General features: G+C 43.8%; 51 protein-coding genes and 1 riboswitch (1 of these 52 running past the window's edge). Of the genes, 17 read left to right on the forward strand and 34 right to left on the reverse strand.

The window, feature by feature from the left end:
• Positions 1–1,005: 1,005 nt before the first annotated feature.
• The 8 genes from ACQCV8_RS18620 to ACQCV8_RS18655 form a co-directional block, all read right to left on the reverse strand.
• The gene (locus ACQCV8_RS18620) at positions 1,006–2,754 is read right to left on the reverse strand and encodes a phospho-sugar mutase (RefSeq protein WP_426846961.1); all 1,749 of its coding nucleotides are present in this window, start codon (positions 2,752–2,754) and stop codon (positions 1,006–1,008) included.
• A gap of 325 nt (positions 2,755–3,079) precedes the next feature.
• Positions 3,080–4,738: a glycerol-3-phosphate dehydrogenase/oxidase gene (locus ACQCV8_RS18625; RefSeq protein WP_426846962.1), complete on the reverse strand. Its 1,659-nt coding sequence runs from the start codon at positions 4,736–4,738 to the stop codon at positions 3,080–3,082.
• Positions 4,739–4,893: 155 nt separating this feature from the next.
• Positions 4,894–6,390, reverse strand: coding sequence for a glycerol kinase GlpK (gene glpK, locus ACQCV8_RS18630; protein WP_426846963.1), 1,497 nt, complete (start codon positions 6,388–6,390; stop codon positions 4,894–4,896).
• Positions 6,391–6,414: 24 nt separating this feature from the next.
• On the reverse strand, positions 6,415–7,230 hold the full coding sequence (locus ACQCV8_RS18635) for an MIP/aquaporin family protein (RefSeq protein WP_426846964.1): 816 nt from the start codon (positions 7,228–7,230) through the stop codon (positions 6,415–6,417).
• Positions 7,231–7,544: 314 nt separating this feature from the next.
• Positions 7,545–8,111 (reverse strand): glycerol-3-phosphate responsive antiterminator, encoded by a 567-nt coding sequence (locus ACQCV8_RS18640; protein WP_426846965.1) that lies wholly within the window; start codon positions 8,109–8,111, stop codon positions 7,545–7,547.
• Between the two features lie 361 nt (positions 8,112–8,472).
• Entirely contained in the window at positions 8,473–10,017 is a 1,545-nt protein-coding gene (locus tag ACQCV8_RS18645; protein WP_426846966.1) for a GNAT family N-acetyltransferase, read from the reverse strand.
• A 25-nt stretch (positions 10,018–10,042) separates the two neighbouring features.
• A complete protein-coding gene (locus ACQCV8_RS18650; RefSeq protein WP_426846967.1) occupies positions 10,043–10,735 on the reverse strand; it encodes an HAD family hydrolase in 693 nt (230 codons plus the stop codon).
• Between the two features lie 89 nt (positions 10,736–10,824).
• Positions 10,825–11,253: a CBS domain-containing protein gene (locus tag ACQCV8_RS18655; RefSeq protein ID WP_426846968.1), complete on the reverse strand. Its 429-nt coding sequence runs from the start codon at positions 11,251–11,253 to the stop codon at positions 10,825–10,827.
• A 140-nt stretch (positions 11,254–11,393) separates the two neighbouring features.
• Between ACQCV8_RS18655 and ACQCV8_RS18660 the strand changes: the two genes are divergently transcribed.
• Positions 11,394–11,987: a TetR/AcrR family transcriptional regulator gene (locus ACQCV8_RS18660; RefSeq protein WP_426846969.1), complete on the forward strand. Its 594-nt coding sequence runs from the start codon at positions 11,394–11,396 to the stop codon at positions 11,985–11,987.
• Positions 11,988–12,027: 40 nt separating this feature from the next.
• Here ACQCV8_RS18660 and ACQCV8_RS18665 read toward each other — a convergent pair whose 3' ends face one another.
• Together ACQCV8_RS18665 and ACQCV8_RS18670 are read right to left on the reverse strand one after the other, a co-directional pair.
• On the reverse strand, positions 12,028–13,707 hold the full coding sequence (locus ACQCV8_RS18665) for a glycoside hydrolase family 13 protein (protein WP_426846970.1): 1,680 nt from the start codon (positions 13,705–13,707) through the stop codon (positions 12,028–12,030).
• A gap of 12 nt (positions 13,708–13,719) precedes the next feature.
• The gene (locus ACQCV8_RS18670; RefSeq protein ID WP_426846971.1) at positions 13,720–14,721 is read right to left on the reverse strand and encodes a LacI family DNA-binding transcriptional regulator; all 1,002 of its coding nucleotides are present in this window, start codon (positions 14,719–14,721) and stop codon (positions 13,720–13,722) included.
• A gap of 160 nt (positions 14,722–14,881) precedes the next feature.
• Here ACQCV8_RS18670 and ACQCV8_RS18675 point away from each other — a divergent pair, with 160 nt between their 5' ends.
• Entirely contained in the window at positions 14,882–15,313 is a 432-nt protein-coding gene (locus ACQCV8_RS18675) for a disulfide oxidoreductase (RefSeq protein WP_426846972.1), read from the forward strand.
• Between the two features lies 1 nt (position 15,314).
• Entirely contained in the window at positions 15,315–15,785 is a 471-nt protein-coding gene (locus tag ACQCV8_RS18680; protein WP_426846973.1) for a thioredoxin family protein, read from the forward strand.
• A gap of 199 nt (positions 15,786–15,984) precedes the next feature.
• Here the strand turns inward: ACQCV8_RS18680 and ACQCV8_RS18685 are convergent, their stop codons facing one another.
• Positions 15,985–16,374 carry a DUF5365 family protein gene (locus ACQCV8_RS18685; protein WP_426846974.1) on the reverse strand — a complete coding sequence of 130 codons (390 nt, stop codon included), beginning with the start codon at positions 16,372–16,374 and terminating at the stop codon, positions 15,985–15,987.
• Between the two features lie 149 nt (positions 16,375–16,523).
• On the opposite strand from ACQCV8_RS18685, the gene ACQCV8_RS18690 reads away from it, so the two are divergent.
• Positions 16,524–17,414, forward strand: a complete 891-nt coding sequence (locus tag ACQCV8_RS18690; protein ID WP_426846975.1) for an RluA family pseudouridine synthase — start codon at positions 16,524–16,526, stop codon at positions 17,412–17,414.
• Between the two features lie 46 nt (positions 17,415–17,460).
• Here ACQCV8_RS18690 and ACQCV8_RS18695 read toward each other — a convergent pair whose 3' ends face one another.
• The gene (locus ACQCV8_RS18695; RefSeq protein WP_426846976.1) at positions 17,461–18,291 is read right to left on the reverse strand and encodes an aldo/keto reductase; all 831 of its coding nucleotides are present in this window, start codon (positions 18,289–18,291) and stop codon (positions 17,461–17,463) included.
• Between the two features lie 455 nt (positions 18,292–18,746).
• Here ACQCV8_RS18695 and ACQCV8_RS18700 point away from each other — a divergent pair, with 455 nt between their 5' ends.
• Entirely contained in the window at positions 18,747–21,290 is a 2,544-nt protein-coding gene (locus ACQCV8_RS18700; RefSeq protein ID WP_426846977.1) for a TIM-barrel domain-containing protein, read from the forward strand.
• A gap of 69 nt (positions 21,291–21,359) precedes the next feature.
• A complete protein-coding gene (locus ACQCV8_RS18705; protein ID WP_426846978.1) occupies positions 21,360–23,120 on the forward strand; it encodes a glycoside hydrolase family 66 protein in 1,761 nt (586 codons plus the stop codon).
• A 178-nt stretch (positions 23,121–23,298) separates the two neighbouring features.
• Here ACQCV8_RS18705 and ACQCV8_RS18710 read toward each other — a convergent pair whose 3' ends face one another.
• Positions 23,299–23,877 carry an NAD(P)H-dependent oxidoreductase gene (locus ACQCV8_RS18710; RefSeq protein ID WP_426846979.1) on the reverse strand — a complete coding sequence of 193 codons (579 nt, stop codon included), beginning with the start codon at positions 23,875–23,877 and terminating at the stop codon, positions 23,299–23,301.
• Positions 23,878–23,960: 83 nt separating this feature from the next.
• The gene (locus tag ACQCV8_RS18715; RefSeq protein ID WP_426846980.1) at positions 23,961–25,454 is read right to left on the reverse strand and encodes a methyl-accepting chemotaxis protein; all 1,494 of its coding nucleotides are present in this window, start codon (positions 25,452–25,454) and stop codon (positions 23,961–23,963) included.
• Between the two features lie 150 nt (positions 25,455–25,604).
• On the opposite strand from ACQCV8_RS18715, the gene ACQCV8_RS18720 reads away from it, so the two are divergent.
• A complete protein-coding gene (locus tag ACQCV8_RS18720; protein ID WP_426846981.1) occupies positions 25,605–26,834 on the forward strand; it encodes a M14 family metallopeptidase in 1,230 nt (409 codons plus the stop codon).
• 54 nt (positions 26,835–26,888) lie between these two features.
• Here the strand turns inward: ACQCV8_RS18720 and ACQCV8_RS18725 are convergent, their stop codons facing one another.
• Complete coding sequence (locus ACQCV8_RS18725; RefSeq protein WP_426847014.1) at positions 26,889–27,500, reverse strand: flavin reductase family protein; 612 nt, start codon at positions 27,498–27,500, stop codon at positions 26,889–26,891.
• Positions 27,501–27,970: 470 nt separating this feature from the next.
• On the opposite strand from ACQCV8_RS18725, the gene ACQCV8_RS18730 reads away from it, so the two are divergent.
• The 3 genes from ACQCV8_RS18730 (at position 27,971) to ACQCV8_RS18740 (ending at position 30,496) form a co-directional block, all read left to right on the forward strand.
• Positions 27,971–28,870 carry a LysR family transcriptional regulator gene (locus tag ACQCV8_RS18730; RefSeq protein WP_426846982.1) on the forward strand — a complete coding sequence of 300 codons (900 nt, stop codon included), beginning with the start codon at positions 27,971–27,973 and terminating at the stop codon, positions 28,868–28,870.
• Between the two features lie 566 nt (positions 28,871–29,436).
• A complete protein-coding gene (locus tag ACQCV8_RS18735) occupies positions 29,437–29,811 on the forward strand; it encodes a CidA/LrgA family protein (protein ID WP_426846983.1) in 375 nt (124 codons plus the stop codon).
• Complete coding sequence (locus ACQCV8_RS18740; protein ID WP_426846984.1) at positions 29,801–30,496, forward strand: LrgB family protein; 696 nt, start codon at positions 29,801–29,803, stop codon at positions 30,494–30,496. Before ACQCV8_RS18735 ends, ACQCV8_RS18740 begins: the two co-directional genes overlap by 11 nt.
• Before the next feature lie 43 nt (positions 30,497–30,539).
• Here ACQCV8_RS18740 and abc-f read toward each other — a convergent pair whose 3' ends face one another.
• From abc-f to ACQCV8_RS18760, 4 genes are all read right to left on the reverse strand, one after another.
• The gene (gene abc-f, locus ACQCV8_RS18745) at positions 30,540–32,363 is read right to left on the reverse strand and encodes a ribosomal protection-like ABC-F family protein (protein ID WP_426846985.1); all 1,824 of its coding nucleotides are present in this window, start codon (positions 32,361–32,363) and stop codon (positions 30,540–30,542) included.
• A 216-nt stretch (positions 32,364–32,579) separates the two neighbouring features.
• Positions 32,580–32,696, reverse strand: a complete 117-nt coding sequence (locus ACQCV8_RS18750; RefSeq protein ID WP_426846986.1) for an RAxF-45 family protein — start codon at positions 32,694–32,696, stop codon at positions 32,580–32,582.
• Between the two features lie 157 nt (positions 32,697–32,853).
• Complete coding sequence (locus ACQCV8_RS18755) at positions 32,854–33,960, reverse strand: ATP-binding protein (protein ID WP_426846987.1); 1,107 nt, start codon at positions 33,958–33,960, stop codon at positions 32,854–32,856.
• A complete protein-coding gene (locus ACQCV8_RS18760) occupies positions 33,938–34,606 on the reverse strand; it encodes a cobalamin B12-binding domain-containing protein (protein WP_426846988.1) in 669 nt (222 codons plus the stop codon). The genes ACQCV8_RS18755 and ACQCV8_RS18760 overlap by 23 nt, the downstream gene beginning before the upstream one ends.
• 534 nt (positions 34,607–35,140) lie before the next feature.
• Here ACQCV8_RS18760 and ACQCV8_RS18765 point away from each other — a divergent pair.
• The 4 genes from ACQCV8_RS18765 to ACQCV8_RS18780 are packed head-to-tail and all read left to right on the forward strand — an operon-like array spanning position 35,141 to position 39,073.
• A complete protein-coding gene (locus ACQCV8_RS18765) occupies positions 35,141–36,532 on the forward strand; it encodes a spore germination protein (protein WP_426846989.1) in 1,392 nt (463 codons plus the stop codon).
• Positions 36,529–37,704 carry a Ger(x)C family spore germination protein gene (locus ACQCV8_RS18770; protein ID WP_426846990.1) on the forward strand — a complete coding sequence of 392 codons (1,176 nt, stop codon included), beginning with the start codon at positions 36,529–36,531 and terminating at the stop codon, positions 37,702–37,704. The genes ACQCV8_RS18765 and ACQCV8_RS18770 overlap by 4 nt, the downstream gene beginning before the upstream one ends.
• Before the next feature lie 12 nt (positions 37,705–37,716).
• Complete coding sequence (locus ACQCV8_RS18775) at positions 37,717–38,832, forward strand: GerAB/ArcD/ProY family transporter (RefSeq protein WP_426846991.1); 1,116 nt, start codon at positions 37,717–37,719, stop codon at positions 38,830–38,832.
• Entirely contained in the window at positions 38,804–39,073 is a 270-nt protein-coding gene (locus tag ACQCV8_RS18780; RefSeq protein WP_426846992.1) for a hypothetical protein, read from the forward strand. Before ACQCV8_RS18775 ends, ACQCV8_RS18780 begins: the two co-directional genes overlap by 29 nt.
• 78 nt (positions 39,074–39,151) lie before the next feature.
• Here ACQCV8_RS18780 and ACQCV8_RS18785 read toward each other — a convergent pair whose 3' ends face one another.
• From ACQCV8_RS18785 to ACQCV8_RS18810, 6 genes are all read right to left on the reverse strand, one after another.
• Positions 39,152–40,264 carry an acyltransferase gene (locus ACQCV8_RS18785; RefSeq protein WP_426846993.1) on the reverse strand — a complete coding sequence of 371 codons (1,113 nt, stop codon included), beginning with the start codon at positions 40,262–40,264 and terminating at the stop codon, positions 39,152–39,154.
• Positions 40,265–40,712: 448 nt separating this feature from the next.
• A complete protein-coding gene (locus ACQCV8_RS18790; RefSeq protein WP_426846994.1) occupies positions 40,713–42,056 on the reverse strand; it encodes a Na+/H+ antiporter NhaC family protein in 1,344 nt (447 codons plus the stop codon).
• Between the two features lie 87 nt (positions 42,057–42,143).
• A riboswitch (SAM riboswitch) is annotated at positions 42,144–42,248 on the reverse strand.
• Between the two features lie 196 nt (positions 42,249–42,444).
• On the reverse strand, positions 42,445–43,113 hold the full coding sequence (locus ACQCV8_RS18795) for a GNAT family N-acetyltransferase (protein ID WP_426846995.1): 669 nt from the start codon (positions 43,111–43,113) through the stop codon (positions 42,445–42,447).
• Between the two features lie 60 nt (positions 43,114–43,173).
• A complete protein-coding gene (locus ACQCV8_RS18800; protein ID WP_426846996.1) occupies positions 43,174–43,503 on the reverse strand; it encodes a DUF3889 domain-containing protein in 330 nt (109 codons plus the stop codon).
• A 128-nt stretch (positions 43,504–43,631) separates the two neighbouring features.
• Entirely contained in the window at positions 43,632–44,096 is a 465-nt protein-coding gene (locus ACQCV8_RS18805; protein ID WP_426846997.1) for a divergent PAP2 family protein, read from the reverse strand.
• A 784-nt stretch (positions 44,097–44,880) separates the two neighbouring features.
• Entirely contained in the window at positions 44,881–45,507 is a 627-nt protein-coding gene (locus ACQCV8_RS18810) for an FMN-dependent NADH-azoreductase (RefSeq protein WP_426846998.1), read from the reverse strand.
• Between the two features lie 204 nt (positions 45,508–45,711).
• On the opposite strand from ACQCV8_RS18810, the gene ACQCV8_RS18815 reads away from it, so the two are divergent.
• Positions 45,712–46,134 (forward strand): pyridoxamine 5'-phosphate oxidase family protein, encoded by a 423-nt coding sequence (locus ACQCV8_RS18815; protein ID WP_426846999.1) that lies wholly within the window; start codon positions 45,712–45,714, stop codon positions 46,132–46,134.
• Between the two features lie 64 nt (positions 46,135–46,198).
• Positions 46,199–46,831 carry a ThuA domain-containing protein gene (locus tag ACQCV8_RS18820; RefSeq protein WP_426847000.1) on the forward strand — a complete coding sequence of 211 codons (633 nt, stop codon included), beginning with the start codon at positions 46,199–46,201 and terminating at the stop codon, positions 46,829–46,831.
• 477 nt (positions 46,832–47,308) lie between these two features.
• Here the strand turns inward: ACQCV8_RS18820 and ACQCV8_RS18825 are convergent, their stop codons facing one another.
• The 3 genes from ACQCV8_RS18825 to ACQCV8_RS18835 are packed head-to-tail and all read right to left on the reverse strand — an operon-like array spanning position 47,309 to position 49,557.
• Entirely contained in the window at positions 47,309–48,058 is a 750-nt protein-coding gene (locus tag ACQCV8_RS18825) for an amino acid ABC transporter ATP-binding protein (RefSeq protein WP_426847001.1), read from the reverse strand.
• Positions 48,059–48,070: 12 nt separating this feature from the next.
• Positions 48,071–48,736 (reverse strand): amino acid ABC transporter permease, encoded by a 666-nt coding sequence (locus tag ACQCV8_RS18830; protein WP_426847002.1) that lies wholly within the window; start codon positions 48,734–48,736, stop codon positions 48,071–48,073.
• Between the two features lie 32 nt (positions 48,737–48,768).
• A complete protein-coding gene (locus ACQCV8_RS18835) occupies positions 48,769–49,557 on the reverse strand; it encodes a transporter substrate-binding domain-containing protein (RefSeq protein WP_426847003.1) in 789 nt (262 codons plus the stop codon).
• Positions 49,558–49,766: 209 nt separating this feature from the next.
• Between ACQCV8_RS18835 and ACQCV8_RS18840 the strand changes: the two genes are divergently transcribed.
• Entirely contained in the window at positions 49,767–51,239 is a 1,473-nt protein-coding gene (locus ACQCV8_RS18840) for a methyl-accepting chemotaxis protein (protein ID WP_426847004.1), read from the forward strand.
• Between the two features lie 462 nt (positions 51,240–51,701).
• Here ACQCV8_RS18840 and ACQCV8_RS18845 read toward each other — a convergent pair whose 3' ends face one another.
• The 6 genes from ACQCV8_RS18845 to ACQCV8_RS18870 all read right to left on the reverse strand — a co-directional run.
• Positions 51,702–52,709, reverse strand: a complete 1,008-nt coding sequence (locus tag ACQCV8_RS18845; protein ID WP_426847005.1) for a LacI family DNA-binding transcriptional regulator — start codon at positions 52,707–52,709, stop codon at positions 51,702–51,704.
• An 83-nt stretch (positions 52,710–52,792) separates the two neighbouring features.
• The gene (locus ACQCV8_RS18850) at positions 52,793–53,431 is read right to left on the reverse strand and encodes a bifunctional 4-hydroxy-2-oxoglutarate aldolase/2-dehydro-3-deoxy-phosphogluconate aldolase (RefSeq protein ID WP_426847006.1); all 639 of its coding nucleotides are present in this window, start codon (positions 53,429–53,431) and stop codon (positions 52,793–52,795) included.
• 73 nt (positions 53,432–53,504) lie between these two features.
• Complete coding sequence (locus ACQCV8_RS18855) at positions 53,505–54,470, reverse strand: sugar kinase (protein WP_426847007.1); 966 nt, start codon at positions 54,468–54,470, stop codon at positions 53,505–53,507.
• Positions 54,471–54,722: 252 nt separating this feature from the next.
• Positions 54,723–55,892, reverse strand: coding sequence for a sporulation protein YhbH (gene yhbH, locus ACQCV8_RS18860; RefSeq protein ID WP_426847008.1), 1,170 nt, complete (start codon positions 55,890–55,892; stop codon positions 54,723–54,725).
• Between the two features lie 291 nt (positions 55,893–56,183).
• Complete coding sequence (locus ACQCV8_RS18865) at positions 56,184–56,351, reverse strand: hypothetical protein (protein WP_426847009.1); 168 nt, start codon at positions 56,349–56,351, stop codon at positions 56,184–56,186.
• Positions 56,352–56,968: 617 nt separating this feature from the next.
• A protein-coding gene (locus tag ACQCV8_RS18870; RefSeq protein WP_426847010.1) for a PrkA family serine protein kinase crosses the window boundary here: on the reverse strand, positions 56,969–57,671 show its 3' portion. 1,193 nt of this gene lie beyond the right edge of the window; the window shows 703 of its 1,896 coding nt (coding positions 1,194–1,896); the start codon falls outside the window, past its right edge; it ends in the stop codon at positions 56,969–56,971.

The following is a 57,671-nucleotide window of genomic DNA, read 5'->3' on the forward strand; positions in this document are numbered from 1 at the left end:
GTACTTTTTATATAAAGACTTTTCAGCATAATTCGAGCATGTTCGTGCCGTTCTAAGTGCAGAAATCCCACCTAGTTTTGTCCCGCATATTCATATTAGCTCCGTACTTGCAGTTTTTTTGTCCGTATTCTGATTTTATTGTCCGTACTCTGATTTTATTGTCCGTACTTTTCATATAAAGACTTTTCGGCATAATTCGAGCATGTTCGCGCCGTTCTAAGTGCAGAAATCCCACCCAGTTTTGTCCCGCATATTCATATTAGCTCAGTACTTGCAGTTTTTTTGTCCGTATTCTGATTTTATTGTCCGTACTCTGATTTTATTGTCCGTACTTTTTATATAAAGACTTTTCAGCATAATTCGAGCATGTTCGTGCCGTTCTAAGTGCAGAAATCCCACCTAGTTTTGTCCCGCATATTCATATTAGCTCCGTACTTGCAGTTTTTTTGTCCGTACTCTGATTTTATTGTCCGTACTCTGATTTTATTGTCCGTACTTTTCATATAAAGACTTTTCGGCATAATTCGAGCATGTTCGTGCCGTTCTAAGTGCAGAAATCCCACCTAGTTTTGTCCCGCATATTTATATTAGCTCCGTACTTGCAGTTTTTTTGTCCGTATTCTGATTTTATTGTCCGTACTCTGATCTTATTGTCCGTACTTTTCATATAAAGAATTTTCGGCATAATTCGAGCATGTTCGCGCCGTTCTAAGTGCAGAAATCCCACCCAGTTTTGTCCCGCATATTTATATAAGCTCCGTACTTGCAGTTTTTTGTCCGTATTCTGATTTTATTGTCCGTACTCTGATTTTATTGTCCGTATTCGGGTTTTATTGTCCGTATTCTGATTTTATTGTCCGTACTTTTCATATAAAGACTTTTCGGCATAATTCGAGCATGTTCGCGCCGTTCTAAGTGCAGAAATAGAATCCGGTGCACGGCAGTCAGGTTAAAAAGATTACGAAAAAACGCCTGGATATAGATCCGGGCGTTTTTGGATGTCTATTATTTTCCTGCTTTGTCTGTGATAATTTCTTCTACCGTTTCCATCACTGACTTTTCGATGTGCGCAAGGCGCTGCTCCGCGTCATCAAGGGATGTGCCTTTGACAGCAAAATAGAATTTGATTTTTGGCTCGGTACCCGACGGACGCAGGCAGAACCAAGTACCATCCTCCAGGAAGTACTTCAAAACATTAGATTTCGGAAGATTGATTTCTTCTTTTTCACCGGTAACGTTCAACTGTCTTTCGCTTGTTTTGTAATCTTCTACAATCGTTACCTGTTTGCCGGCCATTTCAGCAGGAGGGTTTGAACGGAAGGAAGCAAGAATATCCTGAATTTGTTCCGCCCCTTCCTTCCCTTTAAGGGTTAGGGATTTCAGCCCTTCCTTAAAGTAGCCGTACTGGGCAAAAATCTCAAGCAGTCCCTGATAGAGTGTCATGCCTTTCTTTTTATAGAAAGCACAAACTTCCACAGCAAGCAATGCGGCCTGTATGGCATCTTTGTCGCGTGCAAAATCGCCAATCAGATACCCGTAGCTTTCTTCATAGCCAAACTGGAAGGAATATTCACCCGACTCTTCATATTCGCGGATCTTTTCCCCGATAAATTTAAAACCAGTTAGTGTGTCGACGGTTTCCAGATCAAAGGAAGTTGCGATTTCGCGGCCGATTTCCGATGTTACAATCGTTTTCAGAACAATACCGTTATCTGGAAGAGTGCCTTTTGCTTTTTTCTCTGACAGCAAGTAATGAAGAAGGATGGCGCCGGTCTGGTTTCCTGTAAGAACAACGTATTCGTCTGCTTCATTCTTCACAGCGATTCCGAGACGGTCCGCATCCGGGTCGGTTGCAATCAGGATATCCGCTCCTGCTGCTTCTCCATCACGGATAGCCAGTTCAAACGCAGCATGCTCTTCAGGGTTAGGAGATTTAACGGTAGAAAAGTCAGGGTCCGGAAGCTCCTGCTCCTTAACGATGGTTACATTTTCATAGCCAAGTGCTTCCAATCCGCGCCGCACCGGCTTATTTGCGGTTCCATGAAGCGGCGTGAAAACAACCTTTACATCAACCTCTTTGGATAGCTCAGGATTAACAGAAATGGACGTCAGCTTTTGAGTATATTTTTCATCGATTTCTTCACCAATGATTTTAATTAAACCCGCTTCCTTCAGGCTTGCTTCATCCTTTACCTCAATGGAAAGCTCGTCTTCAACTTCGTTTACTTTGCCGATTACCTTGTCTGCCGCTTCCGGAGGAAGCTGGCCTCCATCCTCACCGTACACTTTGTATCCGTTATATTCAGGCGGGTTATGGCTTGCTGTTAAAACAATCCCTGAAAATGCATGAAGCTCACGGACAGCGAAGCTTAGTTCAGGTGTAGGACGAAGTTCATCAAACACATAGGTCTGAATACCATGCGTTGCAAGCGTTTTGGCAGCTTCCATAGCAAATTCCGGAGATTTGTGGCGGGAATCATAAGCAATTGCCACACCTCTTTTCTTCGCTTCGGCGCCAAACGATTCTATGTATTTTGCTAAGCCTTCGGAAGCTTTTCGAACTGTGTAGATGTTCATACGGTTTGTACCCGGGCCAATTTCTCCGCGCATACCGCCTGTACCAAATTCCAAATCCTTGTAGAAGAGATCCTCCAGCTGTTGTTCATCATCCTTGAAACTGACAAGCAGATCCAGTAACTCAGGGTCAAGATTTGTTTGGTTTTTCCAGCGTTCATAGCTTTGATTCCAGTTCATCATTTACCTCCTGAAGTGCGAAGTTTTATCTTCTTATACGGTTTCTCCATGCCCCCTGTTCTCTCCTGCAAAACTTCAGGAAAAAGAACAGAATGCGCTTTTCTATTTTACCATAAAACACCGGTTTGAGGCTGGGTTTATAAGGGTTCGAGTAAACTCTCCAAAAAGCATGTCGAACAAAATCTAACGGTGTCGAATCGGTTGTGACTGCCTGTTTTTACCACTATGTTTGGATTCCGCGTATTGAAAGATTTTGATTTCTCCTTAACCCTTACCCGATTTCCAAAAAAAATCGCCCCGTCTCTCCGGAGCGATTCCATTCCATTTATTCCGCCAGCGGCACTGCCGCAAAATCAATCTGTTCGTCCAGCTGCTCTGTATATCTTTTCTTTTGATCATCCGTCCAGCCTAAACGGCGTCCCATATAATCAATAATAGGCTCCTTGTACTTCCGTACCCATTGAATATTAAAATAAACAGCCCCTGTACGGCGAACGAAGAAATCGGCCGGTGTGGCAGCCAGCTCATCGGTAATAGAATATTCCGCTGCTGCAAGGACATATGCAGGAATGCTTAGGCGTGCTGCTTCATCCTTTACTGTATTCAGAATTTCAAGCACTTGATCGACGTTTGATCCATACCGCTGGGCAAGACGCTCCGCTTCCTGTTCGGTCAGCCCGCGGGCCATTCCTTCTTCGGTTTTCACTTTCTTGAACTGCAGGAAGCTTGATGCTCCTCCTACGTGCCCGCCGGAAACCGGCATATTCTTCGTTTTGCAATGGCCAAAGTCCTGATCCGTTTCTTCTTTAAGACGGCTGGCAACAAGGTTCACGATATGCTCGGCCATTTTTCGGTACCCTGTCAATTTTCCTCCAGCAATCGTGATCAGGCCTGAATTGGATGTCCAGACTTCATCTTTTCTGGAAATCTCGGAAGGATCCTTTCCTTCCTCATGGATGAGCGGACGCAGGCCAGCCCAGCTGGATTCCACATCGCGGGCCTCAATTTCAAGGCTTGGAAACATGTAGTTGATTGAGTCCACGACATATTGTCGATCCGCTTCGGTCATCCTTGGAGCTGCAATATCACTTTTGTATACGGTATCCGTCGTCCCTACATAGGTTTTTCCTTCCCTTGGAATGGCAAAAACCATACGTCCGTCGGGAGTATCAAAGTAAACAGCCTGTTTTAGCGGGAAGCGGGATTGATCAAATACTAAATGGATCCCTTTTGTAAGCTGCAGGTGCTTGCCCTCTTTTGAGTGATCTTTTTCACGCAGCTCATCTACCCATGGGCCAGTGGCGTTGACGATCTTTTTTGCATACACATTGTAGGAATTACCGGTCAGCATGTCCAGTATTTTTACGCCGACGGCCTTTCCTTTTTCATACAGCAGTCCATCCACCTTCGCATAGTTCACAGGCTCCGCTCCAAAGCGAACGGCTTCCTTCATAACCTCAATGGTCAGACGGGCATCGTCTGTTTTGTACTCGACATAGCGCCCTCCGCCAAGAAGATCTTTTTTCTTTACAAGCGGCTCTCTTTCAAGCACTTCATCCGCTGTAAGCATCGTGCGCCATTCGCTTTTCTTTACACCCGCAAGGAAATCGTAGACTCGAAGACCAATTCCAGTTGAAAATTTACCGAACGTACCGCCCTTATGCATCGGCAGCAGCATCCACTCCGGTGTGGTAACATGAGGTCCGTTTTCATAAACAATAGCCCGTTCTTTTCCTACCTCAGCTACCATTTTCACTTCGAATTGCTTTAAGTATCTTAATCCTCCATGGACAAGCTTCGTAGATCTGCTTGATGTACCGGCTGCAAAATCCTGCATTTCTGCCAATCCGATTTTCATGCCTCTTGAGGCTGCATCAAGCGCGATGCCTGCCCCTGTAATTCCTCCGCCGATTACAAACAGGTCGTACTGTTCGTTAGACATATTTTCAAGCTGGTTCTCTCTATTTAGACTAGAAAAACTCATATGATTTGCCTCCCTGTATTTTGGCAGAAGATAATCGCGCAAAAAAAGAGACCGCAACGAACTAGAACAATGCTTCCATTGTTATAGCGCTGCGGTCTCTCCTAATCTCCAACCGAACTGTGATTAACTTATCTTAAGTATAGCACAGGTTCGAATTATTTGAAAGCCCTGGCAGCGTTCACCGCTTTTTTCCAGCCCTCGTATAATTCTTCCCTTTCTTTATCCTCCATATCCGGTTCAAATGTACGGTCAATCGCCCATCTGTCGGTTATCTCGGATTGATCCTTCCAGAAGCCGACGGCAAGCCCTGCAAGATAAGCGGAACCTAAAGCGGTCGTTTCATTGATTACCGGGCGCTCAACCGGAACTCCCAGCAAATTGCTTTGAAATTCCATAAGAAAATTATTTTTCACGGCACCCCCGTCAACCCGAAGCGTTTTCAGTGAAATTCCAGAGTCTGCCTCCATGGCCTCCAGCACGTCTCTGGATTGATAAGCGAGCGATTCAAGGGTAGCACGGACAAAATGCTCCTTTTCCGTTCCGCGCGTTAAACCGAAGACCGCCCCTCTTACATCACTGTCCCAATATGGAGTGCCGAGGCCGACAAAGGCTGGGACGATATAAACACCTTCAGTAGATGTAATCCGGGTTGCATAGGCTTCACTGTCTTTAGCATCTTTGAACATGCGCAATCCGTCCCGCAGCCATTGGATAGCAGACCCCGCTACAAAGATGCTTCCTTCGAGGGCGTACTCTACTTTTCCATTTACCCCCCATGCAAGAGTTGTAAGCAGGCCATGTTCTGATTTGATTGCTTCCTGTCCGGTGTTCATGAGCATAAAGCAGCCGGTTCCATACGTATTTTTCGCCATGCCCTTTTCAAAACACGCTTGACCAAATAATGCCGCCTGCTGGTCTCCCGCCGCTCCGGCAATCGGAATCTTATTTCCGAAGAAATGATAATCGATGGTTTCACCGTACACTTCAGAGGAAGGGCGGACCTCAGGCAGCATGGATGCCGGCACTCCGAGAATTTCAAGAAGCTCTTCGTCCCATTGCAGTTCATATATATTGTACATTAGCGTCCTTGAAGCATTGGAATAGTCCGTTACATGTGCCTTTCCGCCAGAAAGCTTCCAGATGAGCCAGGTATCAATGGTTCCAAAGAGAAGATCGCCTTTTTCAGCTTTTTCACGCGCGCCTTCCACATTGTCCAGAATCCATTTCACTTTTGTCCCTGAAAAATACGCATCAATGAGAAGCCCTGTTTTTTCCCGGAACGTTTCGTTAAGATCCTTCGCCTTCAGCTCCTCACAAATCGGAACTGTCTGGCGGGACTGCCATACGATGGCGTTATATACCGGCTGGCCGGTGTTTTTATCCCATACAACTGTCGTTTCACGCTGGTTCGTAATTCCAATCCCCGCTATTTGATCAGCTGTAATATTGGACTCTGAAAGAGCAGAGGCAATAACGGCAAGAACAGTTCCCCAAATTTCATTTGCGCTGTGTTCAACCCAGCCCGGCTTAGGAAAATGCTGAGTGAACTCTTTTTGTGCTGTATGGACAATCTCTGCGTTTTTGTTAAATAAAATGGCTCTTGAGCTCGTTGTCCCCTGATCCAATGATAAAATGAATTTTTCTTTCTCCATCTTTGTTTCCTCCCTTAAACTGAATTAAACTGGCTGTCTGACTGAACTATCTGTCCGCTTCGAATACGCATAGGCTCCGCCCAATAGCAAAATGACTAAAGCGGTTACAACCCAGAACGCTGAATTGATAATTCCCTTAAATGCAAAATTGTAAAACACAGCACCAAGTGCGCCGCCTGCTATCGGACCTGCTACCGGAATCCAGGCATAGCTCCAATTAGAAGGCCCTTTGCCGAAAATGGGCAAAACCGCGTGAGCAATTCTCGGACCAAGATCGCGTGCCGGGTTGATGGCGTAGCCGGTCGTGCCGCCCAACGATAAACCAATCGCAAGAATGAGAAAACCTACGATCAGCGGATTTAGTCCTTCTGTAAACTGGTTGGCTCCAATCGCCATAATGCCAAGAACCAATATAAAAGTCCCCAGTACCTCACTCAGCAAGTTGGCAAACAGATTGGGTATCGCCGGGCCAGTAGAAAATACCCCAAGCTTTGTTCCGGGATCCTTCGTTTTTTCCCAGTGCGGCAGATAATGTAAATAAATAAGCGCTGCTCCAATAAAAGCTCCAATCATCTGGGCCAGGATATACATTGGGACGAGGCCCCACGAAAAGTCACCCGCTATCGCCAGGCCAACCGTAAGAGCAGGATTCAGATGGGCGCCGCTGATTTCTCCTACAGCGTAAGCCCCCATTGCAACACCCATCCCCCAGCCCATCGTAATAACAATCCATCCGGAATTTTCAGCAAATGTGCCCTTCAGGTTTACTCCTGCACAAACGCCTGCCCCGAATACAATGAGAATCATTGTTCCAATCACTTCACCCCAAAAAGCTGTCATGCCATCCCTCCTCAATAGATTCACGTATAATAGAGAGCGTTTTCATATCAGCTTCGTCCAGCTATAGTCCAAAAAAATCCACAACTATCCCCTTACATAAAGTAAAGAACAGTTGTGGATCTCCTCGTCTCCATCACATACATTAACTTGTCCCCAATGGTAAAACTTTTTGAAAGCGGTGTCAAGTCTTGTTCGTAAATTTTGTCGTTTTTTCAGACTCATGAATTGTGATTTTCAAACACCTGCCGGCTGAAGTGGAACTGCACGTAAATTAGCTGATACAAGCAATTCCCAATACCGCAACGCGGTTCATGCTATGAGGTCCTGTTTTGCATCCCCAGCCAAAGAGCCGTTTCAGAGCTGGTCACTGCTGAAGCTCCTGCAAGTAACGCAGCCTGTACTTCTTCATTTGTTTTTACAAAGCCCCCTGCCAGAATTGGAATATCCGTTTCCTTGCGGATTTCTTTGATTAGATTAGGAACCACTCCGGGAAGAACCTCAATATAGTCCGGCCTGTTTTTTTTAATCAGTTCCAGGCTTTTTGACAGCGCACTCGTATCCAGCATAAACAGCCTCTGTATCGCAATCATTTTGCGCTCTTTTGCCTTACCGATTACAGTGGAACGGGTAGAGATGAGACCTGCGGGTTTAATCTCCTGAGAAATAAATTCTGCTGCATAAACGTCATGCTTGAGTCCCTGAATTAAATCGACATGAACGAGCAGCTTCTTGCCGGCCTGATCCGATGCTTTAATAATTCCCTTTAACTGGCCTAAATGGGTATCCAATAGCACCCCGTAATGGTAATCGCTGGATAAAAATTGATCAAACTGTTTCATATTGCGCAATGCAGGTAAAATTTCCTGTCCTTCAAACCCCATATCGGTACACTCCTGCCAGATTTTCTTATCTTAACTGATTATAGTTTATCATACCTGGAAATTTTGCTGATGGATCCTTGGGTGTGTCCTCACACCTGGGAATGAAAAGGCTTGCGTCCATGCCCTTTATATCGTGTATGAAACCCTCATTTTCCAATCTGTATAGGTCTCCAGCACTCTCCTTTTAAAAGAAGGCACTGTTAAATAGTAATGGCAGCTGGGTGGCATTCGCTTACGGTAAGCCCCTCGTGCCCCTGCCTCTCACACCTTCCGCTCCAGCCTGCAAGGGTTAAACCAGCACCATGCTTTATCATAGCCAAAAGAAAAACAGCCCGCTATTCAAACGGACTGTTTTCCACTATTACCGATTCTTATATTGAAGGGAATACAAATCCCGTCTCCGGTCCTTCAGCTGCCGTACTGTTCCAGACTGACGCTGCCTTCTCAATATTTCAAGGTCAACATCGCCGATTACAACCATTTCAATATTCGGATTGCACTCCCCGACAATGCCGTCACGTGCATACTCAAAATCAGATGGCGCAAAAATCGCGGATTGAGCATATTGGATGTCCATGTTTTCCGTTTGCGGAAGGTTCCCAACCGTACCTGATATGACCGTATAAACCTGGTTTTCAACGGCACGCGCCTGCGCGCAGTAGCGCACCCTTAAATAGCCTTGGCGGTCCTCTGTGCAAAACGGGGTAAAGATAATTTTCGCGCCCATATCTGTCGCAATTCTTGCAAGCTCAGGAAACTCAATATCATAGCATATTTGAATCGCGATCCGGCCGCAGTCCGTGTCAAAAACCTTTACCTGATCACCTGCGCTGATTCCCCACCACTTGCGTTCATTTGGAGTGATGTGGATTTTGTACTGCTTTTCAATCGTCCCGTCTCTTCTGAACAAATAGGCAATGTTATAAATATCTCCGTCATCCTCTTCCACTACATGGGAACCGCCGATTATGTTGATGTTGTACTTTACAGCAAGGTCCGTGAAAAGAGAAATATAATCCTCGGTAAATTCCGTTAACCTGCGGATCGCCTGACTCGGTGTCTTTTCACTGCCGAAAGACATAAGCTGAGTTGTGAAAAGCTCGGGGAACACAGCAAAGTCCGCATCCGCATCGGATGCTACATCTACATAATATTCGGACTGCTTTGCGAATTCTTCAAAGGATTCAATTTGCTTCATCATGTATTGAACCACGCAGATCCTTACCGGGAAGGATGTTTTGTAATACCGCTTTGTATTCGGCTGGTAATCGACGTTATTCCATTCCATTAACGTCGCATATTGGTTGGACTGCCGGTCATCCGGAAGGTAGCTCGGATTGATTCTCATAAGTGTAAATCCGTTCATCAGCTGAAAAGAGAGCACCGGATCATAGATGCGATGGTGAATGACTTCCTCTACATATTCTCTTGGAGTTAATTCCCCGGCATGCTTATGAAAATTAGGGATTCGCCCTCCAATAATGATGCTCTTTAAATTTTGAAGCCGGGCAAACTCTTTCCTCGCCTCATAAAGCCTGTAGCCAATGCTCATTCTTCTGAAATCCGGATGCACCATTACTTCTATTCCGTACAGATTGTACCCATCCGGATTATGATTTGTAATGTATCCATTGTCCGTTATATCATCCCATGTATGCCGGTCATCGTATTCATCAAAGTTAACAAGCAGACTTGAGCAGGAGCCGATAATCTGGCCCTCAAATTCTGCACAAAATTGACCTTCGGGAAAATGCTCCAGGTGACTTTCAAGATGCCCGCGTTTCCAAGGCTCCATCCCCGGAAAGCACGTCTTCTGCATATCAAGAATCGCTTCAATGTCTTTATGCTCAATGTTGCGGATGATCATTTTTTTCTCAAACTTGGATAAGTCCAATTTTTCGCTCATCATGACAGCTCCTTTACCATTAAAATCATTTACCCGCTGAGTGGCCTTTTTTAAACTTTTTTCCTTCCTCGAGTTTTTCGAGTAAAAGCTTAAATTCCAGTTCTGCCATTGATTCAAGCCGATGGTCTGTCTCTCCGAATTCCAGGCCGCCTGTTATTTTGTTTGGAACAATCACACATGCCATTCCCGCCCGCCTGGCAGCCAGGGAACCGTGGGCGGAATCTTCAAATGCAATACATTCCTCCGGCTTAACCCCAAGACATTCGGCTGCCTTTATGTATAGAGATGGATTTGGCTTGACTTCTTCCACGTCATCACTTGTTTTTATGCATTCAAAATGATCAAACAGACCGATATTTCTTAGATGCGTACTTACCCATTCGTAATCAGAGCTTGAAGCAAGCCCAATTTTGAAGCCAAGCTCCTTCGCAGCAGCCAGATAATCCTCCACACCGGGCCTGGCTAATTCTCTGCTGATTCTTTCGCTGAACCTTTTTTCCCTGTCTGTCTGCAAAGATCTGTGATCCACCTTTTCCCCCAATTGCTCTTCCAAGTATGTAAAAGGTTGAAAACCCGATTGAGTGCCGACTCCTTCCAGCCAAAGCTCGAGTGGAAGATGGGAGCCCTGCTCTTCAAACATTTCCTTCAGCACCTCATAATGAAGAGTTTCTGTATCGAGAATCAATCCGTCAAAATCAAATACAATGGCTTTAAACAAAAATATCAGCTCCTTTCCCCCTATTATGAATGCTTTTAAGGGAAAAAGAAAAGGGACAGCTTCCGGCTGCCCCTTTTCTGCAACTTGCTTTATCGCTGCTCGTTGTGCTGGTCGGAAATGTTAGAAAGGGCGCTTCCGGCTGCTTCATTGGAAAGCTGATTAACAGAAAGGTCACCCAATGCAACCATTCCGACTACTTGATTGTTCTCTACAATTGGCAAGCGCCGGATTTGATTCTGCGCCATGAGCTGGGATGCTTCTTCATAGCTCATATCAGGACGTCCGGAAACCACCTGAGAGGTCATGACATCTGACACCTTAGTGCTGGATTCCCTGCCTTCTGCTGTCGTTCTTAGGGTAATATCACGGTCTGTGATGATTCCCTTCATCTGCCCGTTGTCTACTACTGGAATAGAGCCGACATTATACTGGCTCATCAGCTGAGCTGCCTCTTGAATAGACTGGCTTGATGATACACTCGCTACGTTCTTGGACATAATGCTGTTAATTGAATTCATGATGACCCTCCCCTTTCGCTTCTAGTATGAGCTTAGGAACGGCTTTTTGTGTATAGTAAAAAATCTCAAATACGGCAGTTTTGAAACCAAAGAATTGAAATAGTACAGAATTTTTCATACTATAAAGTTGAGGTGAAGGAATGAACGGATTTGAAAAGCGCAGGTTGTCAAAAATGGAAAACATTCTTGACGCAGCTAAAGACCTTTTTTTGAAGCAAGGAGTACAAAAAGTCAACATAAAGCAGATTGCGAAAAAGGCGAATGTGTCCCAGGTAACGATTTATAATTATTTCGGCAGCAAAGAAAAGCTGCTGGTGGAAGTAATCCGTTCTATGCTTGAAACGCAAATGGCCGAATTCAGCGAATTGTTTTACAGCAAAAAGCCTTTCGAGGAAAAAATTGAGCAGTTCATAAAGCTGAAGATCCATTTTTCAAGAGAGATGAACGAAGATTTTTTATTCCTTCTTATGAGTGAAAATAAAGAAATAAGGGATTTATACAATCGTTTTGCTGAGAAAGAAGCGCTCCCGTTTTTCAAAGCGTTTGTTGATCAGGGGAAGTCAGAAGGAGTCATTCGTGAAGATTTATCATTCGACAGCATCCTGTTTTACATCAATGCCTTTTCAAATGAAGCTTTTAAACAACCCGAATTGTTTAAAGATCCGCAGAGCAGAAACACCCTGGCCATTGATTTAAACCAGCTGTTCTTTTATGGCATAAGCGGAAAAAAATAAAACGGCGACCTGCAGGAAGGCCGCCGTTGCAATTAGCTGTCTATACGATATATACTCTTGCTTCCCATGGCTTCATAGTAAATTCCTCATGTGAGCCCTCTAAATCCTCTTCATTTGAGAGAAGGATTTCAGGATTGTTCATTTGCAGCCCTTCCGGCAGCCTGAATACAGGATTATTTCCCGAGAAATTTGTAATCGCAAGGAGTTTTTCACCATGATATTCTCGAATAAAAGCGAAAATTTCCGGGTCCTCCTCCAAGATCAGCTCGTAGCTGCCGTATACAATGACCTCATGATTTTTCCTCAAGCGAATTAAGTTCTTATAGTAATGGAAAATAGAGTGTTCCTCTTCCATCGCTTGTTCGGCATTGATCTCTTTATAGTTCGGATTCACTTCTATCCATGGTGTTCCTTCTGTAAACCCTGCATTTTGGGAATCATTCCACTGTACGGGAGTCCGGGCATTGTCGCGGCCTTTACTGTAAATGGAATTCATCACTTCAGCGGAATCCTCTTTGTTCTGAATTACCCGCTCTTTGTACATATTCAATGTCTCAATGTCCTTATACTGCTGGATGGAATCAAACCTTACATTGGTCATTCCAAGTTCTTCACCCTGGTAAATGTAAGGGGTTCCCTGCATCATGTGAAGGCACGTAGCAAGCATTTTAGCCGACTTCACTCTATATTTCCCGTCGTCCCCAAATCTTGAAACAACTCTCGGCTGATCATGGTTGTTCCAGTAAAGACTGTTCCAGCCCTTACCCTCCATCCCCTTTTGCCAGCGCGATAATGAATGCTTCAGTTCCTTTAAATCAAGCGGTTTAACATGCCATTTGTTTTTCCCCGTCTGGGTGTCAAGGTCCATGTGCTCAAATTGAAAGACCATATTAAGCTCTTTCCGCTCGGAGTCCGTATATAAGATTCCCTCTTCAGGATTGACACCCGGCATTTCCCCAACCGTGATGACATCATAATGGGATAACACTTCTCTATTCATTTCCTGCAAAAACTCATGGATGCGCGGACCGTTCATGAAATGTTTCCCGCCGGGAGCAAAAGGCTTTCCTTCAGGATTATCCGCATCCGGAAGCCCTTCTTCTTTGGAAATAAAGTTGATCACATCCATGCGGAACCCATCAATGCCTTTATCCAGCCAGAACTTCATCATGTCATATACTTCATTGCGCAGTTCAGGATTCTCCCAATTAAGATCGGGCTGCTTTTTAGAAAACAGATGCAGAAAATATTCATCTGTCGCCTCATCGTACTGCCAGGCAGAACCGCTGAAGGCTGCCTCCCAGTTATTCGGCTCCTTCCCGTCTTTTCCGGGGCGCCATATATAGTAATCACGGTATTGGCTGTCCTTTGATTTACGGGATTCGGCAAACCATGCGTGCTCATCCGATGAGTGATTGACAACGAGGTCCATCACGAGTCTGATGCCGCGTGCATGCATTTCTTCAAGCATCTCATCCCAGTCCGCCATTGTCCCAAACTCATCCATAATCTTTCGATAGTCGCTGATATCGTAGCCATTGTCATCGTTTGGCGACTCATAAACAGGGGATAGCCAGACCACGTCAATTCCGAGCTCCTTTAAATAATCAAGCTTCGAAATAATCCCCTGAATATCTCCAATGCCATCTCCATTGCTGTCTTTAAAGCTCCGCGGGTAAATTTGATAAACAACCGATTCTTTCCACCATGTTTTCTCCATTAATCCCAGCTCCTAGTTCAGTTTATTGACCGAATCTCTTTCTGTAATGTGAAAGGGCATAAATTGGCTTTTCGATTTTTCTCCATCAATCATCCTCATCAGCATTAAAACAGATTCTTTTCCCATTTCCTGAATGGGCTGATGGACCGTCGTAAGCGGCGGGATGGACATTGTCGCGATCTCGGTATCATCATAGCCTATCACAGACAAATGGTCCGGCACCTTAATCCCTTTTTCATAGCAAAATGATAAAACCCCTAAAGCCATCTCATCGCTTGCGGCAAAAACAGCAGTTATATAGGGGCTTTTCGCTGCCAGACGCTTCATTGCAGCATACCCGCTCTGAAATCCAAAATCCCCGTACTCAACCAGATCCTCTTCAAATGGAATCCCCTTTTCTCTGAATGCCCTTTTTAATCCGTTGATTCTCGGATAGCCCGAAATGGGATCTGCTTTCGTTCCGCTGATCATCCCAATATTCCGGTGGCCTTTGCTGATCAAATAAGCCACTGCGGAATAAGACGCTTCCTCATCGTTCACTCTAATAAAGGGGATCTCATCAACATGGGAATCCGTTGAAATCACCGCACAGGGGATCCCTGAAGAAAGCAGACTTTCAGCATACTCCTCTTTTAAGAATTCACTGGCAAACAAAATGCCTTCCACTTGCTTTTCCCTTAAAAGCTCCAAGTAATCCATTGTCCGTTTTCCATTCGAATCGGTATTGCAGATTACCACACTGTAGCGCCTTTTATGCGCTTCATCCTCAATCCCCTGGAGCAGTCCAGCCGCAAAGTGGCTGGAGAGCTGAGGAAGCAAAACCCCAATTGTATTCGTCTTCCTGCTCACCAGGTTTCTGGCAACTGCATTAGGCTTGTATCCTAACTCTTCAATAACGGACATCACTTTTTTTCTAGTCTCGGGCGAGTATCCAGGCAGTCCGTTAACGATTCTTGAAACGGTTGCTACCGAAAATCCAGATTGTTTCGCCACGTCTTTAATTGTCGGCCTCAAAATGCAAGCACTTCCTTTACTTCACGTAAACGTTTACGTTATATCCTCATTGTAGTTCAATTGTGAAAACGTTGTCAATATATAGTGAGGATCTGTGTTTACAAGCCTCACTAAGCTGTACTATAATTTTCTTGTTACTATTGCACACAGGGAGACCAATATGCAGAATAATAAATCATTAGAAAACTGGTTTTTCACAGCTTGGGCTGCTGCATTTGTTTCTGCTTTAGGCAGTCTGTATTTTTCTGAAATAGTCGGGTATGAGCCTTGTGAATTATGCTGGTATCAGCGTATCTTCATGTACCCGCAAGTGATTATACTCGGAATAGCGATCGCCAAAAAAAATGATGGCATTGCTCTCTACAGCTTATCCCTCTCTAGTATCGGTGCCGCCATTTCACTCTACCACTATGGTATGCAAAAGGTCGCTTTCCTTGGCGACAGCGCCGTATCCTGCGGCAGAGTACCATGTACAGGCGAATACATCAACTGGCTGGGTTTTATCACCATCCCTCTTCTTGCCTTAACCGGTTTTACCATCATTATTATTTCATGCATCATGATATTAAGAATCAGAAAGGCAGGTCGCTGAATTGAAAAAAGTCTTAATTTTCGCTGCTATCTTCATTGTTATATTTGGAGCATTAGCCTTTTTTACGAATTTTCAAAAACAAGAAACTGCCAAAGGAAACCCTTACGGCAAAACCACTCTTGAGCCCGAAACCGAAAAACTGCTCGACGACCCGAACTATCAAAACAATATTCTGCCAGATGAACTGGAAGCAAAAATAAAAAGCGGCGAAGACTTTATCGTCTACTTTTATGCATCAAACTGTATTCATTGCCTGCGCACTACCCCAGAGCTTATGCCGCTGGCCAAGGATATGGGCATTGAAATTGATCAATTCAACTTATTGGAATTTCGTGATTACTGGGATACTTTCGGGATTAGCTCGACTCCAACCCTCGTTCATTACAAAGACGGGGAAAAAGCCGATTCTTCCATAGGTGAAAAAACAAAAGAACAGCTTGAACCAATCTTAAAAGAGTGGTCAGGGAAATAAGTAAAAACAGTCCGCCAGTCGGACTGTTTTTTATGTAAGTTCAGCCGGAGTGAGTGTGTTTTTATGCCGGGCACAGGACCGGTAGTGAGAAGAATACAAGCCGATCCAAACCAGTTGGAGCTGCAGAAAAATTATGAACCGCTTCCGCCGCTGATCAAACCCTATCACTAAGCCCTCCCACATACGAGGAGAGCATTTTTCATATTAGGTATCTATTAGCGGCCCGGGTGTAAAGCAGGCTGCCCTGGCCGCTTCCTGCTAAAAAATCGCTGAAATTGAGAGACAGTTCGTACCCGTAGCTCCTTAGTATTTCCCGGTTTCTTTCGTATAAGCCTTCGTACATTTTCATATCTTCCGCTTCTTTTAAAACGGCGATTAAGGTTTGGAGACTTGAGATAATTTCAAAGGCTTCTTTCAGGGTCCCGTTGTAATTCATGCTTTCCTCAGCGGGTTTCAAAACAGACATTTTTTCAAGTTTGCTGATGGTTTCGTCTGTAAAATAAATCGGAAAGACTTCATTGTACATTTCTTCAATCAGTTCTTCGATATGCTGCTCTTGTTCATTCGTTGATGCTGCTACGATTTTCATTGACCCCATCCTTTGCACCTGAAATATTCGTAACATTAGAATATCACAGGCAGGTCCATAGCCGGACAGGTAAGTGTTTCCTCGTTTGCCGGGGTGTGGTTTTGTCCGGTATACTTTTACAGGAAGATGGGACATCTGGAGGGATACGAATGAAAAGAAGAGGCACTTGGCTGGAATATTACGCAGAGAATTCTGCTCCCCTTCATGTAAACGAATGGCTGCTGAAACAGGCAGGTGCGACAAAAGGCGTAATCGCTCATTACCGGAGGAACAGCGGACTTATGGTGAACGGAGCTATTCTCACTGTGGAGAATCCTGTGGTTGCCATAGGTGACGCGATCAGCCTGGAAGTTTTTAAACCGGAAGAGTCCGGTACTGTGCCGGAGTTAATGGGAATTGAGATATTATTTGAAGATGAACATCTTGTTGCAGTCAATAAGCCTCCCAATATGAAGACACACCCTAATTTTGAAGGGGAAACCGGGACACTGGCTAATGCACTGGCTTTCCACTTCATGATGGAGGGAGCTGGAACTGCCATACGGCATGTACACCGCCTGGATGAGGATACTTCCGGGGCTATCCTTTTTGCAAAGCATGCCCTTGCTCAGGGAATCATGGACCGGGAGCTTCAGGATCACCTTATCGCCCGAACGTATCTTGCAGCTGTTCATGGGCTGCCAAGGCCTGCCAAAGGGACTGTTTCCGTGCCGATAGGAAAGGATCGCCATCACGCCTCGCGGCGAAGGGTCTCCCCCGGAGGGCAGCCTGCTGTAACACATTATGAAGTCATTCAGCACAATGGATCCGATTCAATTCTTAAAGTTAGTCTGGAAACCGGAAGAACTCATCAGATCCGGGTTCATTTGAGCCATATTGGCCATCCTATTATTGGAGATAAGCTATATGGCAGGCCATCCAGCCTGATTAACAGGCAAGCCCTCCATGCAGCACACATCAGCTTTTCCCATCCGATTACGAAAGAACTGCTCACTCTTGATGCACCAATTCCTAAGGATATGAGAAGATGGAAAATGTAAAAAGCGCCCGATTCAGAGTGAATCGGGCGCTTTTATTCTTCCTTGCTTAGAAATCAAAATTATCCGGGTCCGGACCAACGCGCTTGTCTTCATTCAGCGCATCAATTTTTTCCATTTGATCCTGGGTTAGTTCAAAGTCAAAGATATCGGCATTTCCTTGAATGCGATGCTCTTTAACGGATTTCGGAATAGTGACTACTCCGCTTTGAATGTCCCAGCGCAGAATAACATGCGCCACGGATTTACCGTGCTGCTCCGCTATTTCTTTAAGTACAGGCTCTTCGAATAGCTGGCCTTGCATGAGCGGAGACCAAGCTTCCACCTGAATGCCGTTTTCTTTGCAGAACGCACGGACTTTTTCCTGAGTCAGCTTTGGATGAAACTCCACTTGGTTTACCATCGGCACAACTTCGGCATCCTTCATTAAATCTTCAAGATGGTGGACCTGGAAGTTGCTGACACCGATTGCTTTAATTTTCCCCTCTTTGTAAAGCTTCTCCATCGCTTTCCAGGAGTCCTTATATTTTCCTTCAACGGGCCAGTGTATCAAGTATAGGTCAAGGTATTCCAGGCCAAGCTTTTTCATGCTGTCATCAAATGCTTTAAGTGCAGATTCATAGCCCTGATCTGCATTCCATAGTTTAGTTGTAATGAAAAGTTCTTCTCTAGGGACACCGCTCTCCTTAATCGCTTGTCCTACTCCCTCTTCATTCTTATAAGCAGCCGCCGTATCAATGCTGCGGTAGCCTGCTTTAATAGCGGCTTTTACGGAGCTCACCACTTCGTTTCCATCTTCTACTTTCCAGACGCCCAAACCGAACCATGGCATTTGCACTCCATTATGGAGAGCTGTAGTTTCCTGTAAACTTTTAACCATTATGATTAGCTCCTTTCTCTTACCAATTTCTTTTATATTATCCTCCATCACTTTTTAAATATCAAAAATGTTGCTTGCATCAATATTTAGAATAATGGATATGTAACAGGCCTTTACTCCAAATTTACGTATGGATACATCTATAGCTATACCAATACTAAAAATATTACTTTTATTACACAACAGAGGCCTTTTGATTCATGTATTGTAACACTGTAAACTTGTCTAGACATATCGCTTTATTTTCAGATAATTCCGGAACTGGTTCCATAGATGATGAAAACCGTTTGCAAGTCCTTTAATACCGGTCATATCAGGTCTAATAGCCTGTTAGTTTTTTCACAAGACCTCTTACATAAACTGGATTGCAGAAATGTGTGATTCCAACTATATTTTGACTTGTGCAAAGGTGAGCGATGTTCACGATTTGCAAAATCTTTTTAACGAGGTGGAAGATGAAAAAGTCACAACGCATGATCAAAGGAGTCATTTCCGCTTCCCTTGCAATGGGAATGGCAGCAACAGCACTTGCTCCAAGTGCGCAAGCCGTTACTCAGCCGGAAGCTGACACTCCTCTGGCTAAAGACAAGCTTGAAAAACTATCAGTTAAAGGGATTGAAAAGCTCGACAACGGGGTTAAATTTGACCTTGGTGACAAAGACGCATTCATTCGTCTGTTTGCAGATGATCTTGCGAAGGTATCCATTCTTGAAAAAGGAAAAGAAGAGTATACTTCCCGCGGAATCGCTAAGAAAGATTGGAAGACTCCAAGATTCACAGCGAAAGACAAAGGCAAAGTGTACGAGCTTAGAACGAAAGAACTTATCATTCATATTAAAAAAGATACATTCGGTGTCAAATTCATGGATCACAAAGGAAACGTGATCAATGAAGATTACATGGAAAACGGAAGCACATCCGGTTATGAAAACGGAAAGCCTTACGTCTACAAAAAGACGGACGAAGATGAAGCATTCTATGGCTTTGGTGAACAGGCCGGCCTAAACTTGAACCAGCGCGGTGAGAGTCTTGGAATGTGGAATACTGATGCTTACGGCTATGACAAAGATACGAAATACCTTTATACAACCATTCCTTTTTTCATTGGTCTTAAAAATGAAAAAGCGTACGGAATTATGTTTGACAATACTCATCGTTCTTACTATGAGATGGCTTCAGAATCTGATGACTACTACTACTTCTATGCAAATGGCGGAGACTTGACTTATTACTTCATGAACGGTCCTGAAATTTCTGACGTTCTCGATCGCTACACTGAGCTTACTGGTAAACAGGAGCTTCCACCAGAATGGTCCATGGGCCTTCACCAAAGTAAGTGGGAGTATGAAGCAGAGCAAATCGTGAATGTAGCGAAAACATACCGTGAAAAAGGAATTCCAGTCGATACGATGCATTTTGACATCGATTATATGGATGGATACCGTGTTTTCACTTGGAACAAAGAATTCAAAGATGCACTTAAGCAAGTCGAAGGAATGGAAGGCTTCCATACCATCGCAATCAACGATCCTGCTGTTAAAGTAGATGAAAACAACAAAACGTACCAAGAGGGTACCAAAAACGATTATTGGGCTAAAAATGCTGACGGAACGAACTTCGTCGGACCAGTTTGGCCTGGAGATTCCGTTTTCCCTGACTTCTCTAAACAAGAAGTACGCGACTGGTGGACGAAAAACCATGACTCTCTTCTTGATGAAGGAATTGATGGAGTATGGAACGATATGAACGAACCTGCCGTATTTATCGACACGGAAGAAATGCACCATACATTGCCTCTCGATGCATACTTCGGATACGATGATAACAAAATTCTTCATACTGAGTACCACAACCTTTACGGCCATGACGAAGCGGAAGCTACATACAATGCTTGGGATATGCACAAGCCAAATGAGCGCCCATTTGTTTTGACACGTGATATGTATGCGGGAACGCAGCGTTACTCAGCACTTTGGACAGGTGACACGGTCAGTACTTGGGAACACCTTGCTATGTCTCTTCCAAGCCACATGAACATTGGAATGTCCGGTGTAGCAAACGTAGGAACGGATATCGGCGGATTTGCTCAGCGTCCGACTGCAGAAATGTATGCACGCTGGATCCAAGTCGGAGCTTTGTATCCATTCTCCCGCATTCACTATGATAGTGATGGAAAAACTACTGTGAAGCAAGGTCAAGAGCCATGGGCCTTCGGACCGGAAGTTGAAGAAATCAGCAAAAAGTACATTGAATTGCGCTACAAGCTTCTTCCTTACATCTACAATGCATTCCAGGATGCTACTGAAACAGGCAAACCGGTTCAGCAGCCGCTTGTATACCAATTCCAGGAAGATGAGAACACATACAACATCGCAGATCAATTTATGTTCGGTGATAACCTGATGGTTGCGCCTGTTGTAAAAGAAGGACAGACATCCCGTAATGTTTACCTTCCAGAAGGCCACACTTGGGTTGACTTCGATTCCGGCAAAGAGTACAAAGGCGGACGTACGATTCATGTGAATGCAGAGCTTGATCATATGCCAATGTTCGTGAAAAAGGATACCATCACTCCGACCCGCGACGTACAGCAATATACAGGCGAAAAACCGCTTGAGAACTTGGTTCTTGACACTCATCTTGATGACAAAGCAGAGTACAGCTTCTATGAAGATGATGCTGCCACACTTGATCATAAGAAGAAAGATGAGTCAAACGAAACGAAGTTTACAGTTGAGCGCAAAGGCAAGCATCAGGTTGTCTTCAGCCAGAAGAAATTGAAGGCGGACTACGAAGATACGAAGATTGAGCAATATACGCTTAAACTAAATGATGCTAAAGAGCCAAGAAGAATAACAGCCGGCCTAAAACGCTACAAAGGGGTCAGCTCTATGGACAAAATGACTCACACAAGCCGTTCTTACTTCTTTGATGAGAAGACAGATACACTTTATGTGAACATTCCTGCAAAAGAAAGAAGAGACGTTAAAATTCGTTAATTAAACTAAAGGGGCTGCCGGGATGATCCCGGCAGCCTCTTTTTATATACGGAGGCGATCTATTCCATCATGAATAGACAGACAAGAATTCTCGCGGTATCGGCTCTCATTCTGAGTGTACTCGGCCTGTTTTATCTATATTCAGTATATAAACCTGAGCCCAATCAGATCAGTAAACAGACTCATTACGCTCAATTTGAAGTGAATAAAGCCCGCTATATACCCGGTGAAGGTGTTTCTTTTTCGCTTAGGCTTCCGCATGAACCAGAGCAGAAGACAGCAAATGTCCGCTATTACCACCTAAATAAACCGATCGCGTCACAGGAAGTCACTTTTAAGAAAGAGCATGCTTCCTGGACCTGGACCCCGCCAGAAAAAGATTATAAAGGGTACCTGGCGGAAACGGTAATTGATGGCACACGTTATACAATAGGGGTGGACGTATCAAGTGACTGGAAGGTGTTTCCGCGCTACGGCTTTTTATCAGACTTTTCACATGACGCCCTCAAGAAATCCGATAACGTGTTAACAGAGCTGAACCGGTACCATATCAACGGACTGCAATTTTATGACTGGCACTATAAGCATCATTCCCCTCTTAAACTTGAAGATGGAACACCATCTTCTGAATGGGAAGATATTGCCGGCCGGCACGTTTCCTTCTCAACACTCCGGCACCAATTAGATAAAGCTAAACAATACGGGATGCAAACAATGGCTTATAACCTTTTATATGGAGCTTTTGAGAATGCAGGACCAGAAGGGGTTAAAGATGAATGGAGAGTCTATAAAGACCCTGATCATGCTGTCCAGGACATCCATCCTTTACCGGATAGCTGGAAAAGTGATGTTTATGTCATGAACTCAGGAAATCCCGAATGGCAGGAATACATCTTGTCTAAACAAAAAGCGATCTATGAGCACCTCCCATTCGACGGTTGGCACCTTGACCAGCTTGGTCCAAGAGGAGAGGTTTTTGACCACAGCGGCAATCCGGCAGAGCTTAAAGATCAATTTGATGAATTCCTGCATCATGCAAAAGAAACAATGCCTGATAAATCACTCGTCCTGAACGGGGTCAATCAATATGGGCAGGAACAGATTGGAACAGCACCAGTTGATTTTATGTATACCGAGGTTTGGGATGAATACAAGGAATTTGGCGATCTAAAGAAAATCATTGATTACAATGCGAGTATTTCTGGAGGAAAAAGCACTGTTCTTGCGGCTTATATGAATTACAGCCTTTCCCAAAGACAGCAAGGGAACTTTAATCCGCCAGGGATCCTTCTTGCCAACAGCGTCATCTTTTCATCAGGCGGCGCACATCTCGAATTAGGCGAGCACATGTTATCTAGTGAGTATTTTCCTAATAAAAACCTAAAAGCATCAGATGAGCTGAAAGAACAGCTCGTTCCATACTATGACTTCCTGGTCGCTTATCAAAATTTGCTGCGGGGGGAAAATGTTAAAGAATCACCGCTTCAAATCGAATCCGGCCTACCCATCAGTAAGAAACCGGAAAAAGGAAAAGTCTGGGCATTCTCTAAAACAAACGGAAATCACAGTATGGTCCATTTTACTAACTTTACAGCAGCGGACTCAATGGAATGGCGGGATACGGAAGGCACCCAGCCTGAGCCGGAGGCTATTGGCAGCTTTGAAGTAAAAGTTAAGGAATCGGCGCCCATAAAAAAAGTATGGGCAGCATCACCGGACTCCCGAAAAGCAGCTCCGGTTCCCGTCCATTTTTCACAAGAAGATCAAAACGTTACAATCCGTGTTCCTTCACTAAAATATTGGACAATGCTTGTAATGGAGTATGAATAAGGAGCAGGGATAAGAGTATTCTCTTTTAATTTCGTTTGGGCAGATTAAGGGTACACGTTGAAAAGCGTGATATGTCCTTCTATTTGTGACCGAAATGGCTTTCACGAGGAGAACCCCCGGTATGTACCGGGGGTTTTTATCCATATGTTCTCTCATCAGTTCTTTTTTAAAACTTTCATTACAAAATCTGCAATATATCTCTTACTTCCCGAAGCATTCTTTTCTTAGTGGCCTGATCTGCGAAGGTCACTCCATACATAAATCGGTGAGATACCATCTCAATTCCGCAAAGATGAAAAATGCCATAATCCATTGCCGTCTCCATAGCCATCACAAGCTGGGACGGCTTTAAATTCTGCTCAGGCTGACCGGTCGTCTGGAAAATCAGCCCATTTTTTCCTTTAAGCAACCCTTCTGATCCACCCTTAAGCATCCGGAACGCAAATCCATTCGTAAAAACACGATCGATGTAGCCTTTCAGCATAGCAGGCATACCCGCCCACCATGTAGGAAAAATGAAGATCAATTGCTCAGCCCATTGTATATAGGATTGTTCTTCTGCAATATCCGGAGAAACCTTAGTCTGGAAGAATTCAGAATAGTTATCTTCCATAAGGACTGGCTGAAAATTAAGCCGGTATAAATCCCGGACTACAATTTCGGCCTGGAGCATTTTCAGCTGATCCATCACTGTTTCCAAAATTGCGCCGTTAAAGCTGTCAAGCTTTGGGTGCGCAAAAATAATAAGGGCTTTCATTAGCAGGAACTCCCCCTTAAGAATAACTGCTGAAATGAAACAGTTACTCCCAGTTTACATACCTGCTGATATTTTTCTCTTTCTTATCGCTTTTCATTCACAAGCCGCTTCGCTTTCATATCAACCTGCTCCACAAAAGCTGAAACTTGCTGGATCGAGGCGTTCATTTGCTCCACAGCCGAAGCTGCAGCTGCAATTTTATCCTCATTGTTCTCGTGCTGAGTCTGCAAAGCACCGATGATGCGGCCGACATCTCCGCTGCGTCGGGCTAAATGATCGAACCGTTCTGTAACCTTCGTTAAATGGTCTTCACTTTCTGATTGGATGGCTGCCATCTTATCAAAATCATCCGTTGTTCTGGATATGACCGAAACACTTCCATTGATCATGTCAGAGGTTTTATGCAGCGACCGGGAAACCTGCTCCTTTGCTTCAAGAATTTCTTTCAATATATCTTGAATCACTTGCGAGGATTGTGAGGACTGCTCAGCAAGTTTCCTCACTTCATCCGCTACAACCGCAAAGCCCTTTCCATGCTCCCCTGCTCTTGCTGCTTCAATGGCAGCGTTGAGAGCCAGCAAATTGGTCTGGTCCGCAATCGTTCTTATGGCGCTCAAAACTTTTTCAACCTCGGAAGTCTTCTCTGTTAACAGCTGCACATGGTGCACGGAATTCCCCGAAGATTCCTTAACCTCATTTATACTGACGATCGCATTCGTTAAATGCTGCTTATTGATCTGGATCAACCCATTGATTCGATTTGAATAATCCGAGATCTGATCCGTAAATTCTTTAGAGGACTGGATTTCCTTTTCCATATTGCGCATTTCAGCAGATGACCGGATCATATCCTCCTGAAAACGGACAGAATCAGAATGAATGGATTGGATTGCTTCATTCATTTGGGTGACTCCTCCGCTCGTATCCGAGATATTCAGATTCAGTTCTTCGACATGACCTCCGATTTCTGATGATGCGGTTTGGTTTTTCTGAAGAACCAGACTCATTTGTTCCTTTAATTCTTCGCTCTCAGATAGCATCCTGTCAAAACGCTTTGTACTGTTTGAAAGAAGCAATCCGATAAAGAGAAATTGCAAGCCATAATAAACCGCCGTCAATATGCTTCTGTCCAGCCCTGATTCAATATCGAGCGGATCAGCCAGGTATAGATGTGAAAATTGTGCGGCGATAACAAGCGGCAGTGAAACAAAAAACACCTTCTTCATCAGCCGGTAATCTGCAAATAATGCAGCAATTCCAAGCGGAAGAAGCCAAACGAACGGAACATTTACCCATGAATCCGTATGAAGCAGAAAGGCAAATACAGCCATGCACCAGACGGACAGTCTCTTGAATGTTTCATCATTTTTCCTGAACTTATAATGAAGCGCAGGATATAAAAACAGAAGAAACAGAAAATTGTATGTAACATTCATGAAGGTAACCTTTGGCATTCCATAAAGAACTTTCTGGATAAAACTGTTCGCAAAAATAATAATCCCTGCAATTAAGAACAAACGGTACAAAGTAATTGATACGTTCTGTAAATTTCGTTGTTTTACTAATGTATTCTCCATTAAAAAATCCCTGCTTTCCTATCTCCATATCTTTTATTTCGGCAATTTTGTAAAAACTTTAACTTTTTATTTTCCATTTTATAGGCATATAGACTATAATACTATTGAACTAAATAACAAACAATACAAAACATTCAGTTGGAGGTAATTATGAAGCTTAGAAAGGTTTTCTTCTCTTTGATCGCCGTTTTGTTTCTTTACAGTGTAGTCATTCCGAATCATCTGCTAGCTGAAGCACAAGGAACGCTGCTTAAAAGTCCGTCGAGTTACCCAAGCACTTATGAGCAGTCAAAAGAACGTTTTCGAGAATATGAAACTGCTTTTTCAGAGTGGAAGGAAGTATCAGGTGAAACCTTTCGACTATCCAGTTCAGAGAACCTATCAATTGATTTGATAAAAGCAGAAGCGGCAAAATCCAAGGATACATTAATTGTATTAACCAGCGGCTCACATGGAATTGAAGGTTATACGGGTTCGGCTATGCAGGATGTGTTTGTTAAGGATTTTCTGCAAAAGCTCAACCCTGCTGATACTGGCGTCTATATGGTCCATTCCATTAATCCATGGGGGATGAAAAACTTCCGCCGCTACAATGAGAACAATGTTGATTTGAACCGCAACTTTATCCCGGACTGGAATTCTTTCGATTTAACCAGCAATAAGTCCTATAAAGAGCTGGAAAACTTCTTTGAGCCGGATAAAAAAATCGGAAATATCGTTGCACATGACGCTGCTTTCACCGCCGCACTGGCAAAAACATCCGCGGTATCCGGGACAGACAAAGTGGAAGGAGCTTTATTGACCGGACAGTATACTAATCCTAAAGGGGTTTATTACGGGGGAACAAAGGATGAACTGTCGACTGCTTTTATGAAAAGCGAATTCGACCAGATGCTCATGTCTCCATATAAGCAGATTATTCACATTGATTTGCATACTGGATACGGCCCCCGCTATCAGATGAGCATCTTCAGCTCGTCTGCAGAAACTTTGACAGAAGAAGAAGCGCAGGCTGCCTACCAGTATCCTCAGGTCTTAACCCCTGATACTGAAGGGTTCTACGCATCTACTGGAGATATGACAGAATATTTCACCGCAATGGCGAAAGCGAAAGCTCCGGAAAAAGCGTTCTATTCCACCACTTTTGAGTTTGGCACTCTCGGAGACGGAACTGTTGATTCCATTCAGTCTTTAAAGCGTACGATTGAAGAAAATCAGCTTTTTCACTATGGTTCAAGCAATGAACTTAGCGAACTGATCATTCAGGCGAGATATAAAGAGCTATTCTATCCTCGCGAAACGAAATGGCGTGAAAAAGCAATAACAGATTTTAAGCAGGCAATGACAGGTGTTCTGACCTATAAAGGAGCCATCCAGTAATCTTTTTATATAAACTGGAAAAGCAGGAAGCGAAATTACCGCCTCCTGCTTTTCTTATTTCGGCCTCTCCATAGAGAAAATATCGCCGATCTTTCCATACTTTGTGCCGGCGAGCCTGCTCACTGCACCAAGTTCTCTTTCCATGATCTTCCCTTCTTTATAAACACTTTGCTTAAAATGATACTGGACGACCCGCCCGATAATAAAGTCCACTGCAGGTTCTCCATCCCGGCCTCCAAGCTCTAAATGGTTTTCGAGCACACATTCAAACCGGACCTTTGCTTCCTCTATACCCGGGACTTGAACCTGCTGGCTTTGAGTAAGGGTTAATCCGCTAAAGTCAATTTCACTTTGGTCAGGCGGAAGCGGAGCAGATGTTTCATTTATACTTTTTACATTTTCCTCGTCTGTTACATGAATGACAAATTCTTTTCCGTTAATAATATTTCTTGCTGTATCTTTCATTTTCCCCTCTCCCCGCTGTACAGCAATGGTTAACAGAGGGGGATTTGAAGAAGCTACATTAAAAAAACTAAACGGAGCTCCATTTACCACATCATCATCGGAAATTGATGTGACAAAGGCTATTGGTCTCGGGATTACACTGCCTGTCAGCAGTTTATAATTCTCCAATACTGATAAATCCTTCGGACAAATTGAAATCATCCATACCATCCTCTCGATCATAAACTGCCACCGTGCAGGCTTATATCTGTTCAGGCTGCCTTACATCCCGGAAGAAAGCGTCTCCTTCCAGCATCCAGCCATTCATGCTGGGTTCTTTCGTCATACAGGTCCGTCTGCCTATGTTGGCAGATACCCGTTTTTCAAAAGCAATAATCTAAATATTGGTTACTAGTTGAATAATTGAATAATTGAATTACCTTTCCATCTGTTTTGACAGCATAAACAAAGACGGCTAAAGTATAATAACAATAGCGTTTCCGGATTTCCAACCATCCCATTGAAGATACTGCAGATGTCTGGACGGATGATCGTTTTCCGCCCAAGCTTATATATTCCGGCCCTTTACCGGATGATTGCTCAGAACTCAAACAATTTGACTGAAAATCCTTTTATTCCTTCAGCAGCAAGCTTTAATCGATTCAATTTATCCATTTACCAGAGGTGACTTTATGGAATTAAGACAGCTGAAATACTTCGTAGAAGCAGTCAGGCAGAAAAACTTCACAAGAGCTGCTGAAAAAATGCATGTCTCCCAGCCTGCTCTCAGTAAAATGATAAAATCCCTGGAGGATGAACTTGGTGTTCCTCTTATTATCCGTAATCATAAAGGACCTGAGCTGACTGATGCAGGACATTCGGTATACACTCATGCCGTGCGGATGATCAGCATTGAAAAAGAATTGCTGTCTTCGGTCATTGATGTGAAGGGGCTTAGCAAAGGGACGATTAAAATTGGCATCCCCCCTATTATCGGGAGCCTTTTTTTTCCGAAAGTTCTCTCTTCTTTTCATACCGCCTATCCGAAAATAAACATTCAAATTACAGAATTCGGAGCGAAAAAAGTTGTAGAGAGTGTTCTCGCAGGAGAAATTGAAATGGGCGTAGCCGTACTGCCTGTGGACGAAGAGCGATTTGATGTCTTTCCAATTGTGGATGAAGAAATGGTCCTTCTTGTTAACGAAAGTCACCCGCTTGCATCCAGCAGAGAAGTAAGGCTGGCCCAGCTTAGCCGTGAAGATTTTATTTTTTACAGTGAGGATTTCGCTTTATATGAACAGGTCAGAGAGTACTGTATAAATGAGGGGTTTGAACCAAATATTCTATTCCAAAGCTCCCAGTGGGATTTTATGTCTGAAATGGCGGCTGCAGGGCTCGGGGTCACAATCCTTCCGCAGTCCATCTGCAGCCGGATAACGAGCAGCCGTCTGCGGAAAATTCCAATCCGGAATCCTGCAATACCGTGGAGGCTTGCGATTATTACTGTAAGAGATTCTTATACTACATTTGCCGGCAATGCGTTTATTGAATTTATCCTTGGTATGAAGGACCGTTTAAGAACCGGAGATTGACGGAGCTGGAAAGAGCCGGTTTCTGATCTATCCATAACTAAAAGTTATGATTTTGATAATAATTATATATTTCACGAATTATTGCCTTCGTGCTATTGTAGAATGCAGGCAAACAATAAAGAGAATCCAGTATAGTTGCTGCATCCGGCCATCAGACCGGGTTAGTTGCGTTAATAAAGGATTTCTTTCATCGAACGGTTAGATATAAGGATTGTGGAAGAGCTGAAAGAAATCGCTCCTGAGGCTTGCGATATGATCCTCGCTTTTGCATACAGCGCAGTGCTTTCGCGCGAAGGCCTGATAAACAGGCAGGCTCTCTAGTTACACAAGCCGCACTGGAACTCCAAATAAATACAGAGCTTACCGCAGGTCTCACACCTAAAGAAATATAAAAGAGTCAATCATTCATAACTCCCTATACCAGCTTCCAGAGAGTTATGAATGCCTTAACCGCTGCAAAGATAGCAGACAATCAGCGAAAAAAGAGACGAAAGCGTCATCTTTACTAAGGGTCTGACTCAGGCTTTTTTTTAAACGATTGTATGTTTTGAAAAGGAGGGTCGCTTTTGAAGTGGATCAGAGTCATTACGCAAATCGGTTTCATCCATTGCTTTTATCTTCTCGGAGTCTTCGTAAACCACATTTTAACTCTTCCCATTCCTTCTGGAATAATCGGCATGACTTTTCTTCTTGCAGCCCTCTATTTCAAAGCAATTCGACTTGAATGGGTTGAGAAAGGAGCTGCGTGGCTTTTAGCTGAGCTGCTGCTGTTCTTTATCCCTTCTGCTGTTGGAATCGTCGACTACCGGGAATTATTCGGCTGGGTTGGGATTCAATTGCTTGGCATTATTTTAGTGAGCACGTTTATTGTAATGGGTGCGACTGCTCTTACAGCTGAAAGGATTCATAAAAGACGGGAGGCGATAGCAGATGCTGATTGACATCATGGCTGCCACTTTCATCACATTCATCGTCTACAAACTTAGCCAGTGGTTTTATAAAAAAGTGAAATTTCCTTTGCTGCACCCTTTGCTGATCAGTCCGGTTATTCTGATTGGCCTGATCCGGTTGCTGGAGGTCTCAGCATCCGAGTATACTGACCTGTCAGTTCTCCTCACACCTATGCTGGGCCCGGCTACAGTTGCTTTTGCCGTGCCAATCTATAAGCATGCCCATCTTTTAAAAAAATACATGGCTGAGATTTTTTTAAGTGTAGCAACGGGCTCTGTCGCAGCAATCGTGACTTCTTTTATTCTGGCCATTTGGGTCCATTTAAACGGAGAATGGATTTTAAGCATTCTTCCACGATCCATTACAACCCCGATCGCAATCGAAGTCTCAAGAGAAATTGGCGGTCTTCCTGCCCTCACCACCGCATTCGTCATTGTCACAGGAATTATCGGCGGAATGATTGGCCCTTCTATCATAAAGTGGATGTCCATTAAAACGCCCGTTGCAAAAGGGTTGATGCTTGGGATGGCCGCTCACGGTGTAGGTACATCGAAAGCAATGGAATATGGAGAATTGGAAGGAACCTTTTCCAGCCTATCCATGATTCTCGCAGGCTTTCTTACCATCTTTCTCGGATATTCACTCATTCCGCTATTAGCTGGTTTTATCTTATAGCAAACGCTCAAAGCATCCGCTTTGAGCGTTTTTTATGCAGCTGCTATTCTGCCAATAGAAGCTGTTCATACAGTTTTTCCCGCTTGCTCTGAAGCTGCCGGAGTTTTTCTGCAGCTTTCGGTATTTCTTCCAGAAGTGCAATTTCCTGCTCAAGCACTTCTAATTCCACTTCAATTTCATGGGCACTTCTTGGTCTTTCTGCAGACGGCTTCCGCTCATTCTGGAGTTCAGTCTGGAGGAATAAATCCTCCATTTTGCTCCTGGCATAGCGATAACCGCCTGTGAATTTATGCAATTTCTGATTATAGATCCAGGCGGTTTTGGTAAAGAGCTTTTCTAAAAAGTACCGGTCATGCGACACCGCGAGCACCGTCCCGTCAAAATGTTCAATCGCGTCCTCCAGCACCTCTCTTGACTCAATGTCCAAATGGTTTGTAGGTTCATCAAGAATAAGAAGGTTAATATCCTGGTGCATCAGCTTAGCAAGCTGAATTCTCATTTTCTCTCCACCACTGGTGGTTTCCATTTTCTTAAATACGGACGCGCCGTAAAATAAAAATTTTGCCAGTACATGCCGGGCCTCATCTTCTGTTATTGAAATTCCGCTGCGGAAACATTGGATAATGGTTTCATTTTCTTTATTTTGTGAGATCATTTGCTGGGCAAGATATCCTGTCTTTACACTGCTGCCAAGCCTTGCAGATCCATAATCCGGATATTCCTGATTTAAAATCATACGGATAAGCGTTGACTTTCCTGATCCATTTTCTCCCACAATGGCCAGCCGATCCTTATACAGCACCTCCAGATTCGTATTGTTAAACAAAAGTTTATCTCCAAAGCGCTTCGTCACTCCATCGATTACCACAGTTCTTTTGCCGCTCCTGTCACTTCCATTGAAGGTAAGATCCATTTTTTTATGGTCAAGCACCGGCTTCTTCAGCTTTTCCATGCGCTCCATCGCTCTTTCCATATTTCGAGCCCGCTTATGAAGTCCTTCATTAGGAGGGTTTGCCTGGTTTGCCCATTCTTTCAAACGCTTAATGGCTTCCTTCATTTTCTTGATTTTCTTCTGCTGTTCCTGGTAAGCCTGGAATTCAAGAAGGAGCCGATTTTGCTTCTCTTCTGTAAATCCAGTGTAGTTGCTGTGGTAGACGGTTATTTCTCCATCGTCTAAATCCAGAATTTTTGTTGCGGTTTCATCCAGAAAATGCCGGTCATGTGAAATCATGATGACGGTTCCTTTATACTCCCCAAGAAATTGCTCCAGCCATTCCACTGCCCGAATATCCAGATGGTTCGTAGGTTCATCTAAAAGGAGCAAATCAGGCTCCTGAAGTAAAATCATTCCTAACCCGACTTTCGTTTTCTCACCGCCGCTTAGAGAGCAGAAGGGCTGGTCCAACAGGCCTGAAATCTGCAGACCGTCAGCTACCTTGCTTAGCTTTGAGTCCATTTCATATCCTCCAAGACGCTCAAATTGATCCTGCAGGCTGCCGTAACGGATTAGAACCCTTTCCAATTCTGCACGGTCCGCTCCTGCCATTACAGCTTCAAGATCATTCATTTTCCTTTGTATTGAACGTAAATCCTCAAAAGCTCTCCTAAGGATTCCTTCTGCTGTCTCTCCCGCTGCAGCCGTTGGAATTTGTGCAAGATAACCTATTTTCGTATCTTTTCTAACAGACACAACTCCTGCATCAGGTAGCTCCTTGCCCTTAATGATGTTAAATATGGTTGTTTTCCCGGTTCCATTCCGGCCAACCAAACCTACCCGGTCATTATCGTGAATTTCTAATGATAAGTTTTCAAACAGCAAATGCGACCCAAAGGATTTTGAAACATTTTGTACAGAACAAATAATCATTGGCTAAACACCTCCAAATTTATTTTTTTATGGATTAATCGTGGTCTCCTCACACCCGCTGCTATGCTTTACACTCGAATCAAACGATGCAAAAAAAGCCGGAATAAGCAGAATTTGCTCATCCCGGCCAAAAAAGCACAAAAAAGGAGAGCTAACAAGCTCTCCCATAGCGCACTTTATAAGCAGATTAGAGATTCTTCTTAACATTCTGTCATGCTATGCAGTTGCGAAAAAGGACAGACGTGTCCCGTTGGCAGCTGCTGCATGAAAAATTGCACGGCATAAATATAGGAATGTCAGTCGGTCAGCCTGTGCAATTGCAGAACGTTTCATCTCTTCTCCACCTCCTTCGGCAAATTGTACTCATAGTATAGCCGAAAAATTGTTTACTGACAATTTTTTATTTTCTCTTACTAGTCTTCACACACATCTTCCTAAGAAGGATTATGATTCACATCATTAAAAAGAGCACTCATCATGAGTGCCGGGTTTAATATAGCTCTACATAAGGCAGGACCAGCTTAACTCTCGTCCCTAAACGGCTTTTGCTGGTCACTTCAATCTTTCCTTCGTGATTTTTCAGAATCTCCATACTGACGGCCAGGCCAAGCCCTTTTCCTGAAGTTTTGTTAGTTGAAAATGGAATGAATAGCTTTTCCATTATCTCTTCTTCAATACCGCAGCCATTGTCGTCAACGATGATTTCTATGGATTCCCTTTTCAGGGTTGTGAAAATTTCAATTTTCCCCTTACAACCGACGGTTCCCATAAATGATTCCATCGCATTCCTGACAATGTTTAGAAGAACCTGTGTAATTTTCCGATTATCCACAAACAGCACCGGGTTTTTTAAATTGGCCTGATAATGAACTTCACAGCCAAAATTCAAGGCTTCCCTTTTCGCAATCATCGCCGTTTCGTCAAGCAGCTGGGAAAGCAATACCTTCCTCTTCGCCATGATTGGAGGACGCTCGTCAAATAAGTATTCATACAGTTCATTATTCGCCCGATTCAGCGCTTCAAAGGACAGCGTTTTTTCACCCGGGTCGATGAGATGCGGTTTCACCTGGTTAAAGAATCCCTTTATGCTGGTGAGCGGGCTGGAAATATCGCTTGAAATACTGGCAGCAATCTCCTTAAAGGACCGTACATGATGGTTTTGTACAGCCAGCTCCTTCATTTCCTTAAGAGACTTCTCAAGCTGGGCATTTTTCTCCAGCAGCGACTGATTGGCTTTCATTAAATCCAGTTCAAGGTTTTTCATCGCCTGATAAACAGGCTCCAGCGATTCTTCTTTATTGACGCAAAAAATATGAATGGTATCTTTGTTTTCATACTGAATGTATATGTCAAACAGGCATAGCGGTTTGCTTTTCGTTTTCATGTTAAGCTCAATCCTTGAAATAGACGGTGTATCAAGGATAAACGATGCCGCCTTCTTTTTGCTTCCAATTCCTACTATATCAATGAAGTTGAAGGCTTCATCAAATTCATTATGGGTTCTCTTTGAAACAGCGAGAATGTTAAGCCGCCGATTTACCATAAAATAAGAGAAAGGTACCTTCTCGTATTTATTAGACATTAATTGCATTTCCATGTTGAACAGTCCCTGTATAGTTAATTAGATCCTCAATCTCTGTAAGGCTGCGGATAATCATCGTGCCGGGAGGACAATGAAACTCCAGATCGTGGCTGGCTGCAAGCTTCCCACCTACCATGATAACCGGTCCGAACGGCAATTCCTCCAACACTTCAATATATTTATTAACGAGCGGCAGATTGTAGGCGATATTCACTGAAATCCCAATAACTTCAGGCTTAAATTTCTCTGCAAATTGCAGTGCATGTTCAAGCTTTAGATTTCTGCCGAGACACTGTGTATCCCATCCGTTTTCGTGAAAATAGTTTGAAACTATATGCACTCCCAAATCGTGCTCTTCCCCTTCAACACAAAAGAACATTGCTTTTTTCTTTTTCAAAGGAATGACATGATAGGTTTGCTTTAGAGAGTGATAGTACTTATATGAAAGAAGGTTTTTGCATACGTGGGAAGCTACATGCTCTTCGGCAACGGTTATCCTATTTTCTTCCCAAAGCTCACCGATGTGGTACATCGCTTCTTTTATCATATCGTAAAACTCCATGGTGTTCTTGCCGGAGGCTGAAGATTCGAGAAAGGTCCAGGCTTTCATTACTTTTCCATCCAGCAGAAGCTTACTTAGCTCTTCCACTTGAATATTCATTTTTCCTCACCTGCCTTTATTAAGTTCTCACGCTTAAAAATGCCAGTAAACAAAGCCTAACATAAGTTAGGCAAATAAGGTATGGTTATGCCCAGTCATCATTATAGGATGGTTTTTAGAGAAAAATAATTAACTTAATATATACCCAGTAGAAAATACTATAAACCGTAAGAATGAATTTTTTTGACGCCAGGTCCGGGAAAGGCTCGCAGCGGCTAAGCAAAGGCTCTATCTCCCTTGGATGGAGTCAGCAGCCGGAATTGCTTTTTAGAGGTTATTTAATTAAAGCGGAGATGGCATGATGAAAGTCGATCAACTGAAGGAAGAATGAAGATTATATATATTTCTGGGAGCATTCAATAAAACCTTCTAAGTTTGTGAAAAATAATGATGTCTTCTATGTTCAGTAATATTATCTAATACAATCGTAACACATTCTTTTAATACAAAACCCCTTTTTCCGGCTTTGTTACATAAATTTAACGATTTCACAAACAATAAATCGAAGCTTCGGCAGCACAGGGGGGATAAGCAATGGATCTAAAAGAGGGATTCAACGGGAGCCTTAAGGAAAATAAACATGCTATAACAGCGATCCTTCATCCCATGCAGGATTTGTCCTTCCATCCTATTTTGCTTCCATCCCAGCCTGCAGTCGAAGGTTGTCTTATCCGCTTAAAAGGGATTTCAGATGATACGAAAGTAACAGAGAAAATTCTCCAGCCCATCCTGAATTCAAACGAGATTCCTTTAAAAAAGGATTTCCTTAAAAAGCTTACGCGAAGGGTCCTGGCAAGCGATTTGTCTATTGGAACCTCCCCTATGGAGGCGGCGGAAGCTGTACTCGAGGGTCACACCGTCCTGCTTATTGATGGCTACAAAGGATTTATCGACCTCGAAACATCTGGAGGAGAACACAGACCGGTAGAGGAAGCGTCTTCTCAAATGGTCATCCGCGGCCCTAAAGAGAGCTTCAATGAGACAATCCGGACCAACACAGCTCTGATCAGGCGAAGGTTAAAAACTCATGACCTTAAACTGGAGCAATTAAAAATCGGAGAAATTTCTGCTACTAAGGTCAATTTGATGTATTTGGAAAGCAAAGCCAGTCCGGCTACACTGAAGCTGATAAGAAAACGATTGAAGGATAATGAAACGAAGCTCGTATTAGAATCCGGCTATATTGAAAGAGTGCTTGAGGATCACCAGGTTACTCTTTTCCCCACAATAAATCATACAGAACGGCCGGATGAAGTGGTAAGCAGTCTGATTGCCGGAAGAATCGCCCTTTTAATCGACGGAACACCGTTTGTTTTATTGTGCCCGACAAGCTTTAAGCACTATTTCTACTCACCAGAGGATCTCTATCAGTCCAACGCTGCAGGAAAGCTGATTTTACTGCTTAGATACCTTTCTTTTTTCCTGTCTGTTTTCGCACCCTCCATATATATCGGAATGATTACCCATCATCAGGCCCTTATTCCAACTTCTTTACTGATTAGTTTGTACTCACAGCGCGAAGGGGTGCCTTTTCCGGCCCTGATTGAAGTATTGATTATGGAAGTAACATTTGAAATTCTGCGCGAAGCAGGCGTCAGGCTTCCAAGGGCAATTGGCCAAGCCATCTCTATTGTAGGAGCGCTCGTTATCGGACAGACAACGGTACAGGCAGGACTGGTATCTACAGCAGTTGTGATCGTTGTCTCAATTACCGCCATTTCAAGCTTTACTTTGCCAAATTACAGCCTGGCCATCACAGCACGCATGGTTCGATTCATCCTGATGTTCGTAACTTACTTCCTGGGCTATTACGGACTGATGCTGGCAGCTATTATGTTTGCCGGTCATCTTTACCAGATAACCACGCTTGGAACACCTTATATGTCAAAAGGAATGCAGGCCGGCAAGGGAGGCAGCAAAACGTGATAAAGTGGATGATTCTTCTCTGCATGCTTCCCATTTTAGCCTCATGCGGTACCCAGCAGGAATTAAACGATCTTTCGATTGTTATCGGAATCGGGGTAGATACAGCAGATCAAGGATACCAGGTTACCCTGCAGCTTGTAGACCCAAGTGAAATTTCAACCGGAGCGGGAATGTCCCCCGGCGGAAAAGCTGTCCCGGTCATCAACATGGTCGGTGAAGGAGCGTCCGTAAATGAAGCCTTTCAGGAGGCGGTATCCAAAATATCCAGAAGAACCTTTTACAGTCATTTGTCTGTCGTCGTCATAGGAGAAGAGCTCGCAAAACGGGGAATAAATGAAATCATTGAACATATGGAACGCGGATCGGATATCCGGAGCAGCTTGCTGCTTTTTACGGCCAAAGGCCAGACCGCTCTTGAAGTGCTATCCGCCCTTCCTCCTTTAACGAAGGTTCCTGCCTTATCCGCTCAAGGGAAAGTGGAAAACAACCTTGAAAACTACGGAACCGTTACGAAAGTCAATATTGTAGACTGGGCGAAAATGACCGGCTTTGAGGGTTCGGATGCCGTCATGCCAGGCATTTATAACCGCGGAGACCCAGAAGTATTCAAAAAGCAGGAAAATCTTGAACAAAGCGAACCATTTTCTACAGCCGTCGGGTATACGGCTATTTTTGGAAAAGATTCAAAGCTGAAATACTGGATTGGTCCAGAAGAAACAAAAGCGATGCTCATTCTTAAGAATCAGGCACGCCGGACATTTATTAATGTAGCCTGCGATGGAGAACATATATCGTATGAGCTTCCCTATTCAAAATCAAATTTGAAGGTAAGCGAAAAGGCAGGAAAAGTTTATATTGATATAAAAATCTTCACAAGAAGCGAGCTTTATTCCCTGGGGTGCATGAAGGAAAAACAGCTCACGGAAAAAATGATCAGAAAGCTGGAGAATCTGATGACAGCCGAGCTTAAAGATGGTATCTTTCGGGCAGTTCAAGCATCTCAGGATAAACAATCAGATATTTTCGGCTTCGGAATGAAGTTTGCCCAGCGTGAACCGAAGAAATGGAAGGAGGTTAAAGATCGTTGGAAACAGCTGTATGAAGATGCGGAAGTTCGCGTTCAGGTGTCAACCGAATTGCTTAGGGGCGGAGTAGTCGAAAGTCATATGTAAAGAGGGATTCTTATGGGGAAAATTTCATCAAGGCAGCTGTTTTATTTAATTTTTATATTTGAAATCGGCAGTGCCATCCTTCTTGATCCCGCTAAAGAAGCTATGAAGGATGCATGGCTGGCCATGCTGATCGGGTTTGCCGCCAGCATTCCGAATCTCCTTGTCTATATTTATTTATCCAGGCTTTCAGGACGAAAAACAATTATCGGAATACTGATCATGCTTCTCGGGAAAAAAGCTGGAATCGCCGTTTCTTCCCTTTACATTCTTTATTTTCTCTATATCTGTACCCGGGTGCTGAGGGATTTTGGGGAGCTGCTTATCATTACAGCCTATGATGAAACGTTTTTAATCGTGATCAGCAGCTTTATGATGCTGGCAGTCATGTATTTTGCAATCAAACGGGTCCAAGTGATTGCAGGTGTTTCAAAGCCCCTGTTTTTTGCTATTACAATCCCATTTTTAGTTGTTGTCTCTTTTGAAGTCATTTCCAGAATTGTGGATGTAAACGAGCTGCTTCCCGTACTTCAGGATGGACCGCTTCCTCTTTTAAAAACGGTGTTTCCAACAGTCATGACCTTCCCATTTGGGGAAATGATTGTATTTACGATGTTTTATCCTCTTGTTCAAGAAGGCGCGAAGCTGATCAAAACAACACTGACCTCAATTTTTTTGGCCACACTGGTCCTGTGCACAACTGCCCTGCTTCATGTTTCCATCCTCGGAGCAGAAATGACGAAAAACTTTGTCTTTCCGATTCTTGCCACGGTCTCTCTCATCAACATTTCAGACTTTATCCAGAGGCTAGACTCCATCGTTGTCATTTTAATGATTATCGTGGGTTTTGTGAAAGTGTTTATGTTTTTCTATGCCGCACTTAGAAGTACGGTCGAGTTAACCGGCACAAATAACCCGGTGCCTCCCGCCCTGATTTATGGAATCGGAATCACCTTTGCCTCACTCTCTGTTGCCAACACTCAATATGAACATTTCCAGGAAGGTCTCAATTTTGTTCCATTTTTTCTCCACGTTCCCTTTCAGATGATCATTCCAGCTGTCCTGCTTTTCGTTCTTTGGCTGAAAAAAAGGAAAAAAGGTGATGCAGTTGACCATTATAAAGAAATTTAAAAGAGCATTAACAGAAATGAAAACGATAGCCTATTCACTTACGATCATAATCGTCCTTTTTATCGGGATTGCCTGTATTGATTTGTATCAGGGCTATTCGTGGAACATGATCATGAAAACGTTTACGCATGAGTTGAAAACGTCCTCCATGAACGATCTTTTCTCAATGTCCATTTTCCTCATTCTCATTATCATCTATCTTTATGTGACCTCGGTAAAGTCGGACAAAAAGAAATCTTGAAGATTGACCGCCGAATACAGCGGAGAAAAAGCCCAGTGCTTAATGCACTGAGCTTTTTCTTAAGGATTTATCCTTTTTTTAGGCTGGCTGTTTTACGCCATCTTGCGCTTTCGAGTGCTTACCGGAACCTGATTTTTTAATCTTCGGTACAGGCAGAAGATAAGTGGAAAGCGGCAGGAACGTAATAAGTCTAATCGCTGCTGCACACAGGACCGTGACAACGATAAACATTGGTGCTACATAAGCGAAGCTCCAGTACTGTTCAGGCAGATGTCTTGCAAGCAGATACAGGATCATTGGATGAATCAAATAAATTCCCATTGAATACTTCCCAAGGAGTACAAGCGGCTGCCGCACTGCTGCAAACTTTGAAAGCAGCGGGTACATGCCCACAATGGACACACACAGCAGCGGGATGTTTACCAGATTGGTTAATCTGCGGTTTGAAACGTAGCCGACTGTTTTGTACTCAATGACGCATCCAATAGTAACGGCAATTGTAACGAGCAGCATTGTAATCGGTCTTTTAACTGCGAAATCGCGGATGCCTTCCCAGTAATAGGCCATTAATCCTCCGAAAGCAAAGTAGAAAATCCAGACAGGCATAAACGCTTTGCTTGCGATAAACTCTCCAAGCGCCCCGTCGAACGGAGGCTGTATTCCATAAAGGTTATAACTGATAATAAGAGATACGAATGCAAAAACAATTATCAAGGATTGAGAGTTAAAAAGCTTTGCCAGCAGCGGAAAGATTAAATAAAACTGTAATACAATAGAGATGAAATAGAGATGGTAAAAGGACTCGCCTTCCAAAAACGTAATGATTTCTGTAGCTGGATCTGCAATGCCCTTGCCTGTGTACAAATACATCATATAGCGGTAGGCTACACTCCATAAAATAAACGGAATGATAACCTTTGCAAATCTTGACTTAATATATTTTCCAAATTGAAATCCTTTATTACGCACCTGTAAAAACAGCAAAAATCCGCTGATTACTGCAAATATAGGTGTTCCAAATCGTCCTACCTGATTTAAAAAGTGGGAAAACGCATCAAACTTTTCTCCATTCATGCCGTAGTAGGTAGCAGATACATGCACTGCCAGCACCCCCAGGCAAGCGAGGGCACGAAGGAAATGGATTTCAAATAAATAAGCTTTGCCGCTTTTCTTAATAGCCTCAGTTGACATTCTCATATCGCTCCTTTACTGAGTTAGTACTTTCCCATTCTAAACGATATCTGTCTATGTGTGTAAGACAAATTTGAAAAGCATGCTTTCGTACGGGAACCCCATAGAGGTCTTAAGATGGAGTGATGGGGCTGTAAGCGCAACCAATCCCTGATTAAGCATGAGCACAAAGTCATCAGCTTTTTTTAAAAACTAAAAATGATGTGTTAGTCATTAATTGTTCCAGCGATAAAAATCATCAAAAATTTTTATAGGAACAGATATTTACAAAAAATCACGCATTTTGTCGAAACCTGTCGTCCGGAACAAGGTACCCATGACTGGCTGAAAAATTTCTATAGGCTCTCCATCCTGACTTTCCCTCTCGTCCCCGAGCCTATTTTGCATCACAAATTGATTTTTGTCAAAAAAATGGGCGATACTCCTGCCTCGTATCGCCCCTGAAAAATCAACTGTAATTTTCTCTTACATCAGCTGCATCGGAATCCTGCTTATTTGATTTAGGCTTCAGCTTCGGAAAGCCAAACGCAATAGCCAGAAGTCCGCAAACAAGTGTCAGCATCGGGTAGAACGTGTACGGGATGATGCTGAGCGGTGAGGCTTTAACAAGCTGAGCCCCCGCAAGCATCTGAGCCCCATAAGGAATCAGCCCCTGTACGCTGCACGAAAAGATATCGAGAATACTTGCAGATTTTCTGTTATCAATCCCGTACTGATCCGCAATGTTTTTGGCAAGCGGGCCTGCAGTAATGATAGAAATGGTATTATTTGCCGTTGATAGATTTGTTGCACCCACCAGACCGGCAATTCCAAGTTCTGCGCCTCTTTTTGATCGGATATTTTTCGTCATGGCATTTAGAATAAACTGAATTCCTCCATTGTGCTTGATCAGCTCAACCATTCCGCCAATCAAAACAGAGAGGATAATAAGTTCAGCCATTCCTGATACTCCGTCCATTAGCGATTGGGAAAAAGAAAGGATATTGAAGCTGCCATCGGAGAGTCCGATGATCGCGGTCAATACTATTCCCCCCCCAAGCACGGCAACAACGTTCAGTCCTGCCAGAGCTCCAATCAATACTCCAAGGTATGGGAGCATTTTAATGAAATTGAATTCCTTCGTTTCCACTGTGGAATCCATTCCTGCAGAGATCACAATCAAAATGATCGCTGTGACGACTGCTGCCGGCAAAACAATAAAGAAATTCGTTTTGAACTTATCCAGCATTTCTGTCTTCTGGGTTCTGACCGCCGCAATCGTAGTGTCGGATATGAAGGAGAGATTATCTCCGAACATTGCTCCTCCGATAACGGCAGCCACAGCAAGTGCTACAGGGATTTCAGTTTCCCCGCTGATTCCTGCTGCTATAGGGCCAAGAGCTGCGATCGTCCCCATTGATGTTCCCATTGAAAGGGAAACAAACGCTGCAATAATGAACAATCCTGCTACAAGAAAGCTCTGTGGAAAGTAGGTCAGAGCCAGGTTTACTGTCGATTCAACTGCTCCCATAGCTTTGGCCGATTCCGAAAAAGCACCTGCCAGGATGTAAATAAAGACCATAATCATAATATCCGGATGGCCGGCACCCTTTGCAAAGCGCTCAACCTTCGAATTCAGCGTTTCTTTTCTATTCATAAACAGCGCTGCGGCTACTGCGACCAAAATGGATACAACCATCGGCAGTTTATAAAAGTCCCCGGTGATCACACCTGCCGTAATAAAAAGGGCGATAAAAATCAGCAGCGGCAGCAGCGCCAGCGGATTTGCTTTTACTTCACGATTCACGTTCATTTTCCCACCTCGCATCAATTCTGTTCATAAAAAAGACCCCTTCTTATCCTTAAGAAGAGGCCTTAATACACAATAATCAGGACACTCTTCTCATCTTTCAAGCATTTGCTTGCTGGATTTGGCACAGCACTCTTAAAAAAGTCCGCTGCCGAGGCATCGCAGGGCCAGTCCCTCCGCCTCTCGTGATAAGAAGTTCGTAAATTTATGGGCATTTCATAAACAATCTTTTACTACCTTAAGGGCTGCACAAAAAAATGTCAAACCATAATTTTATTTTCTTAAAAAAATATTTACATGCTGTCATTCATGAAAGCCTTACCAAGCCTGCTGCAGCAACAGCAAGGATATATGTTAAAAAAGATGAATAGAAAACAGCAATAATTGCTATTTACTTTCCAGCAAAAGGATTCTTCCATTCCATCAATGCAGCATAATGGCATGATTCTTCATCCTCTAAATAGTTCCCCATGACCTTCAAAGGGGTGCGGCCGCACCTGAGCAAAAAGGTAAGGACCGGATCCTTTAACTCCCCGTTTACAACACCCTCTAAATACTCTTCAGGTTTCAGTTCATCTGACTTTTTATAGTAGCCCGGCATTCTTCCGCCTCCGAGCAAACGATCAAGCTTTTTATGTACAACCAATTCATAGGCAGAAAACATAAGCCAGCTCCCAAGCCCTGCCTTCCGGTATTGAGGTCTTACCCCTATATCCACAACATACAGCGTTCTGCCCTCTGAAACATGGCTGCCGATATAACCCCGGTCCGTCATATCATCCCACGTATGGTCCGGACCTTTCTCGTCATAATCAACTAAAAGGCTCGTCAGGGATCCTGCGAGCACTCCATCCACTTCAATGCATAGAGCTCCTTCCTGAAACAAGCGGATGTGGCTTTGAAGCTGCTCTTTGCTCCACAGGAGCTCGCTTGGAAAAGGAGGAGGAAAGCTCTCCCTCTGAATCCGGATCAATCCATCAAAGTCAGACTCATGATAGTTGCGGATAACAGCAGACTTCGGACCTTGATCATCAAAAACGTAAAATTCTTTTTTATACATTTGCTTTCCCCCCCATAGTTACTTATTTATACCGCGATCAGCAGGAGGGAAAACCTGTGTTTACCGGTCGGATTCAGTGAATGTGACCGCTTTTACTTTCTGTGTGTCTTTCTCGAACTCCACGGTGACGAATAATCCAAACTCCCGGCTGTCCCTGCGCACCCATAGTTTGAATTTCTCTTTGGCGGTCCTTCCTGAATCTTCACGTCCTATATATAAATAATCCAGGAGCTTAGCGTCCGGGTATTTCTTTTTTGCCTCCTGAATGGCAATGCGCGACCATTTAGCATAAGCAGGCTCCTGCTGATGTTCCCTTGCATAAACTTCCTGAGGTTCAGCACCGGCAGACAGCATCAGTGCGGCAAACAAAACAGACAACCATTTTTTCATAATAGACACATCCTTTTTTCTTTTAGGGTTACGCAAAGGCGTAAAAAAAAGACGTGCACCCGGCACGCCTTTTTTATCCAATTTCAATTTGATCCTTCCAGGTCTGATCTAACTGAATTAGCCAATTTTTAATCAGAGTCCGTTTTTGCACTAATCAGTCCAATTACAATCCCGAGAAGTGCTCCATAGGCCACCTCTTCCGGCTGATGTCCCAAAAGTTCATTCAGCTCTTCCTTCTGTTTCACATGGCCCAGACCTGGGAAATGTCCGGAGAGCAATTCGATATCCGCATCAATATCATTAACAAGCTTGGCAATCTCTCCAGTATGACGGCGAATTCCCTGCGCATCATACATAACGATGATTCCGAATACGACGGCCAATGCTGTTTCAACCGATGTACTCCCATTTTTGGCAGCCACATATGTAGCCAATGACGCCACACCTGCAGAGTGTGAACTAGGCATGCCGCCTGTCTGGAACATAGGACGCCAATCCCACTTGCCTGTCAGCCGTTTATGACCAAAAATCTTAAGTCCCTGTGCAATCCCTATTCCTGCTAAAGCTGTCAAAATTCCTCGGTTTCTTATCAATTCCTTCACCTCTCGTGAGATTAGTTTTGGACTGTTCCAACGGGACTATACACGTTTTCAGTTGGTACATACCCTACTTTGGCAGTTTATAAAATCACGCTGGGATTATACGGACCATATATGAGTATGTATGAGAAACCAAGGGCGGATTTCTGCACTCAGTACAGCACAAACACGCTCGGATTTTGTCGAAAAGTCTTTATATGAAAAGTACGGACAATAAAACTGGAAGTATGGACAATAAAATCAGAATACGGACATTAAATCTCAAGTACGGACAATAAAATCAAAATACGGACCATATATGAGTATGTATGAGAACCCAACGGCGGATTTCTGCACTCAGTACAGCACAAACACGCTCGGATTTTGTCGAAAAGTCTTTATATGAAAAGTACGGACAATAAAACTGGAAGTATGGACAATAAAATCAGAATACGGACATTAAATCTTTAAGTACGGACAATAAAATCAAAATACGGACCATATATGCATATATATGACAACCCAAGGGCGGATTTCTCAACTCAGTAAAGCGCGAACACGTTCGGACCATATATAACAAACCAAGGGCCGAGCTATGCACTCAATAAGGTTCAAAATGCTCGGATTTTGCATCTCGCTGGCAAACTTTCCGATCGATCTGAAGGAACGTCGTTCATTAGCTGCCGGAAACAGAGCAAAAAGTGCTCAGAGCAAACTCTGAGCACTTTTCCAGTTGCATTAATCTCTTCAGGAAGTATGGTGCTACGTGTAACTCTCATTTTCCTGCTGACCGCTTTAATTAGAAGCTTCTTGCAGCTTCCTTTGCATTTTCAACTGATTGATTGAAGATTTGATCTGCAGCTGATGGATCGGCTGCCATTCCTTCAGCAAGGATCACTTCAACGTCATTGATGCCAAGGAAGCTCATTACAGCGCGGAAATAGCTTTCCGTATGCTCCATGGATGCAGCAGGTCCTTCAGAATATACGCCTCCGCGAGCTTCGATCAGAACAACTTTTTTATCTCCGGAAAGACCGACCGGTCCATTTTCTGTATATTTGAATGTTTTTCCTGCTACAGCAATGGCATCAATATAAGCTTTCATCAATGGAGGGAATCCGAAATTCCACATTGGTGCAGCGAATACGACTTTATCTGCCTCCAGAAATTGATCAACCAGCTGGGAAAGACGGTCAATTTTGGCCTTTTCCGTATCAGTCAGTTCGTTACCGGACGCAAGTTTTCCCCATCCCCCGAGCACTTCTGCATCGATTAAAGGAAGGTCTGTGTTATATAGATCGAGGGTTTCTACTTGATCTCCAGGATTCTGACTGTTGTATGCATCAAAAAATGCATTGGCCACCCGTGCGGAAAAAGACATTTCGTCGCCTTTTGGATTTGCTTTTACATATAGAATGTTTGCCATTATGATCTCTCCTTAAAATAGTCTTTAATAAAATATCTCAACTTCGAGATTTATTTTAAATCACGTGTACCATTATGTCAACTTGTTTGCATTCCGCTTAAATTTTCGTTCAAAGAGAGAGTCAAATGCCTATCTAAAAGTTTTAAAAAGCACCTATTAAGGGTAAATCCTAACTAAGCTATTGAATGGAAAGGATGAATGAACATGGATCAGCAGCAATTAAGAGAGCAGATTGTGAAGATTATTGACCAAAATAAAATCGGGACACTTGCAACGGTAAAGAATCGCAAGCCGCATTCCCGTTATATGACGTTTTTCAATGAAAATTTGACACTTTATACCCCGACGGATATAGAAACACATAAGGTTGAAGAGATTGACGAGAACCCTAACGTCCACATTCTTCTTGGTTATGACGGCGAAGGTTTCGGTGATACGTTTGTAGAAGTGGAAGGCACAGCTTCAATTGAAAAATCAGAGGAGCTTAAACAGCGTTTATGGGATGACAATATGAAGATGTGGTTTGACGGACCAAACGATGAGAATTACATCATTTTAAAAATTGTACCGGATCAAATAAGACTGATGAATAAAAAAGGCGAGCCGCCTCATACACTGGAAGTATAACTCACTAAAATGGGCGGACAATCCGAGTTGATTGTCCGCCCATTTTGTTATGGAGGTTTTTGATTTGAAAAAAGCGCTGATACTTTACGGCGGACCCGAGTGGCATTCGCCGGAAAGTATGGCCCGATTCTCAGCTGAACATCTGCTGGCTGGCTTTGAAACGGAGCTTTCATCAGATTTGACTATTTTAGAGTCCAGCCGCCTTCATGAATTTGATATCATCATTCCTTTATGGACTCAAGGTGAATTACAAGGTAATATGGAGTCCAATTTAATGGATGCCGTGGAGAAAGGCTTGGGTCTTGTCTCATGGCATGGCCTAACCGGCTCATTCAATAACAGTCTCCTTTTTAAAATGATGATAGGAGGTCTGTTTGTCGGACATCCGGGGAATTTCCTTGAGTATGAGGTGCTGGTTTCAAATGCAGACCCCCTTACTGAAGGACTTTCAAGCTTCTCTGTCTGTTCTGAGCAATATTACATGCTGACGGATCCCAATAATGAAGTCATTGCCCATACTATTGTAAACGGGGGCAATTTTCCTTGGCTTAAAGGAAATGCAATGCCCGTTGCCTGGAAGCGTTCCTGGGGGAAGGGCCGTATTTTTTATCACTCCATCGGACATTATCCAAGGGAGCTTGAAATACCTGAGGTGATGGAGCTAACAATCCGGGGAATACGCTGGGCTGCCAGATGAGAACGTTAGGAGGTGCCAGTCCGATGCTTACCCGCTGCAGTGCAGCATCGGACTGGCACTTTACCTGCAAGAATAATTGCAACACAAGGTTGCTCTTCATTACCGCTTTCTTTGCTCATGCTTATGCTTTTATTAATTCTTTACATGTAATCATTTCTTTTTCAATCGCCGTTACCTTATAGCAACTTCAGGCGGCGCAATGCATCTTGAGGTCTCACCTGGCCCGTTCCTTTAAACAGGGGTCTCTTTCTCATTCATTTGCATTTGTATTGGAAAACTGCAATCTCTAAGGAAAGAGCCTTTTCAAATCGTTAATTGACCAAGCAAAACAGACAAAAAAAAGCTTGAGGCTTTTTCCCCAAACTTTTTTCTGTTACTTTTTCTATGGTAAACTTGCTGCTCATTTCCGCTTCTTTCATTTACTGACAGTAAACCCTGCAAATGGTAATCAATCAGCAGCTTCCTTTCACTTAGCCATTAGGTAAAAGAAGTGGACATCAAAAACTCTTTCGAACGCTCTTCCTTCGGATTGTCAAAGAATTCATCCGGCGTTCCTCTCTCGACGATGCGTCCTTCATGCATATAAATGATGGAATCGGCGACCTCGCGTGCGAAGCCCATTTCATGGGTGACGACGATCATCGTTTTTCCTTCCTCAGCGAGCTGCTTCATCGTTTCAAGCACTTCTCCCACGAGTTCAGGATCCAGCGCGGAGGTTGGTTCGTCAAACAGCATGATGTCCGGTTCCATCGCAAGCGCTCTTGCTATCGCTACCCGCTGCTTTTGCCCTCCGGAAAGCTTACTCGGATATACGTCTGCTTTGTCTTCAAGACCTACTTTTTTCAGGAGGTCCTTACCGATTTGAACAGCTTTTTCCTTGTTCATTTTCTTCACCGTTAGCGGGGCCTCAATGACATTTCCTAACACCGTTTTATGAGGAAAAAGGTGAAAATGCTGGAAGACCATCCCTACCTTTTGCCGTACCTCATTGATGTTGTGCGATTCTTTTTTTACTTCCTCGCCTTCGAGAATGACTTTGCCGCTGTCTCTCTTTTCCAGGAAGTTCAGACAGCGGAGAAGTGTACTTTTCCCTGATCCGCTGGCGCCGATCAGGCATACGACTTCACTTTCATAAACCGTCATATCAATGTCCTTTAATACATGCAGATCTCCGAAGGACTTGTTCAGCTTCTCTACCTTAATCATTTCTCTTTCCGTTGATTGCATAGCTTCCTCCCCCTACCGGTCACTGACAGCCAGTTTTTTCTCAATTCTATTGACGATAAATGTTAATATGGCCACCAGGATTAAGTAATAAACTGCAACAATCAGCAAGTATGTCATTTCATCAAAATTATTGGATCCGAGCGTTGTCGCAACGTTAAATAATTCGTTCATTGAAATAAAGGCCGCGAGTGAGGAATCCTTCAGTCCGATAATGAACTGATTGCCAAGCGGAGGCAATGCACGTCTGAATGCCTGCGGTAGGACGATGCGGCGCATCGCTACAGCTTTGGTCATCCCAAGTGACCGTCCCGCTTCCATTTGCCCCTTGTCAATCGATTGAATGGTTCCTCTGAATATTTCAGCGATATAGGCACCATTGTGGAAGGCAAGCGCAAGCGAAGCGGCCCAGAAATCTGGAAGCAAAAAGATTCCGCTTATCCCGAAATATAAAATGAAAATCTGAACGATTAATGGTGTTCCGCGTACTAAATAAATATAGGCATCTGATATAAACCCGAGCGGCTTAACACCGGATATTTTAAGTAAGGCAAAAAACAACCCGATGACAATCCCAATAAGAATGGAGACTACCGTTAGCTGCAGGGTGAGCAGCATGGCTTTTAAAAAAACATCATAGCTTTCTCCGAATACTTGAAAAAAGTGCGAAAAACTAGGCAATGATCCGACTCCCTCTCTTTATCAGTTAATTTTTATTCCTCTCCTGCAGGTTCTTTTGTAATGTCATCCCCAAAAAACTCCATGCTGATTTTGGCAAGTGTTCCATCCTTGCGCAAATTTTCCAGAGCTTCATTCACCTTTTCTTCCATGAGCGGATTGTTTTCGGGAATAACAACCGCCTGGGCACTCCGTTCAATCAGCTCCTGGCCTGTAATTTCGAATCCTTCTTTAGCAGCGCTGCGGCCAGTTACGAAATCCGTGATTACAGCATCATGCCTGCCTCCACTCAGTGCCTTTAAAGCAGTTATGTCACTATCATAAATTTTTACATTTCCTGTATATTTCTTCGCTATGCTAGCGTATGTAGAACCCTTTGCAGCAGCAACTTCTTTCCCTTCCAGATCCTCTGTTGTTTTTATATCACTATCTTCCCTCGTGAAAATCTGGGGACCCGAGTAGTAATAGGGTGTAGAAAACCGGACATACTTTGCGCGCTGTTCATTAATGGTGTGGCTGGCTACTGCCACATCTGCCCTTCCTGTTTTAACTCCTTCTACAATCCCTTTAAACTTTATTCTTTTCGGAACAGGCTTTAGCCCAAGCTCCTTTGCAATCGCCTTCCCAACTTCCACATCAAAACCGGTCATTGTCATGTCATCCCGGACATAGCTGAACGGTTTAAATTCACCGGAAGCAGCGAAGATAAATTCTCCTTCATTTACAAGCTCAAGGCCATCTTCGCCTTTATCTTTTTCGGCGCAGCCTGTAAGCAATGCTGCCATCATCATGACGGCCATCAGCCAAATCGATACTTTCTTCATTCGAATACCATGGCTCCCTTCTATATTTATTTTGAGTATGACCCAATGGTAGTACATACCCATTTTTAGAATAATTTAATCTTTTCTGACGATTTTACTGGAAAATTTCTCTTTTTTTCTAATCATTTATTGGCTTTTACCGATAAAAAAGAGAGAGATAAACGTTTCCTCTCAAAAGATTCAATATACCAGTGAAAGCAGGGAAGAAGATGAAAGCTGTAGAACAAGTTCAGCAAAAAGACTTAATGAAGAAAAACGTGCTATTGTTTGTTACATTTTTACTATCAATTGGAACCGCTTTCTTTAAAACCTTCAGCTACGGGCACGGTGACAAAGCCCTGTTTTATATGACAGAGATGGTTTCATTTTCTGTCTTGTTTGTTCTTGTATTATTTGTTTTTAGAAAACCGGCACTTTACCCTATCCTGGCTGTCCTGCTTATATCCGGATTCACATGTTCCTCGATCTTTATTATCGGAGCTACGATTGAGTTAATTCCCGTGCTGTTTGTGCTAAGCTTGATTTCAGCTATTCATTTTAATCAAGTGGTGTTTGCGGTCGGATACTCTCTGGGCTTAATAACTTTTCTGCTAAACGCTCTAAACATCCCTCTGACGCCGGAAACGCAGTCACTCATTACAACCTCAGCTCTTGGGTATATTTTATCCGGCATTATTCTTGGAGTCCTGATTTACTTAGCTGCAAGGCTTTCAATACAGATTAGCGTCCTCATGACCGAAACCGAAAGCAGATCATTCGAGCAGGCTAAACAAAAGACTGAGCTTGAGCAGAAGGTAAAAAGTATGATTGGTGATATCACGAAGGTGAACCAACGGATACAGGCCAACCGCATTTCTCAGGAAGAGATGAAGATTGTAATCAATGAAGTGGCTTCGGGCAGCCTTTCTCAAGCTGAGCAAATAGGGGGAATTGCTGAGAATGCCAATCATACCGTGGAATCAATGGAACATTTATTTACCGTATCAACCGGCCTCGAGGGGCGGTCAATGAAAGCAGGTCAAGTAGTAGATGAAAGCCGGGTTCACATGAATGGACTGCATAAAGACATGAATGAATTGGGTAATATTCTTAAAAGCTTAAATCAGACCTTTGAAACCCTCTCCAACACCATCAAAGAAACAAATAGCTTTACGGGCACGATTAAAGGAATTACAGACCAGACCAACCTGCTGGCGCTGAACGCTTCGATTGAAGCGGCAAGAGCAGGGGAAGCCGGAAAAGGATTTGCCGTAGTTGCTGAGGAAATAAGGAAGTTAGCTGACATGAGCAGCCAAACCACCGATCACATTCACCAAAATCTGAATAAGCTCAACCAAAACAATTCCGATGCTTTAAGCAAACTCGGCCAAAGCAGTAAATTTATTAGAAAAGGACAGCAATCAGCAGAAATGGCTGCAGATTCCTTTCAGCAAACAGCTGAAGTATTTGAACATCTGAGCGGTCAAGTCCAGTCCCTAAAGGAACTTGCAAATCAGGTAAAAGGAAAATCCGGTTTAGTGGAAATTTCAACCAGTGAACTCGCCGCTGTCATTGAGCAATCCACTGCAAGTTTGGAAGAAATGACGGCAACGGTAGAAACGCTGAATAACGATAATATATTGATAGCTGAATTAATGGATGATACAGCTGTAAAAGCAAAAAGTATGATTTCCGCCTCATAATGTGCTTGTCCGAGCTGCATAATAATGATACATTCGAAGGAACTGCCTGAGAGAAAACAGCGGGAAGAATGAGCTTGGAGCATACATTCGGAGTACGAAAGAATTGACCGGGAGACTTCTGCAGGGGAAGCGGGACAGGTGAGATCCCGCAATGTCCAAGCCGGGGGGAGACTCACTGCCTTCCCCTGGGTAAGCGACGGCTGCAGGAATCAACAGGCACGTGTAAAAGAACTGGAAAAATATTAAATAATGTTTCCCTAACAAGCTTGTAAATGCGAAACGGAACAATTGGAGGCCTTACCCAATGAAAAAGAATTTAATGTGGGCTGCAGGGATTCTTGCAGGAATTATCCTCTATAGTTTTATTAAAATCGTCTTTTTTGAATAGAGATGAAAATACTATGCGTTAAGAGTGCTCAGACCAAGTAACGGATGCTAGGCACTTTTTAGCGTGCAAACCTCTTATTCTTCCTTAAGGACAGAAGACCCCCGAACGATCATTTCAGCCGGAAACACATACGTACCTATTTTTGCTGAGCGGCCGCTGATTTGCTCATAAAGGAGCTCTCCGGCCATCAGCCCCATTTCATAAGCGGGCTGCTTAATAATGGTAAGAGATGGTTCAGAAAAGGCCGCCAATTCAATGTTATCAAACACTACGAGAGCTAAATCTTTCCCTATTCGGATTTGATGCTTGCGGGCAAATTTCATGATTTCAAAATAGGTCAAATCGTTTCCGGCTATTAATGCAGTTGGACCATTCCCTTCAGCAAACATACTTTCAAGTTCTGTAACCATCGCTCTGATTTCCGTTGACCGAACGAGATGATCATAAACTTTGCCTCCGTGCTTTCTCACTGCTTCTTTAAATCCCTCTATCCGTTCCCGGCGCGGGTAAATGGTTAGTGGAGGGGTAAGGATGGCAAGCTTGCTGTGACCTTCGGCTATTAAATGATGTACTGCCCGGTCCAGCGCATCGCGGTTATCCACCACCACTGTATTTACCTGAATTTCAGCTATTTTTCGATCAGCGAAAACAACCGGATAATTTTCATCTTCCAATCTTTTATAAAGTTCCGTATTTTTCTCTGCTGGGAATATGACCAGTCCATCCACCTGTCTTGCTCTCAAGTTATTGATGTATTTTTTCTCCTTTTCCTGATCATCATAGGAGTTGCAGAAAATGACCTGAATGTCTTTTTCATGAAAATAATCTTCAATGGCCCTGCTCATTTCAGTTGAAACGGTATGCACAATGTTGGCTGCTACAATCCCGATCAGTGAGGTCCGTTTTTGTTTCAGGCTTCTTGCAATGTAATTGGGATGATAGCCAAGCTCATCAATCGCAGCCTTGATTCGGTCCTTCGTTTCCCGGCTCATGTACTCATATCGCCCATTTAGAAATTGTGAGACTGTACTTTTGCTGATCCCTGCAGCCTTCGCTACATCTGCCATCGTTACACGATTCATGTCATCCGCCCTCTTGTCTCTAGATTCCTTCTCTATATTACTGGAGAACCTGTTGATATCCAACTAACAAAAGGACATATCTGCTACCTTACTTGAAACCCCTGTACGATCTCAGAAAACATACGTGCACGGTCTGTAAGCTGAATTAAGCTTTGGGCATCAGCCTCCATTCTCCCATCTGCGAGAGTACTGCCTGCACCCACTGCCGCTGCTCCTGCTCTCATAAAAGCTTCTGCATTATCGAGCCCGATTCCGCCTGTAGGCATGAGCGGAATATGAGGCAGCGGTCCAGCTACAGCCTTCAAATAGTCCGGACCAAGCACATTGGCAGGGAAGACCTTCACCAGGTCTGCTCCTGCTTCATAGGCCGCGAGTATTTCAGTCGGCGTCATTGCACCGGGAACACTGATGACCCCATACCGTTTCGCCATCCGGATTGTTTCGGGATTAATAGTCGGAGAAAAAATGAATTTCGCTCCTGCCATAATGGCTGTTCTTGCTGATTCCGGGTCGAGTACAGTGCCCGCTCCTACCAGGACCTCATCCTGGAACTCTCCTTTCAGGCGCTCAATCACCTTAATTGCTTTTGGATTTTCCATTGTAATTTCCAGGGCTGTTACACCACCTTCTTTGAGAGCCCGTGCAATCGGAATGATTGTTTCAGGATTTGCTCCCCGGATCACGGCAACGACACCGCTTTGCTGAATGGTATTTTTCCTCATTCTTCTTCCTCCTGTTTTCGAATTAAACATGGATTGCATTTGGGCAACTGCCTATAGCTGTTACGCTGCCTTTTCATACTCTATCTGCTTCCCTTACATGAGAATTCATATATTGAACGAGCTGCTCCCTTGATGGATAGCCGTCACTATCACCGATTGATTGCACCGCCATTGCACCAATCGCATTTCCCCTTTTGACACACTCCGCCATTGGAAGCCCTTCCAAAATACCACTTACAAAACCCGCGGCAAAACCATCTCCAGCGCCTACCGTATCCATCACGTTCTCAACCTTGTATCCGCTGACCAGCCCCTTCCCTTCAGCCGATTTGAAAAAGGCTCCCTCAGGTCCAAGCTTGACTGCAACTCCTTTAACTCCCTGCTCCAGATAAAAATCAGCGATTGACTCAGGGTCGCGGGATCCGGTTAGTATGAATCCTTCCTCTTCACCCGGGAGAACAAAATCTGCCTGGAAGGCTGCCAGATTGATTTCTTTGACCATTTCTTCTCTAGAGCCCCAAAGTGCAAGCCTTACATTCGGATCAAACGAAACCGTTTTGCCCGCTTCCTTCATCAGGGTCAGCACTTGATGGGAGAATGCTTTTACACTCGCAGACAAGGCTAAGGGAATTCCGGTTAAATGAAGATGACGGGCTGCCAGGAAATATCCGCTGTTCGCCTCATCAGGCGACATAGTGCTTGCAGCTGATCCTTTGCGGAAGTATTGAACCTCAGGATCCCCTTCTACTGCCTTTGATTTAATCAGGAAGCCTGTTGCATACCGTGAATCTTTAAGGACGCACTCTGTATTTACCCCTTCCTTTTCCAGCCGCTTCATAATAAATTCACCAAATGAATCCTGCCCGATCTTGCTTGCCCATCCGCTCTTGAAGCCAAGTCTGGCAATTCCTATCGCAGTATTCGTTTCGGCACCGGCTAGTGATCGTGTGAAATGCTCTGCATCACTTAGCGGTCCCGCCTCATCGGCTATAAACATGGCCATCGCTTCTCCGAACGTGACAACATCCAATGCTTTCATCCAATCCACTCCCCTTTTTCATCATGATATTTCGGAACCGAAACGTTTCTCCCGTTTGCACCTAAAGGAAAAACACATAAACACTAACCCCGTACTAAATCGGTTTAGTAAATAGGTATAAACTTAGCTTACTATGTTGTAAGCGCTTTTACAATGTACTTCTCAGACTATTTATCTACCCTATGGATTTAACAGCATCTGTACATTGTAAAAATCAAAAAAGCCCTTGCGCACGCCGCGCAGGGCACCTGTTCAGCTGCTCATCTCAGCTGCTTCTTTTCTGAAAAAACTCTTCATTGCATGGAAGACATCGGCTTTTTGCTTGAGGATATAATAGCGGAAATGTTCATTGGTGATATTTTTGTATGCGGACATCAGCGTTGAATGACGGTTATACTGGTTAACCTCTCCGTAACCGAACATATTGGACACCTTCATGAGATCACCTACAAGCTTGACGCACCTGGCATTATCAGAAGTAAGGTTGTCGCCGTCTGAAAAATGAAAAGGATAGATATTGTAGCGTGAAGGCTGGTATTTTTCATCGATGATCTCCAGAGCTTTCCTATAGACCGATGAACAAATCGTTCCGCCGCTTTCTCCTTTATTGAAAAATTCTTCCTCTGAAACAACTTTTGCTTCGGTGTGGTGGGCAATGAATTCAATTTCCACGTGCTCGTATTTTGTCCTTAGAAACCTTGTCATCCAGAAGAAAAAGCTCCTGGTCATATACTTTTCCCATAGGCCCATACTTCCGCTTGTGTCCATCATCGCAAGCACTACGGCCTTCGATTCAGGCTTGATTACTTCATTCCACGTTTTGAATTTCAAATCCTCCGGATAAATCGGGTAAAATTGCGCCTTTCCTTTCATGGCATTTCGCTTATATGCAGACATCATTGTACGCTTTTTATCTATATTTCCCATAAGGCCAGTTTTCCGGATATCATTAAATTCAATATTTTCAACAATGCTGTCTGCCATTTCCTTGCGTTTAAGATTTGGCAGTTCAAGCTCTTTAAACAGAGCTTCCTGGAGCTCCATTAACGAAACTTCCGCCTCATAATAATCTTCCCCTGCCTGATCTCCTGCTCCCTGTCCCTTTCCAGGCCCCTGTCCCTGCTGTGATCCATCCCTTGCAACTACGTCTCCCACCTGGCTATCGCCGTCACCCTGGCCTACATGTTTGTTTTTATCATAATTGTATCGAATCTTATATTCATCGAGTGAGCGAATTGGAATTTTCACTACGTTTTTACCATTTGACATAATGATGCTTTCCTCTGTAATCAGGTCAGACAAATTTTTCTTAATGGCTTCCTGAACCTTTTCCTGATGCCTCTGCTGGTCGTCATAGCCTTTGCGGTGGAGGGACCAATCTTCATTTGAAATGACAAAGTTGCTAGCGTCTCCTTTTGACATATTCCCCTTCCCCTCCAAACTTTTTTAAAAAAACTTTCTGGCTTTCTTCACCGATGATTGATCTGCTGCATATGATGGCGGTGAATGTAATTCTACCCGTTGGCTGAAATTTTGAGATTACTCTATCCTATGCGATGGATATGGATAATTGACAAACAATTATGAAAATTGGGCATCCCTTGCAGAATGATTAGACAAGGGTATTTGGCAATCATATGGGCAGATTTTATCCACAAGAAAGTTTTTCTCATCAAAAAAACCCTTGCTTCCCAAAGCAAGGGTTTCTACATATTATTTTTCCTTTTCTTCTTTATGCTGATCCGGATCCGGTGTCTTGCCGGATTTTTTCACTTCCTGATTCGTTTTCATATGCTCCATGATTTTAGATTGTTCCACCAGATCGTCCATATCGCGGACACTAGAACTCTCTTTTGATTTATTAGGATTCTTTTGATCCATGAGTATCACTCCTCGGATGAGTATATAAAGTGTTTACCCGGTTAGGCAGCAGTTAAAACAGATGGCTGCTGCTGAGGATTGTTTTGCCTGGATGAATCAGCAGCTTATATACGCAAAATAGGATCTAATCCAATTTTGCTGGTCCCCTGCTGCCGGTTAGCGCCGCCTCGCCTGTCGCTTGGTAATGCTGTGGTTACAAGCCTTGCCTCCGTCCCCCGCCCTGCTAAAGCATTAAACCTCCGTCCCCTTCCTGAACGGAACCTTGCAGCACAAGGGGCGTAACAGTCTTTGCTCTGTCCCTGATATTGCGAAAAAAAGGGGACGGAGGCTGCCTCCGACCCCAATTATGTCTACTGGCTTCCCTCCGTCCCCCAATCATCATAAGCATTGGGAGAGAAGGGAAAAGGGACATCTGCCTCCAGCCCCCGGTGCTTTCCCGCAACGGGGGACGGAGGCATGCATAACCAACCCCGGCGCTTTCCCGCGACGGGGACGGAGGCATGCATAACCAACCCAGGCGCTTTCCCGCGACGGGGACGGAGGCACAAAAATAACCAATCCCGGACCTTCTCTATCCGCCCAACTCAAAAAAGCCGGGTTTCCCCGGCTCGCGTTCTTTATCTGTTCAGCAGACTCCCTACATACCTGAGCAGTTCGTTCGCAGAGGTAGAATTGTAGCCATGCTCGTCAATCAAACGCTTGACGACTTCGTTAACCTTCTTCAGCTGCTGCTCATCCGGAGTCTTGGATGAGGTCGTAATTTTAACAACGTCCTTCAGATCCGCAAACAGCTTTTTCTGAATTGCTTCGCGCAGTCTTTCGTGGGAATTGTAATCAAAGCGTTTTCCTTTGCGTGCATAAGCGGAGATACGGATCAGGATTTCTTCGCGGAATGCTTTTTTCGCATTTTCAGAAATGCCGATCTGCTCCTCGATCGAACGCATTAATTTGTCGTCCGGATTCATTTCTTCACCAGTGAGCGGGTCACGCAGCTTATTCTTGTTGCAGTATGCTTCAACGTTATCCAAATAGTTTTCCATGAGGGTTTTTGCAGACTCTTCATAAGAATACACAAACGCTTTTTGTACTTCTTTTTTCGCAATGTCGTCATACTCTTTACGGGCGACGGAAATGAAGTTCAGGTAACGCTCCCGGTCTTCCTGTGAGATGGAAGGATGCTGGTCAAGCCCTTCCTTTAATGAGCGGAGAACATCGAGAGCATTGATCGACGGATTCTCCTTCCGGATGATGGTTGAGGATATCCGGTTGATCACGTAACGGGGATCAATGCCGCTCATTCCCTCATCCTGGTATTCTTTT

The organism is Metabacillus sp. 84, from assembly GCF_050107715.1.
Taxonomy (GTDB): domain Bacteria; phylum Bacillota; class Bacilli; order Bacillales; family Bacillaceae; genus Metabacillus_B.

What these genes read in the sequence shown, in the direction of transcription:
- ACQCV8_RS18685 (WP_426846974.1), bottom strand. Translation starts at nt 16,374, where the DNA reads ATGAAAATCGTAGCAGCATCAACGAATGAACAAGAGCAGCATATCGAA.
- ACQCV8_RS18810 (WP_426846998.1), bottom strand. Translation starts at nt 45,507, where the DNA reads ATGGCAAACATTCTATATGTAAAAGCAAATCCAAAAGGCGACGAAATG.
- ACQCV8_RS18655 (WP_426846968.1), bottom strand. Translation starts at nt 11,253, where the DNA reads ATGAATTCAATTAACAGCATTATGTCCAAGAACGTAGCGAGTGTATCA.
- ACQCV8_RS18855 (WP_426847007.1), bottom strand. Translation starts at nt 54,470, where the DNA reads ATGAAAGCATTGGATGTTGTCACGTTCGGAGAAGCGATGGCCATGTTT.
- ACQCV8_RS18840 (WP_426847004.1), top strand. Translation starts at nt 49,767, where the DNA reads ATGAAAGCTGTAGAACAAGTTCAGCAAAAAGACTTAATGAAGAAAAAC.
- ACQCV8_RS18635 (WP_426846964.1), bottom strand. Translation starts at nt 7,230, where the DNA reads ATGACAGCTTTTTGGGGTGAAGTGATTGGAACAATGATTCTCATTGTA.
- ACQCV8_RS18775 (WP_426846991.1), top strand. Translation starts at nt 37,717, where the DNA reads ATGGGGAAAATTTCATCAAGGCAGCTGTTTTATTTAATTTTTATATTT.
- ACQCV8_RS18785 (WP_426846993.1), bottom strand. Translation starts at nt 40,264, where the DNA reads ATGTCAACTGAGGCTATTAAGAAAAGCGGCAAAGCTTATTTATTTGAA.
- ACQCV8_RS18795 (WP_426846995.1), bottom strand. Translation starts at nt 43,113, where the DNA reads ATGTATAAAAAAGAATTTTACGTTTTTGATGATCAAGGTCCGAAGTCT.
- ACQCV8_RS18790 (WP_426846994.1), bottom strand. Translation starts at nt 42,056, where the DNA reads ATGAACGTGAATCGTGAAGTAAAAGCAAATCCGCTGGCGCTGCTGCCG.
- ACQCV8_RS18730 (WP_426846982.1), top strand. Translation starts at nt 27,971, where the DNA reads ATGGAATTAAGACAGCTGAAATACTTCGTAGAAGCAGTCAGGCAGAAA.
- abc-f (WP_426846985.1), bottom strand. Translation starts at nt 32,363, where the DNA reads ATGATTATTTGTTCTGTACAAAATGTTTCAAAATCCTTTGGGTCGCAT.
- ACQCV8_RS18800 (WP_426846996.1), bottom strand. Translation starts at nt 43,503, where the DNA reads ATGAAAAAATGGTTGTCTGTTTTGTTTGCCGCACTGATGCTGTCTGCC.
- ACQCV8_RS18765 (WP_426846989.1), top strand. Translation starts at nt 35,141, where the DNA reads ATGGATCTAAAAGAGGGATTCAACGGGAGCCTTAAGGAAAATAAACAT.
- ACQCV8_RS18835 (WP_426847003.1), bottom strand. Translation starts at nt 49,557, where the DNA reads ATGAAGAAAGTATCGATTTGGCTGATGGCCGTCATGATGATGGCAGCA.
- ACQCV8_RS18815 (WP_426846999.1), top strand. Translation starts at nt 45,712, where the DNA reads ATGGATCAGCAGCAATTAAGAGAGCAGATTGTGAAGATTATTGACCAA.
- ACQCV8_RS18710 (WP_426846979.1), bottom strand. Translation starts at nt 23,877, where the DNA reads ATGAAAGCCCTTATTATTTTTGCGCACCCAAAGCTTGACAGCTTTAAC.
- ACQCV8_RS18620 (WP_426846961.1), bottom strand. Translation starts at nt 2,754, where the DNA reads ATGAACTGGAATCAAAGCTATGAACGCTGGAAAAACCAAACAAATCTT.
- ACQCV8_RS18715 (WP_426846980.1), bottom strand. Translation starts at nt 25,454, where the DNA reads ATGGAGAATACATTAGTAAAACAACGAAATTTACAGAACGTATCAATT.
- ACQCV8_RS18825 (WP_426847001.1), bottom strand. Translation starts at nt 48,058, where the DNA reads ATGCAATCAACGGAAAGAGAAATGATTAAGGTAGAGAAGCTGAACAAG.
- glpK (WP_426846963.1), bottom strand. Translation starts at nt 6,390, where the DNA reads ATGGAGAAAGAAAAATTCATTTTATCATTGGATCAGGGGACAACGAGC.
- ACQCV8_RS18640 (WP_426846965.1), bottom strand. Translation starts at nt 8,111, where the DNA reads ATGGGGTTTGAAGGACAGGAAATTTTACCTGCATTGCGCAATATGAAA.
- ACQCV8_RS18750 (WP_426846986.1), bottom strand. Translation starts at nt 32,696, where the DNA reads ATGAAACGTTCTGCAATTGCACAGGCTGACCGACTGACATTCCTATAT.
- ACQCV8_RS18850 (WP_426847006.1), bottom strand. Translation starts at nt 53,431, where the DNA reads ATGAGGAAAAATACCATTCAGCAAAGCGGTGTCGTTGCCGTGATCCGG.
- ACQCV8_RS18700 (WP_426846977.1), top strand. Translation starts at nt 18,747, where the DNA reads ATGAAAAAGTCACAACGCATGATCAAAGGAGTCATTTCCGCTTCCCTT.
- ACQCV8_RS18625 (WP_426846962.1), bottom strand. Translation starts at nt 4,738, where the DNA reads ATGAGTTTTTCTAGTCTAAATAGAGAGAACCAGCTTGAAAATATGTCT.
- ACQCV8_RS18695 (WP_426846976.1), bottom strand. Translation starts at nt 18,291, where the DNA reads ATGGTTAAAAGTTTACAGGAAACTACAGCTCTCCATAATGGAGTGCAA.
- ACQCV8_RS18740 (WP_426846984.1), top strand. Translation starts at nt 29,801, where the DNA reads ATGCTGATTGACATCATGGCTGCCACTTTCATCACATTCATCGTCTAC.
- ACQCV8_RS18865 (WP_426847009.1), bottom strand. Translation starts at nt 56,351, where the DNA reads ATGGATCAAAAGAATCCTAATAAATCAAAAGAGAGTTCTAGTGTCCGC.
- ACQCV8_RS18690 (WP_426846975.1), top strand. Translation starts at nt 16,524, where the DNA reads ATGAAAAGAAGAGGCACTTGGCTGGAATATTACGCAGAGAATTCTGCT.
- ACQCV8_RS18760 (WP_426846988.1), bottom strand. Translation starts at nt 34,606, where the DNA reads ATGAATATTCAAGTGGAAGAGCTAAGTAAGCTTCTGCTGGATGGAAAA.
- ACQCV8_RS18675 (WP_426846972.1), top strand. Translation starts at nt 14,882, where the DNA reads ATGCAGAATAATAAATCATTAGAAAACTGGTTTTTCACAGCTTGGGCT.
- ACQCV8_RS18665 (WP_426846970.1), bottom strand. Translation starts at nt 13,707, where the DNA reads ATGGAGAAAACATGGTGGAAAGAATCGGTTGTTTATCAAATTTACCCG.
- ACQCV8_RS18645 (WP_426846966.1), bottom strand. Translation starts at nt 10,017, where the DNA reads ATGAGCGAAAAATTGGACTTATCCAAGTTTGAGAAAAAAATGATCATC.
- ACQCV8_RS18720 (WP_426846981.1), top strand. Translation starts at nt 25,605, where the DNA reads ATGAAGCTTAGAAAGGTTTTCTTCTCTTTGATCGCCGTTTTGTTTCTT.
- ACQCV8_RS18725 (WP_426847014.1), bottom strand. Translation starts at nt 27,500, where the DNA reads ATGATTTCAATTTGTCCGAAGGATTTATCAGTATTGGAGAATTATAAA.
- ACQCV8_RS18780 (WP_426846992.1), top strand. Translation starts at nt 38,804, where the DNA reads ATGCAGTTGACCATTATAAAGAAATTTAAAAGAGCATTAACAGAAATG.
- yhbH (WP_426847008.1), bottom strand. Translation starts at nt 55,892, where the DNA reads ATGTCAAAAGGAGACGCTAGCAACTTTGTCATTTCAAATGAAGATTGG.
- ACQCV8_RS18845 (WP_426847005.1), bottom strand. Translation starts at nt 52,709, where the DNA reads ATGAATCGTGTAACGATGGCAGATGTAGCGAAGGCTGCAGGGATCAGC.
- ACQCV8_RS18705 (WP_426846978.1), top strand. Translation starts at nt 21,360, where the DNA reads ATGAATAGACAGACAAGAATTCTCGCGGTATCGGCTCTCATTCTGAGT.
- ACQCV8_RS18755 (WP_426846987.1), bottom strand. Translation starts at nt 33,960, where the DNA reads ATGGAAATGCAATTAATGTCTAATAAATACGAGAAGGTACCTTTCTCT.
- ACQCV8_RS18660 (WP_426846969.1), top strand. Translation starts at nt 11,394, where the DNA reads ATGAACGGATTTGAAAAGCGCAGGTTGTCAAAAATGGAAAACATTCTT.